This is a genomic window from Sphingobium sp., assembly GCF_041987595.1.
In the GTDB taxonomy this organism is placed as follows: Bacteria; Pseudomonadota; Alphaproteobacteria; order Sphingomonadales; family Sphingomonadaceae; genus Sphingobium.
Genome location: NZ_JBHIWJ010000032.1, coordinates 1 through 43,945, shown reverse-complemented (window position 1 = coordinate 43,945; position 43,945 = coordinate 1). Strand labels below are relative to the sequence as shown.

At 64.6% G+C, this 43,945-nt stretch carries 45 protein-coding genes, 1 tRNA gene and 1 other RNA gene; 31 read left to right on the top strand and 16 right to left on the bottom strand.

Annotated features, from left to right (window positions below; genetic code table 11):
- Positions 1-213: 213 nt before the first annotated feature.
- The 3 genes from rnpB (at position 214) to ACFC3J_RS10520 (ending at position 1,543) form a co-directional block, all read left to right on the top strand.
- Positions 214-603: RNase P RNA component class A (gene rnpB / locus ACFC3J_RS10530), an RNA gene on the top strand.
- Between the two features lie 86 nt (positions 604-689).
- A complete protein-coding gene (locus tag ACFC3J_RS10525; RefSeq protein ID WP_375196122.1) occupies positions 690-1,238 on the top strand; it encodes a J domain-containing protein in 549 nt (182 codons plus the stop codon).
- Positions 1,211-1,543, top strand: coding sequence for a (2Fe-2S) ferredoxin domain-containing protein (locus ACFC3J_RS10520; RefSeq protein WP_375196120.1), 333 nt, complete (start codon positions 1,211-1,213; stop codon positions 1,541-1,543). Before ACFC3J_RS10525 ends, ACFC3J_RS10520 begins: the two co-directional genes overlap by 28 nt.
- Positions 1,544-1,562: 19 nt before the next feature.
- Here ACFC3J_RS10520 and ACFC3J_RS10515 read toward each other — a convergent pair whose 3' ends face one another.
- Both ACFC3J_RS10515 and ACFC3J_RS10510 read right to left on the bottom strand, forming a co-directional pair.
- The gene (locus tag ACFC3J_RS10515) at positions 1,563-2,000 is read right to left on the bottom strand and encodes a hemerythrin domain-containing protein (protein ID WP_375196119.1); all 438 of its coding nucleotides are present in this window, start codon (positions 1,998-2,000) and stop codon (positions 1,563-1,565) included.
- Between the two features lie 180 nt (positions 2,001-2,180).
- Positions 2,181-2,792: a superoxide dismutase gene (locus ACFC3J_RS10510; protein WP_375196118.1), complete on the bottom strand. Its 612-nt coding sequence runs from the start codon at positions 2,790-2,792 to the stop codon at positions 2,181-2,183.
- A 212-nt stretch (positions 2,793-3,004) separates the two neighbouring features.
- On the opposite strand from ACFC3J_RS10510, the gene ACFC3J_RS10505 reads away from it, so the two are divergent.
- The gene (locus tag ACFC3J_RS10505; protein ID WP_375196117.1) at positions 3,005-3,562 is read left to right on the top strand and encodes a urate hydroxylase PuuD; all 558 of its coding nucleotides are present in this window, start codon (positions 3,005-3,007) and stop codon (positions 3,560-3,562) included.
- A 35-nt stretch (positions 3,563-3,597) separates the two neighbouring features.
- Here the strand turns inward: ACFC3J_RS10505 and ispZ are convergent, their stop codons facing one another.
- From ispZ to ACFC3J_RS10475, 6 genes are all read right to left on the bottom strand, one after another.
- On the bottom strand, positions 3,598-4,251 hold the full coding sequence (ispZ, locus tag ACFC3J_RS10500; RefSeq protein WP_375196116.1) for a septation protein IspZ: 654 nt from the start codon (positions 4,249-4,251) through the stop codon (positions 3,598-3,600).
- Positions 4,241-5,179: a signal recognition particle-docking protein FtsY gene (gene ftsY / locus ACFC3J_RS10495; RefSeq protein ID WP_192667592.1), complete on the bottom strand. Its 939-nt coding sequence runs from the start codon at positions 5,177-5,179 to the stop codon at positions 4,241-4,243. The genes ispZ and ftsY overlap by 11 nt, the downstream gene beginning before the upstream one ends.
- Positions 5,176-6,420 (bottom strand): tRNA (N(6)-L-threonylcarbamoyladenosine(37)-C(2))-methylthiotransferase MtaB, encoded by a 1,245-nt coding sequence (gene mtaB, locus ACFC3J_RS10490; RefSeq protein WP_375196115.1) that lies wholly within the window; start codon positions 6,418-6,420, stop codon positions 5,176-5,178. The genes ftsY and mtaB overlap by 4 nt, the downstream gene beginning before the upstream one ends.
- 1 nt (position 6,421) lies before the next feature.
- On the bottom strand, positions 6,422-7,222 hold the full coding sequence (dapF, locus tag ACFC3J_RS10485) for a diaminopimelate epimerase (RefSeq protein ID WP_375196114.1): 801 nt from the start codon (positions 7,220-7,222) through the stop codon (positions 6,422-6,424).
- A gap of 41 nt (positions 7,223-7,263) precedes the next feature.
- Positions 7,264-8,664: an amino acid permease gene (locus ACFC3J_RS10480; protein WP_375196113.1), complete on the bottom strand. Its 1,401-nt coding sequence runs from the start codon at positions 8,662-8,664 to the stop codon at positions 7,264-7,266.
- Between the two features lie 83 nt (positions 8,665-8,747).
- A complete protein-coding gene (locus tag ACFC3J_RS10475) occupies positions 8,748-9,596 on the bottom strand; it encodes a class I SAM-dependent methyltransferase (RefSeq protein WP_375196112.1) in 849 nt (282 codons plus the stop codon).
- 41 nt (positions 9,597-9,637) lie between these two features.
- Here ACFC3J_RS10475 and ACFC3J_RS10470 point away from each other — a divergent pair, with 41 nt between their 5' ends.
- The 5 genes from ACFC3J_RS10470 to ACFC3J_RS10450 all read left to right on the top strand — a co-directional run bounded on the left by ACFC3J_RS10470 (position 9,638) and on the right by ACFC3J_RS10450 (position 12,120).
- Complete coding sequence (locus ACFC3J_RS10470) at positions 9,638-10,387, top strand: double zinc ribbon domain-containing protein (RefSeq protein WP_375196111.1); 750 nt, start codon at positions 9,638-9,640, stop codon at positions 10,385-10,387.
- A 49-nt stretch (positions 10,388-10,436) separates the two neighbouring features.
- A complete protein-coding gene (gene grxC / locus ACFC3J_RS10465) occupies positions 10,437-10,694 on the top strand; it encodes a glutaredoxin 3 (protein ID WP_375196110.1) in 258 nt (85 codons plus the stop codon).
- A gap of 5 nt (positions 10,695-10,699) precedes the next feature.
- The gene (locus ACFC3J_RS10460) at positions 10,700-11,530 is read left to right on the top strand and encodes a carbon-nitrogen hydrolase family protein (protein WP_375196109.1); all 831 of its coding nucleotides are present in this window, start codon (positions 10,700-10,702) and stop codon (positions 11,528-11,530) included.
- Positions 11,527-12,009 carry a DUF1178 family protein gene (locus ACFC3J_RS10455; protein WP_375196108.1) on the top strand — a complete coding sequence of 161 codons (483 nt, stop codon included), beginning with the start codon at positions 11,527-11,529 and terminating at the stop codon, positions 12,007-12,009. Before ACFC3J_RS10460 ends, ACFC3J_RS10455 begins: the two co-directional genes overlap by 4 nt.
- Positions 12,010-12,043: 34 nt before the next feature.
- Positions 12,044-12,120 (top strand) — tRNA-Arg (locus ACFC3J_RS10450).
- A 73-nt stretch (positions 12,121-12,193) separates the two neighbouring features.
- Here ACFC3J_RS10450 and ACFC3J_RS10445 read toward each other — a convergent pair.
- The 3 genes from ACFC3J_RS10445 to ACFC3J_RS10435 all read right to left on the bottom strand — a co-directional run bounded on the left by ACFC3J_RS10445 (position 12,194) and on the right by ACFC3J_RS10435 (position 16,356).
- Entirely contained in the window at positions 12,194-12,943 is a 750-nt protein-coding gene (locus ACFC3J_RS10445; RefSeq protein WP_375196107.1) for an SDR family NAD(P)-dependent oxidoreductase, read from the bottom strand.
- A gap of 71 nt (positions 12,944-13,014) precedes the next feature.
- Entirely contained in the window at positions 13,015-15,252 is a 2,238-nt protein-coding gene (locus tag ACFC3J_RS10440) for a glycogen debranching N-terminal domain-containing protein (RefSeq protein WP_375196106.1), read from the bottom strand.
- A gap of 9 nt (positions 15,253-15,261) precedes the next feature.
- Positions 15,262-16,356 carry a glycosyltransferase family 4 protein gene (locus ACFC3J_RS10435; protein WP_375196105.1) on the bottom strand — a complete coding sequence of 365 codons (1,095 nt, stop codon included), beginning with the start codon at positions 16,354-16,356 and terminating at the stop codon, positions 15,262-15,264.
- Positions 16,357-16,734: 378 nt separating this feature from the next.
- Here ACFC3J_RS10435 and ACFC3J_RS10430 point away from each other — a divergent pair, with 378 nt between their 5' ends.
- The 9 genes from ACFC3J_RS10430 to epsC all read left to right on the top strand — a co-directional run bounded on the left by ACFC3J_RS10430 (position 16,735) and on the right by epsC (position 25,384).
- Entirely contained in the window at positions 16,735-17,301 is a 567-nt protein-coding gene (locus tag ACFC3J_RS10430) for a hypothetical protein (protein WP_375196104.1), read from the top strand.
- 76 nt (positions 17,302-17,377) lie between these two features.
- Positions 17,378-17,830: a hypothetical protein gene (locus ACFC3J_RS10425; protein ID WP_375196103.1), complete on the top strand. Its 453-nt coding sequence runs from the start codon at positions 17,378-17,380 to the stop codon at positions 17,828-17,830.
- The gene (locus ACFC3J_RS10420) at positions 17,827-18,537 is read left to right on the top strand and encodes a response regulator transcription factor (RefSeq protein ID WP_375196102.1); all 711 of its coding nucleotides are present in this window, start codon (positions 17,827-17,829) and stop codon (positions 18,535-18,537) included. Before ACFC3J_RS10425 ends, ACFC3J_RS10420 begins: the two co-directional genes overlap by 4 nt.
- 193 nt (positions 18,538-18,730) lie before the next feature.
- The gene (locus tag ACFC3J_RS10415) at positions 18,731-19,429 is read left to right on the top strand and encodes a carbonic anhydrase (RefSeq protein ID WP_375196101.1); all 699 of its coding nucleotides are present in this window, start codon (positions 18,731-18,733) and stop codon (positions 19,427-19,429) included.
- Positions 19,430-19,434: 5 nt separating this feature from the next.
- Positions 19,435-20,931, top strand: coding sequence for a SulP family inorganic anion transporter (locus ACFC3J_RS10410; RefSeq protein ID WP_375196100.1), 1,497 nt, complete (start codon positions 19,435-19,437; stop codon positions 20,929-20,931).
- Between the two features lie 296 nt (positions 20,932-21,227).
- Complete coding sequence (locus ACFC3J_RS10405) at positions 21,228-22,070, top strand: TorF family putative porin (protein ID WP_375196099.1); 843 nt, start codon at positions 21,228-21,230, stop codon at positions 22,068-22,070.
- Between the two features lie 191 nt (positions 22,071-22,261).
- Positions 22,262-22,972: a response regulator gene (locus tag ACFC3J_RS10400; protein WP_375196098.1), complete on the top strand. Its 711-nt coding sequence runs from the start codon at positions 22,262-22,264 to the stop codon at positions 22,970-22,972.
- Positions 22,969-24,288, top strand: a complete 1,320-nt coding sequence (locus tag ACFC3J_RS10395) for an ATP-binding protein (RefSeq protein WP_375196097.1) — start codon at positions 22,969-22,971, stop codon at positions 24,286-24,288. Before ACFC3J_RS10400 ends, ACFC3J_RS10395 begins: the two co-directional genes overlap by 4 nt.
- A gap of 91 nt (positions 24,289-24,379) precedes the next feature.
- Positions 24,380-25,384, top strand: coding sequence for a serine O-acetyltransferase EpsC (gene epsC, locus ACFC3J_RS10390; RefSeq protein WP_375196096.1), 1,005 nt, complete (start codon positions 24,380-24,382; stop codon positions 25,382-25,384).
- A 7-nt stretch (positions 25,385-25,391) separates the two neighbouring features.
- Here epsC and ACFC3J_RS10385 read toward each other — a convergent pair whose 3' ends face one another.
- Positions 25,392-27,065, bottom strand: coding sequence for an alkaline phosphatase family protein (locus tag ACFC3J_RS10385; protein WP_375196095.1), 1,674 nt, complete (start codon positions 27,063-27,065; stop codon positions 25,392-25,394).
- A gap of 78 nt (positions 27,066-27,143) precedes the next feature.
- Between ACFC3J_RS10385 and ACFC3J_RS10380 the strand changes: the two genes are divergently transcribed.
- The 9 genes from ACFC3J_RS10380 to ACFC3J_RS10340 all read left to right on the top strand — a co-directional run bounded on the left by ACFC3J_RS10380 (position 27,144) and on the right by ACFC3J_RS10340 (position 37,065).
- Positions 27,144-29,165: a protein-disulfide reductase DsbD family protein gene (locus ACFC3J_RS10380; RefSeq protein WP_375196094.1), complete on the top strand. Its 2,022-nt coding sequence runs from the start codon at positions 27,144-27,146 to the stop codon at positions 29,163-29,165.
- Entirely contained in the window at positions 29,165-29,902 is a 738-nt protein-coding gene (locus tag ACFC3J_RS10375) for a TlyA family RNA methyltransferase (RefSeq protein WP_375196093.1), read from the top strand. Before ACFC3J_RS10380 ends, ACFC3J_RS10375 begins: the two co-directional genes overlap by 1 nt.
- Positions 29,903-29,989: 87 nt before the next feature.
- The gene (locus tag ACFC3J_RS10370; RefSeq protein ID WP_375196092.1) at positions 29,990-31,048 is read left to right on the top strand and encodes an efflux RND transporter periplasmic adaptor subunit; all 1,059 of its coding nucleotides are present in this window, start codon (positions 29,990-29,992) and stop codon (positions 31,046-31,048) included.
- A 7-nt stretch (positions 31,049-31,055) separates the two neighbouring features.
- Positions 31,056-34,160 (top strand): efflux RND transporter permease subunit, encoded by a 3,105-nt coding sequence (locus ACFC3J_RS10365; RefSeq protein WP_375196091.1) that lies wholly within the window; start codon positions 31,056-31,058, stop codon positions 34,158-34,160.
- A 20-nt stretch (positions 34,161-34,180) separates the two neighbouring features.
- Positions 34,181-34,729: a TspO/MBR family protein gene (locus ACFC3J_RS10360; RefSeq protein ID WP_375196090.1), complete on the top strand. Its 549-nt coding sequence runs from the start codon at positions 34,181-34,183 to the stop codon at positions 34,727-34,729.
- 43 nt (positions 34,730-34,772) lie between these two features.
- Positions 34,773-35,063, top strand: a complete 291-nt coding sequence (locus tag ACFC3J_RS10355) for an accessory factor UbiK family protein (protein ID WP_375196089.1) — start codon at positions 34,773-34,775, stop codon at positions 35,061-35,063.
- A 92-nt stretch (positions 35,064-35,155) separates the two neighbouring features.
- Complete coding sequence (locus ACFC3J_RS10350; protein WP_375196088.1) at positions 35,156-35,662, top strand: YbjN domain-containing protein; 507 nt, start codon at positions 35,156-35,158, stop codon at positions 35,660-35,662.
- A 20-nt stretch (positions 35,663-35,682) separates the two neighbouring features.
- Complete coding sequence (locus ACFC3J_RS10345) at positions 35,683-36,495, top strand: pyrroline-5-carboxylate reductase family protein (RefSeq protein WP_375196087.1); 813 nt, start codon at positions 35,683-35,685, stop codon at positions 36,493-36,495.
- A gap of 66 nt (positions 36,496-36,561) precedes the next feature.
- Positions 36,562-37,065, top strand: a complete 504-nt coding sequence (locus ACFC3J_RS10340) for an asparaginase domain-containing protein (RefSeq protein ID WP_375196086.1) — start codon at positions 36,562-36,564, stop codon at positions 37,063-37,065.
- Here the strand turns inward: ACFC3J_RS10340 and ACFC3J_RS10335 are convergent.
- A complete protein-coding gene (locus tag ACFC3J_RS10335; RefSeq protein WP_375196085.1) occupies positions 37,062-38,381 on the bottom strand; it encodes a lipopolysaccharide biosynthesis protein in 1,320 nt (439 codons plus the stop codon). The genes ACFC3J_RS10340 and ACFC3J_RS10335 overlap by 4 nt on opposite strands.
- Positions 38,382-38,501: 120 nt before the next feature.
- On the opposite strand from ACFC3J_RS10335, the gene ACFC3J_RS10330 reads away from it, so the two are divergent.
- The gene (locus ACFC3J_RS10330; RefSeq protein ID WP_375196084.1) at positions 38,502-39,269 is read left to right on the top strand and encodes a sugar phosphate nucleotidyltransferase; all 768 of its coding nucleotides are present in this window, start codon (positions 38,502-38,504) and stop codon (positions 39,267-39,269) included.
- Here the strand turns inward: ACFC3J_RS10330 and ACFC3J_RS10325 are convergent.
- From ACFC3J_RS10325 to ACFC3J_RS10315, 3 genes are read right to left on the bottom strand one after another with little or no spacing between them, the layout of a single operon-like run.
- On the bottom strand, positions 39,257-39,685 hold the full coding sequence (locus ACFC3J_RS10325) for an HIT family protein (protein WP_375196083.1): 429 nt from the start codon (positions 39,683-39,685) through the stop codon (positions 39,257-39,259). The two genes, ACFC3J_RS10330 and ACFC3J_RS10325, sit on opposite strands and share 13 nt — an antisense overlap.
- Positions 39,682-40,776: a CDP-alcohol phosphatidyltransferase family protein gene (locus tag ACFC3J_RS10320; protein ID WP_375196082.1), complete on the bottom strand. Its 1,095-nt coding sequence runs from the start codon at positions 40,774-40,776 to the stop codon at positions 39,682-39,684. Before ACFC3J_RS10320 ends, ACFC3J_RS10325 begins: the two co-directional genes overlap by 4 nt.
- Positions 40,773-41,864, bottom strand: coding sequence for a glycosyl transferase (locus ACFC3J_RS10315; RefSeq protein WP_375196081.1), 1,092 nt, complete (start codon positions 41,862-41,864; stop codon positions 40,773-40,775). The genes ACFC3J_RS10320 and ACFC3J_RS10315 overlap by 4 nt, the downstream gene beginning before the upstream one ends.
- A 157-nt stretch (positions 41,865-42,021) precedes the next feature.
- On the opposite strand from ACFC3J_RS10315, the gene ACFC3J_RS10310 reads away from it, so the two are divergent.
- From ACFC3J_RS10310 to zapE, 3 genes are all read left to right on the top strand, one after another.
- Positions 42,022-42,810, top strand: coding sequence for a succinate dehydrogenase iron-sulfur subunit (locus ACFC3J_RS10310; RefSeq protein ID WP_046764649.1), 789 nt, complete (start codon positions 42,022-42,024; stop codon positions 42,808-42,810).
- A 34-nt stretch (positions 42,811-42,844) separates the two neighbouring features.
- On the top strand, positions 42,845-43,276 hold the full coding sequence (locus ACFC3J_RS10305; RefSeq protein ID WP_375196121.1) for a PaaI family thioesterase: 432 nt from the start codon (positions 42,845-42,847) through the stop codon (positions 43,274-43,276).
- On the top strand, positions 43,273-43,945 hold a 673-nt coding region (gene zapE / locus ACFC3J_RS10300), incomplete at its 3' end, for a cell division protein ZapE (protein WP_375196080.1). The genes ACFC3J_RS10305 and zapE, both read left to right, overlap by 4 nt.

Sequence of the window (43,945 nt, the reverse complement as noted above, 5' to 3'; positions counted from 1 at the left end):
GGCCGCGCGTCTGCATCGGCGCCTCCCTGGCCATGACCGAGGCGGTGATCGTGCTCTGCGAGATCGCCCGCCGCCATCGCCTGAGGCTTGCCGATCCGGCCGCCGTCGCCATGAAGCCGCGCATGACGCTGCGCCCGATGGGACGAATTGGGATGGAGCTGCTCGCCAGGGGCTCTTGACCCTGCGGCCCTGGGCGGTCAGGTTCCGCGCGGACCAGACGGCCGGGCGATCGCGGCTGCTTTTGCAGTCGAGGAAAGTCCGGGCTCCACGAAATGACGGTGCCGGCTAACGGCCGGCTGGAGTGATCCAAGGGACAGTGCAACAGAAAGCAGGTCGCCCAGTCCTCGGACTAAGCCTTCGGGCAGGCGAAATTGAAAGGGTGCGGTAAGAGCGCACCGCGCCTCCGGCAACGGCAGGCGGCACGGTAAACCCCACCGGGAGCAAGACCGAATAGGGGCGGCGCGCAGCTTGACTGCTAGGCCTGTTTCGGCTGAGACCGCCCGGGTTGGTTGCTTGAGGACCGGAGCAATCCGGTCTCTAGAGGAATGGTCGCCACTTCCTTTCGGGGAAGGACAGAACCCGGCTTACAGGCCCTCTGGCAATGGGATCGAACGATAGCGGCGCTCTGGCGACCGAATTTTAACCCTGCCGGGGTGGTTTTCACCCCGCGCTTTCCCTAATTGGAAATGATGGCAAGAAGCAGCCGATCCAATGACTGGGGCTTTCCCCGCTGGCGCAGCTATGGCGCATCGCGTGAGGCGCAACAGGTGCGTTTATGCGACCGGCATGGGTGCGACAAGCCGGGCGACTGCCCCGCGCCCAAATCACCCAACAGCCGTGAGCGCTGGTATTTCTGTTCCGACCATGCGGCGGAATATAACAGGAACTGGGATTATTTTCAGGGCCTTGACCGCGAGGAGCGCGAACAGCGGGAGCGTGCCGAGCGGCGCGATGCGGGCGGGTATCAGAACAGCGCCTATCATGGCTGGGGCGGACCCGGCGACGGCAGCCGCTCGCGGGACGAACTGCATGCGCTCAAGGCGCTCGATCTGGAGGATGACGCCGATTTCGAAGCGGTGAAGAAAAGCTGGCGGCGTCTGGCCAAGGAATATCATCCGGATGTGAAGCCCGGCGATGCGCAGGCGGCGATCCGGTTCCAGACCATCCAGGCCGCTTATGAAGTGCTGCGCGCAGCGGAGGATCGGCGGACATGGAAACCGCAGGAGCGCGCGGATTGAAGGATCATGTCCGCTCGAACTGGGATCATGCCGTCCTCATCTGCCGCAAATGTTCCCGGAAGCTGGACGGCGGTTTCGGCCCCGATGGCGACGAGCGGCTGGCCAAGGCGTTGCGCCGCCATCTGTCGCTGAAAAAGGGGCGCAAGGCGTCGGCCGGGATCGTCGAGGTCAATTGTCTGGGAGTTTGCCCCAAGGGCGCGGTCACTGTCGTCAATGGCGCGCAGGCGCGGCAATGGTTGCTGGTGCGGCCCGGCAGCGACCTGGATGCGTTGGCAAGCGAACTGACGCTTGCGCCCCGCGCATAACGCAGGCCGCGGCGCCGCTTCAGCCGGCGGCGCGGCGAACCGTCGCGGCGGTTCCCAAATTCCGGTTAAGCAATGGCAGCAGCGTCCCTTCTTCCCTGTCTATCCGGACGATGAGCATGCGCAGAATCTCGCGCGTCTCGTGGCAGAAATCGGGCCATTCGCGCGACACCCGATCGTCGTTCCAGCGCTTCATATAGGCAGAAAAATCATCCGCCAGCGGACCCATCTCGACCTGAAGCCGCTGCGCGATCTGGCGAAGCTGTTCGTCGGCCATGCGCTGCACGCCGGGATAGAAGATCCGGTCTTCCAGCGCCAGATGCGCCATGAGCACGCGGGCGAACTGCCAGCGCAGCGCGCCGACGCTCTGGGGGGAGTGTTCGTCGGCGACCGCTCGCGACAATTGTCCCGCCACCATGTGCAGTTCTTCATGCTGCCTGCACAATTCGGTGAGATCCATAGCCGCTTCCCTCTTTGCCCCGCACCCATAGTGCGAGCCTTGCGTTAACAAAGGATTGTGCGAAGCGTCGCCCGCATGAAAAAGGGCCGCCCGCCGCGTTTTCCGCAGCGGACGGCCTTTCAGGGCGCATTCAGAACAGGCGCCGTCGGCCCTGAATGGAAACGCGACCGGTCCCGGTTTTCAGGCCGGCTGGTCGGCCCGGCTCACGCCTTCGCCGTCGAGGTTCAGCGCGACGAAATCCCAGTCGATCGCTTCCTTCAGCAGCTTTTCGGCATAGCTGGGGCGCAGGTTGCGATAGTCGATATAATAGGCATGTTCCCACACATCGAGGATCAGCAGCGGCGTGTGGCCGTGCGCGACCGGCGTGTCGGCGTCATGATAGCTGGTGACTTCCAGCTTGCCGTCCTTCAGGATCAGCGCGGCCCAGCCGCTGGCGAAATGGCCGACGGCCTCCGCCTTCAGCTTCTCGACCAGCGCGTCGACCGAACCGAAGCTCTCGTTGATGAGGTCGAGCAGCTTGCCGCTGGGCTGCTTCTTTTCAGGCGACAGCGACAGCCAGTAGAATGTGTGATTCCAGATCTGGCCGACCTGGTTGAACAGGCCGCCCTTGCTGGTCTTGATCAGCTCGACCAGCGACTTGCCCTGCAGCGCGGGGTCGGCCGCGATCAGTTCATTGGCCTTCACGACATAGGCATTGTGATGCTTGCCATGGTGAAAATCGAAGGTTTCGGGCGAAAGAATGTCGCCAAATGCATCCTTGGCATAAGGAAGGGGGGGCAGAACAAATGCCATGTCGGAACTCCTCGGTTCGTGATGGGATGGCCGCATAACGATGGTGCGACCGGAAGGCTCCCAGCCCCTAGCAGGCTTATTGCACCGCCGAAAACAGGATATTTTCTTTCAAGAGCGCGGAAATATCCATGTGACAGGGGCTGAACGATGACATAGAATCATCGGTCAGGCCGCCCGGAGAATGCGGCGGTCATCACTATGGGGGTAGGGTCATGGCAAAATTCTTCGGCAATCTTCATCTTGTTCTGGCCGCGGGGCTGTTGTTGGCCATCGTCGTGATGTTCGGCGCGCATGCGGGAATGGTTGACGCCAACACCATCTTCCGCTGGCTGCACCTGTTCTTCGGCATTACCTGGATAGGGCTGCTCTATTATTTCAACTTCGTGCAGATCCCGACCATGCCGACAATCCCGGCCGAGCTGAAACCGGGCGTTTCGAAGCATATCGCGCCTGCCGCATTGTTCTTCTTCCGCTGGGCGGCGGCTTTCACGGTGCTGACGGGCCTGATCGTGGCTTGGCTGGCGGGCTATATCCATCAGGCGTTGCTGGTGCAGGCGCCCTATACGCTGATCGGAATCGGCATGTGGCTGGCGCTGATCATGGCGTTCAACGTCTGGTTCGTGATCTGGCCGAACCAGAAGAAGGCGTTGGGCATCGTCCCGGCCGAGGACGCGGTGAAGGCGAAGGCGGCGACCACCGCGATGATGTTCAGCCGCATCAACACCCTGCTGTCGCTGGCGATGCTCTATTGCATGGTCAATTTCAGCTGATTGAGAAGGGGATGGGCGCGTCAGGGCGCCCATCTTCATCCCTGCGGCGGGGTCGTTTCGCCGATTTCCTCGCTGTCGAGCTTCTCGCCCAGATTGAGGCCGTGGCGCATCAGCATCGGGATATTGGCGGCGGCGAAGACGACCGACACGATCGTTACGCCCCATACCTTGACGGCGAGCCAGCTGTCGAAGCTCATCGAGCGGCGCATCACCTCATTGGCGAGCGCCATGGCGACGAAGAAAAAGGCCCAGTTGCGCGACAATTTGCGCCAGCCGGTTTCGGTGAGGCCGTCATAAGCCGCCTGCAGCAGATATTTGAGCAGCGGCTTGCCGCGCATCAGGCCCGCGAACAGCATCAGCGCGAAGAAGCTGTAGATGATGGTCGGCTTGATCTGAATGAAGCTCTGGTCGCGAAAATAGATGGTAAGGCCGCCGAAGAACAGGATCAGCAGCGCCGACAGCCAGAGCATGGGCGACACCCGGCCGAGCTTCACCTTCGAAATGAGGACGGCGACGATGATCGCGGCCATGAAGGCGGCGGTGCCGAACATCATCGCGGTGATCGGGTTACCCGATCCCCAGATCCAGCCCGCGCCCTTATAGCTGAGGAAGAACACCAGCAACGGCCCGAAATCGAGCGCGAGGCTGAGATTGCCGCCATGGGCGGGCTTCCTGGCGTCACCGGGCATAGGCCGTCCCCGCAATCGCCCGCGCCATGTCGCCCGGATCGAAGGGGCGCAGGTCCGCGATCTTCTCGCCGACGCCGATGGCATGGATGGGCAGGCGGTATTTCTCCGCCGCCGCGACCAGCACGCCGCCGCGGGCCGTACCGTCCAGCTTGGTCATGACCAGCCCCGTCACCTGTGCGAACTCCTTGAAAACCTCGATCTGGCTCAACGCATTCTGTCCCGTGGTGGCGTCCAGCACCAGAACAACGTCATGCGGCGCCGCCGGGTTCAACCGGCCCAGCACGCGGCGGATCTTGGCCAGCTCGTCCATCAGCTCGGTCTTGTTCTGAAGGCGGCCCGCCGTGTCGACGATCAGCACGTCGATGCCGGTGGCGGTGGCCTGCTTGACCGCGTCGAAAACGATGCCCGCCGCGTCGCCGCCTTCCTTGCCCGCGACGATCGGGATGCCGAGCCGTTCGGCCCAGACCTTCAATTGCCCGATGGCGGCGGCGCGGAACGTGTCGCCCGCCGCCAGCATCACGCCATAATCCTGTTCGAGGAAGAGGTTGGCGAGCTTGGCGATGGTGGTGGTCTTGCCGGAGCCGTTGACGCCGATGACGAGGATGACCTGCGGGCGGGGGAAAGCCTCTATCTCCAGCGGACGCGCGACCGGGGCGAGGACCTTCTCGATCTCCTCCGCGATGATCTCGCGCAGATATTCCTCGGTCAGTTCGCGGTTGTAGCGGCCTTCCGACAGCCGGTCACGCACGCGGGCGGCCATGGCCGGGCCAAGGTCGCTGACGATCAGCGCTTCCTCGATCTCGTCCAGAGTCTGTTCGTCGAGCGCGGCCTTGGTGAAAAGGCCGGTCAGATTCTCGCCGAGCTTGTCGGATGTGCGCTTGAGGCCGCCGAAGAGGCGATCGCGCCAGCTGGTGCCGGGTTCAGTCATTGCTGCGCCTCTTGCGCGATCAGCGCGCCATTCTCAAGGCCCGTGATGGTCGCGCGGACGATAGAGGAGGGGGATTGCGCCTTTGCGAAGCGCACGGGAGCGAAGTTTTCGGCATGGCCGGAGAGGCCGTTGCGCTCGACCAGCACGGATTGTTGCGTGCCGATCAGGCTTTGCAGCCATCCGGCTCGCTGCCCTTCGCAGGCCGAGCGGAGACGGGCGGCGCGGGTCTTGATAATGGCGCGGTCGACCTGCGGCATGCGGGCGGCGGGGGTGCCGGTGCGCGGCGAATAGGGGAAGATATGGCCGTGGACGATGGCGCATTCCTCGATCAGCTTCAGGCTGTTTTCGAACATCGCCTCATCCTCGGTGGGGAAACCCGCGATGATGTCGGCGCCGATGCTGATGTCCGGGCGGGCGGCTTTCAGCCGTTCCACGATGCGGATCGCGTCGGCGCGGCCGTGGCGGCGCTTCATGCGCTTGAGGATCATGTCGTCGCCCGCCTGAAGCGAGAGATGGAGGTGCGGCATCATGCGCGGGTCATGGGCGAGCAGGTCGAAGAGGCGTTCGTCAATCTCCACGCTGTCGAGCGAGGACAGGCGCAGGCGGGGAAGGTCGGGGATGCCCTTCAATATGCGCTCGATCAGCAGGCCCAGCGAAGGCGCTCCGGGGAGGTCCGGGCCATAGCTGGTGACGTCCACGCCGGTCAGGACGATTTCCCTGTACCCCGCGTCGACCAGTTCGCGGGCCTTGTCGATGATCGCGCCTGCGGGGACGGAGCGGCTGTTTCCGCGGCCATAGGGGATGATGCAGAAGGTGCAGCGATGGTCGCAGCCATTCTGTACTTCCAGGAATGCGCGGGCATGTTCGGCAAAGGCGCTGGCCATATGCGGCGCGGTTTCGCGGACGGCCATGATGTCTGAGACACGCAGCCTGCCGTCGCCGGGGGCGAAGGATGCCGCCTCCATCTTCTCCCGATTGCCGATGACCGCATCGACTTCGGCCATGGCGGCGAACGTCTCCGGCTCGGTCTGCGCCGCGCACCCCGTCACCATGATTCGCGCATCGGGCCGGTCCCGCCGCGCCCGGCGGATCGCCTGCCGCGTCTGGCGCACCGCTTCGGCCGTCACGGCGCAGCTGTTGACGACGATCAGGTCATCCTGCGCGCCCGCCATTTCGCGAATCGCCTCGCTCTCCGCGATGTTGAGGCGGCAGCCCAGCGTGATGATCTGCGGCCCGCTCATATCAGAAGCGCGCCCAGTCAGCCTCGCCGTCAAAGACATGGGTGGCGGGGCCGGTCATCAGGATGTGCCCGCCCGGCGCCCAGTCGATCACAAGATCGCCGCCGGGCAGGGTTACGCGTGTCGGCCCGCTCACCAGCTTGCGCCGCACTGCCGCCACGGCCGTCGCGCAGGCGCCGGTGCCGCAGGCCCGCGTCAGGCCCGCGCCGCGCTCCCAGACGATCAGGCGGATATGATTTTCGCCGACGATCTGCGCGAAATTGACGTTCACCCGCGCCGGGAACAGCGGGTCCGTCTCGATCAGCGGCCCCAGATGGCCGAAGTTCACATCGTCCAGATCGTCCACGAAGAAGATGACATGCGGATTGCCGACATTGACGGCGACGGGCGAGGGCAGGTCCTCCCAGCTCACCGGCATGGTCAGCGTGTCCATGGCATAGGAAAGGGGTATGGCGTCCCATTCCAGCCGGGGTTCGCCCATGTCGACGCTCGCGCCGCCATCGACGCCCTTGGCGTCCAGCAGCCCGGCCTTCGTCTCTATCAGCACGTCCCGCCCGACGAACAGGGGGACGCAGCGGGTCGCGTTGCCGCAGGCCTCGACTTCGCTGCCGTCGCTGTTGAAGATGCGCATCGACACGTCGGCGCGCTCCGAATCCCCGATCAGGATGAGCTGGTCGCAGCCGATCCCGGCATGACGGTCGGCAATGGCCATGGCGCGGGCCTCCGTCATGTCGAGCGCGGTTTCCCGCGCGTCGATCACGACGAAATCGTTGCCCAGTCCATGCATCTTCGAAAAACGGCCCATAGTGGGCGCGCATGTAAGGCCTGCGCGGGCAAAAGGCCAGCCTATCCCGCGTTCAAGGATGCCCGCCCGCGCCCATAGAGGAAATAGACGCCAAGGCCGATGGCGTTCCAGACCAGGCAGGCCAGGATGGTCTTCACCGGCAGGCTGATGAACAGATAGGCGCAGCCGCCGATCGCGCCGAGGCCCACCAGCCATCCCGCCGGGGTGCGGAAGGGCCGCTTCATGTCGGGCATCCGCCGCCGCAGGATCAGCAGGCAGGCGCCCACGGCGGTAAAGGCGATCAGCGTCCCCGCATTGGCGAGCGCGGCGATCTCATCGATGGGCAGCACGCCTGCGATGATCGCGACCAATAGGGCGGTGACGCCGGTGATCCGGGCGGGCGTGCCGCGCTTCGAAATCAGGGCCAGCCGCTGCGGCAGGAAGCCATCGCGGGCCATGACGAGGAAAATGCGGCTCTGCCCGTAGAGAAAGCCGAGCAGCACCGTCGGCAGCGCGATCACCGCCGCGATGGCGACGATTCGGGCCACCTGCCCCTGTCCCATTTCGCGCAGGATCAGCGCCAGCGGTTCCGGGCTGTCGGCAAAGCGGGCGAAGGGCATCGCCCCGATCGCCGCTGCCGCCACAGCCACATAGATCAGCGTGCAGGCGATCAGCGATCCGACGATGCCGATGGCAAGGTCCCGGTCCGGGTTCTTCGCCTCCTCCGCGGCGGTCGAGATCGCGTCGAAGCCGTAAAAGGCGAAGAAAATGATCGCCGCCGCCGCCATGACGCCGCGCTCGACCCCGTCCGGTCCCATCGTCTTGGCGAAACCGAAAGGCATGAAGGGGGTCAGATTCTGCGCGTCGAAGGCGGGCAGGGCGATGGCGACGAACAGGCTCAAGGTCGCGATCTTGATGAGGACGAGCAGCGAGTTCAGCCGCGCGCTTTCATGCGTGCCCAGCATCAGCAGCCCGGCCACCACGGCGATGATGAAGATGGCGGGCAGGTTGACGAGGCCGCCCAGTTCCGGCCCGCGGGTCAAAAATTCGGGGAACCCCACCGATGTCAGCAGCGGCGCGGCATAGCCCGACCAGCCCACCGCCACGGTCGACACCACCAGCGAATATTCCAGGATCAGGCTCCATCCCACGATCCAGGCAATGCCTTCGCCCAGCACCACATAGCTGTAGCTGTACGCGCTCCCGGCGGCGGGCATCATGGTGGACAGCTCCGCATAGGCCAGTGCCGCGCAGGCGCAGATGGCGCCGGCAATGGCGAAGGACAGCAGCACCGAAGGCCCCGCCCGATCCGCGCCGACGCCGATCAGGGTCAGGATGCCCGTGCCGACGATCGCCCCCACGCCCAGCGCCAGCAGATGCGGCCATGACAGGGTGCGGGCCAGTCGCTGCCCGTCCTGCGCGGGCATCGTCGCCTCCATCGGCTTGCGGCGCGTCCAGCTCATGGCCGTATCTCCTTTGCATGTTTCGCCGGGGATGCCCGCATCCGTCGCGCCCCTATGTCATCCAGATCCTGTCGCGCCCGCCATCAATGGCGCGGCTTCAGGGCGTCGGCCAGCGAAACGGTGGCGCTGCCGCGGCGAGCCGGCCGAGGCTGGCTGGGATCATGTTTCCAGCCGCTCAGATACAGGATCGCCATCTGTTCCCCGGTTCGCCCGTCGGCGTCGGCCGCCGCGGCAAAGTGCTGCGCCGCGCCGATCAGCGCTTCCCGCCGCAGCGCGGGCGGCCGCGAGGTCAGCACGTTGCCCGCGCCCATGCCGCGCAGGTCGTGCATCAGCCGAAGCATGTCGCCATAGCGCACGGTCAGCATGTCGCTGTCGGCCACGGGCATGGTGAAGCCGGCGCGGGAGAGCAGGTCGCCCGCCGAACGCACGTCGACCTGCGGATGGATATGCTGTCCCGGCCGTTCGCCTTCGCCCGCCATCAGCGCCGCCCGCAGCCGGGGCAATGTGCCCGCGCCGGTAAAGGCTGCCAGCATCAGCCCATCGGGCCGCAATATCCGCCGCATCAGGATCAGCGCGCCGGGCAGGTCGTTGACGCTGTCGAGCGTGCCGCAGGCGATCACCAGATCGAAGCTCTCATCGGCGAAGGGCAGGGCGTCCTCGTCCGCCTGCACGCCGCCCTGCGCCCTGGCTGCCGCAAAGCCGGGATCAGCGCAGACGACGCGCTTGCCCATCGCCTCCAGCGCGGTCCGGGCGCTGCCGTCGGGGCAGCCGATCAGCAGCACCTCCTGCAGATCGCGCTGCACATCGGCCAGCCGGTCGAGCAATTCGTCCAGCATCGCCCGGTAGAGAAAGTCATGATCGGCGAACCGCGCCAGCATCCGGTCGCGCCGTCTGGCGCGCAATGCGCGGTCGAAGATGTCGGCGTTGGTCATGGCGGGCCTTGTGCATTGGCGAAGGAGCGGGAACAAGGGAGATGATGTCCCACGCATTTTTCCGCAAGACCGGGCCGCTTTTCAAGACCGTGCTGCGTCCGGCGCTGGATTATGCGCTGCCGCCGCGATGCCCCGGCTGCGGCGTGATCGTCGATGCGGACGACGCCTTCTGCCTGACCTGCTGGAGCGGCATGCGCTTTCTGGGCGCGCCCTGTTGCGCCCGATGCGGCGTGCCGTTCGAATTCGACCAGGGCGAGGGAGCGGAATGCGGCGCCTGTCTGGCCGATCCGCCGCCTTTCGACAGTGCGCGGGCGGTGCTCGCCTATGGCGATGTGGCGCGGGCGGTGGCGCTGCGGCTCAAATATGGGCGGCGCATCGGCCTTGCCCGGTTGATCGCGGGGCAGATGGCGCGGCATGTTTCCGAACTGGAAGGCGCCGTGATCGTCCCGGTTCCGCTGCATCGCTGGCGATTGTGGTGGCGCGGGTTCAACCAGTCGGCGCTGATCGCCGGGCATCTGGCACGGCTGACCGGGCTGGCGGTGGATCATCACGCGCTGCTGCGCACGCGTCGGACGCTGCCTTTGCGCGGCATGCCCCCCAAAGCGCGGGCGAAGGCGGTCAGGGGCGCGTTCGCGCTGGCGCCCGGCCATGGTCTCAAAGGACGGGCGGTGCTGCTGATCGATGACGTGCATACCAGCGGGGCGACGGCGTCCGCCTGCGCCCGCGCGCTGAAACGCGGCGGGGCGGCGAGCGTTCACCTGCTGTGCTGGGCGCGGGTGCTGCCAGATTGACAAAAGCCGGCCGAGCCACAATTTCGGGTGCCAAGGAGTTTTGAGACAGATGGCAAAGGTTGAGATCTACACCAAGGCGTGGTGCGGCTATTGCGCGCGGGCCAAGGCCCTGCTGCAGGGCAAGGGCATAAAGTTCGAGGAATATGACATCACCATGGGCGGTCCCAGGCGCACCGAAATGCTGGAGCGCGCCAATGGCGGGACCACCGTGCCGCAAATCTTCATCGACGGCGCGCATATCGGCGGCAGCGACGACATGGCGGCGCTTGAACGGCAGGGCAGGCTCGACGCGCTGCTGGGCCTCTGACAGCCATGCGCGCCGCGATCTTCCAGATGACCAGCGGGGTCGACCCCGCCGCCAATGCCGCCGCCATCGTCGAGATGGCCGCGCGGGCGAAGGGCGAGGGGGCGGACATGCTGTTCACCCCGGAAATGGCCGGCTATCTGGACCGCGACCGGCAGCGGGCGGCGGCGACGCTGCGGTCGGAGGCGGACGATCCGGTTCTGGCCGCAGTGCGCGAGGCGGCGGCAAAACAGGGGCTTTGGGTGCATCTCGGCTCCCTGCCGCTGAAGGATGAGCGCGCCGATGGGCGCTGGGCCAATCGCAGCTTCATGATCGACGGCAGCGGCGACATCCGGGCGCGCTACGACAAGATCCATCTGTTCGACGTCGATCTGGCGACGGGCGAGAGCTGGCGCGAATCCTCGGTCTATGGGCCGGGCGAGCAGGTGGTCGCCGTCGATACGCCCTGGGCGCGCATGGGGCTGTCGGTCTGCTACGACATGCGCTTTCCCGATCTTTACCGATCGCTGACCAATGCGGGGGCGACGGTGCTGCTGATGCCGGCCGCCTTCACCGTGCCTACGGGCAAGGCTCACTGGCACATATTGCTGCGGGCGCGGGCGATCGAGGCGGGCTGTTTCGTCGTCGCCGCTGCCCAGAGCGGTCATCACGCCGACGGCCGGGATACCTATGGGCACAGCCTGATCGTTGACCCATGGGGGGACATTGTCCTCGATATGGACGAAATGGCGGGACTCGCTCTTGCCGACATCGACATCTCGCGCATAGAGGACGTGCGCGGGCGGGTGCCCGCGCTCGCCAACCGGCGATCATTGCCCATGGATGTGACAGTGTCGTGATCGTTTTCGACCTCAAGTGCGAATCCCAAGGCCATGTGTTCGAGGCATGGTTTGGCTCCAGCGCCGATTATGAAGAGCAGAAGGTGCGCGGTCTGCTCAGCTGTCCGCTGTGCGGCGACATGCAGGTCGGCAAGGCGGTCATGGCTCCGGCGGTCGCGCCCAAGGGCAACAGTCGGCCTGAGCTTCCGGCGCAGGTGGCGCCCTCCGATGGCGCGTCGATCGCCATGGGCGCGGGCGAGGAAGCGAAGATGCGCGAACTGATCCAGTCCCTGGCGCAGGCGCAGAAAAAGGCGCTGGAAGGCTCCACCTGGGTTGGCCGCGGTTTCGCCGAACAGGCTCGCGCCATGCATTATGGCGAACAGGATCGTAGCAGCATCCATGGCGAGGTCGCGCTGGAAGAAGCGCGGGCGCTGATCGCGGAAGGGGTGGAGGTTGCGCCGCTGCCTTTTCCGGTCGTTCCACCCGAAGTCAAGAATTGACCGCACCGTTCTCGCAGAATAGAGCCGTCACCGCGCGCCCATAGCTCAGCAGGATAGAGCGTCGGATTCCTAATCCGAAGGCCACAGGTTCGAATCCTGTTGGGCGCACCATCATTTCAAGGCTTATCAAGCCGCGCCAGTCGGGGGCGAAAGCGGTCGGCCGTTTCGTCTGACGTTCGCCCCGTCACCCCTCCCGCGCGACCTGAAAGCCGGCGAAGGACTGGGTGACCGGCATCAGTTCGATCCGGTTGAGGTTGAGGTGCGGAGGCTGGGTAGCGACCCAGAACAGGGTTTCGGCAATATCCTCCGCCGTCATCGGATTGGCGGTGCCGTAGAGCGCGTCGGACGCCGTCTGACTGCCGGTGCGGACCAGGGTGAATTCGGTTTCCACCATGCCCGGCTCGATCGACGTGACCCGGACGCCGGTGCCGTGCAGGTCCGATCGCAGGCCAAGCGAGAACTGGCTGACGAACGCCTTGGTGCCGCCATAGACGTTGCCGCCCATATAGGGATAGGTCGCCGCGACCGAGCTCAGGTTGATGATCGCGCCCCTGCGTTCGATCAATAGCGGCAGCAGCTTGTGGGTGATGGTGACGAGACCGGTGATGTTGGTGTCGATCATCTGCTGCCACTGGGAGAGATCGGCCTGCTGCGACGGAGCCGTGCCCAGTGCCAGACCGGCATTGTTGATGAGCAGATCGATGGCGGCAAAATCCGCTGGCAGGCCCGCTATCGCGGCGTCGATCGCCGCGCCGTCGCGCATGTCGAAGCTGATCGGATGCGCCATGTCCGCGCCGAGTTCGGCGACCAGCGCGTCCAGCCGCTCGGCCCGGCGGCCGGTCACGACCACTTTCCAGCCCGCCGCCACAAAGCGCCGCGCCGAAGCTGCTCCAATGCCTGCCGTTGCGCCGGTGATGAAAGCGGTTCCTGCCATGGTCGGGTCCATCCTTTGATTGCAATGGCCGGCGATTTAGGCATGAATTGCGTGGTGCCAAGCGCCAATTTTCAGGCAATGGTCACGACGCGGGCATTGCCGCTGCGGTCAAGCGGCTTCACCACCACCTTGTCGCCCATGCGGTCGAAGGCGATATCCACCCGCGCTTCGCCCAGCCGCAGGCCATAGAGCGTCAGCTCGTCCAGAAATCGGGGCAGGGCCGGTTCGCGCAGGGAAATCTCCGCGCTGTGGACATCGAAGCCGAGACCGAGGCTCGACTGGATCAGCGACAGTAGCGCGGCGGCGGACCATGCCTGCGGGCTGCAGGCGACGGGGTAGAAGGTCGGCCCCTGCGCTCGGCGGCGCGGAAAACCGCAGAACAGTTCAGGCAGGCGCATGAGGTCGACATAGGTTGCGGCCGCGAACAGCCCCTCGAAAATCTGCGCCGCTTCCCGCCTGTAGCCGTAGCGCGAGAAGCCTGCGGCGATCATCGCATTGTCGTGCGGCCAGATCGAGCCATTATGATAGCTCATCGGATTGTATCGCGCTTCGGTCGAGGCGATGGTCCTGACGCCCCAGCCGGAAAAGGAGGCTGGCGCCATCAGCGTGCGCACCACGGCTTCCGCGCGGTCTTCGCGCGCAAGGCCAGTGAAGAGCACATGACCCGCGTTGGAGGAGCGGACGCGGCAAGGCCGTTTGTCGCCATCCAGCGCCAGCACGTAGGTTCCAAGACCCGCATCGAAAAAGGCGGCGTCGAACCGTTCCCGCAACTCTTCGGCCTGCTTGCGATAAGTCAGTGCCCTGGCCGGATCGCCCAGCGTTGCATGGATCGCCTCCGCCGCCGTCCATGCGCCATAGACATAGGCCTGGACCTCTGCGAGCGCGATCGGGCCTCGCGCAATCGAGCCATCGGCGTGGAAGACGGAATCATGACTGTCCTTCCAGCCCTGATTGATCAGCCCCTGATCGGTAAAGCGGCCATATTCGACGAATCCGTCGCGATCGCGGTCGCCATGAAGCTCGATCCAGCTCAACGCCGCCTCGATATGCGGCAATATGGCGGCGATGAAGCCGCTGTCGCCCGTGCGCTCCAGATAGGCGCCCGCCAGCATCACGAACAGGGGCGTCGCGTCGATGCTGCCATAATAATGGCGGAACGGCACCTCGCCCAGTTCCGCCATCTCGCCATGACGGACTTCGTGAAGGATCTTGCCGGGTTCGGCATCGGCGGCGGCATCGAATTCGCTGGCCTGATGCGCGGCGAGATAGCCCAGAACTCCCTTGCTGATCGCCGGGTCCAGCCACAGCGTCTCCAGCGCGGTGATGATGGCATCACGTCCAAAGACGGTGCTGAACCACGGAATTCCCGCATAGGGATAGGGACCATGATCGGTGTCGGTCGACAACATGGTGATGTCGGCGACGGATCGCCGTGCGACCTCGTTGAAAAGCTGGTTAGAAGATTGCACGGTCGCGCCGCGGGATCGCGCCTGTTTCAACGCCTGCATGGATTCCCGCAGCCGCTTGAGAAAATGCTTGGACAGGGCACCGCCCGGCTTTTCCGTCCGCTCGCAGCAGATCTGGATATAGAGGGTGCGACGCTCTCCCGGAGGAACCGCCACATCGAACCGGACATGGCTGTCGGTCAGGTGCTGCGGCGCGGGATCGAAGCGCAGATGGGTTTCGCGCACCTTGCCATCGCGCCCTTCATAACCGAGCAACACTTCGTCCGTGCCCACCACCGGATCGCGCATCGCGCCCCGCCGCAGCCGGGTCATGCCGCGTATCTCGAACAGATCGGCGAAATCCGCGGCGAAGGCGAGGTTCAGGCTCACCATCCGTTCCTCGATGTCGAAATTGCGGATGGTGATCCGCTCATGCACGGCGCCTTTCCAGAGGAAGCGAGTGCGGCGCAGGTGAATGAGGTCGTGCTCTACCGCCACCCGACCGTCCGGGCCGGTAAAGTCCGGATTGGTGAGATCGCAGGTCAGCAGCGCATTATCGTCGCGAAGCCCTGAACTCAGCAGCATCGGCCGGGTGCCGTTGATGGTGAGGTAGAGATGCGACAGATGCCGCGTGTCGCGGTGATAAAGCCCCTCGGGACTGCCCGGCCCGGAAATGGCATCGCCGCTATGGTCAAACACGGCGAAACTGTCGCCGTGTTTCAGGGTGCGGGGGCGCCGTTCATGCAGGGACGCGGTGGCGGGAATGAAGAACTGGGTTTGCACCTGCGAGAGATTTTGCCCAGGCTCGATCGACGGCACGCCTTCGATCGGCGAAACGTCCGGCTGCAACTGGCTTGCCGACATGCCCTTCTCCTATCCCACGGCCTGAAGTTCCGCTTCCTCCCCGCGCAAGCGGCGCAGCAGCGCCGCTTCGGTTCTCGCACCGGGCAGACCATGATAAAGCTGGACATAATCGGCCGCCATCCTTTCTGCCGTGAAGCGTGCGTCAAAAGCGGCGCGCACAAGCCGGCGGTCGAGATGGCCGAGTTGCCTGACGGCTTCGACGGCTTCATCCTCGCTCTCCACGATGAAGCCTGAGCGGCCATGCTCTATGACTTCGGGCACCGAGCCGCAGCGGAAGGCGACGACCGGCGTGGCGCAGGCCATCGCCTCGATCATCACCAGACCGAAAGGTTCGGGCCAGTCGATGGGGAAGAGAAGGGCGCTGGCCTTGCCGAGAAAATCCGCCTTCTGCGCCTCGTTGATCTCCCCGATGAAGCTGACGTTGGGAAAACGCTCGATCAGGGGAGCGATTTCCGCTTCCCAATAGAGGCGATCCACATTGTCGACCTTTGCCGCGATCCGCAGCGGCAGGCCGCTCCGGGCCGCGATGCGGATGGCCCGGTCAGGCCGCTTTTCGGGCGATATCCGCCCCAGAAACGCAAGATAGCCGTCGCTCGTCTGCGGTCGCGCGGGCAGGAGTCCGGACGGCAGGCCGTGATGGATCGTTCCCGCCCAATTGACCGGAGGCATGGGCAAGCGTTGATGATCGGAAATCGACACCAGACTATGGTCGGGGAAGGCCCGGTAGAAGGCCGGCAGATCAGGCAGGTCAAGCCGTCCGTGCAGGGTCGTCACCGCGCGCCCGATAAAGTCCTGCACCAGCGGCATGTGGATGAGATCGATGTGGAAATGCAGGGCGTCGAACTCGTCGGCGCGCCGCCGCACCGCATCCAGCAACATCATATGATAGGGGATGGGGTCGCGCACTGCCGGGTTCAGCCGCAGGGCCATGTCCGTGACCGGGACCAGTTCCGCCGCCGTCACCGAATCGCCGCTGGCGAACAGGGTCACGTCATGGCCCTGACGGACCAGTTCCTCGGTCAGATAGGACACGATCCGCTCCGTGCCGCCATAGAGGCGGGGCGGCACGCTTTCGGCAAGCGGGGCGATCTGCGCAATTTTCATGGTCGGGCATTCCTCTCCTGAACCGCGCCATCCACGATCCCACGACGTTGCAGCGGGCGCACGTCCTAAAAGCGCGTGGTGCCCGGAGGTTGCGGCCTCTTGCTCCAGATTAAGGCGATTTTTGCGAACGGGGCGATGATTCGGCTGATCGCCGGAAAGGGGCCGTCGGCATCATTTTTCGGATGGCTGACTTCGGACTGACATAGACCCTTCCTAAAAAGGGAGCATCGAAAAGCGGGCTGGCCGGTCTGAAGAGGGCGGCCGTGGCCTGGAGCGATTCCAGGCGATCGGAACCGGTCGCTGTTTCAGGAATCGCCGAAAACAAGAAATCCGGAGCGGCGATCCGATTCAACCGGATCGAAACCCGCTCCAGAAAATATGGAGAGTAAGTTGACGATCCTCACGATCGATTTCGAGGCGTCCTGCCTGCCCCGCCATGGCCTGTCCTATCCGATCGAGGTCGGCGTTGCCGGGAATGGGCGGGCGCAAAGCTGGCTGATCCGGCCGCACGAAAACTGGGCCGGATGGCATTGGTCGGCGGAGGCGGAACGGCTGCATGGCCTTACCCTCGCCCAGGTGGAACGCGAAGGCCTGTCAGCCGAAACCGTATTTGCCGAACTGGTGGCGGCCGCCCACGGGCATCGTCTGGTGGCCGACAGCGTGATCGACCAATATTGGCTGGAGACACTGGCCGACGCGGCAGGGCAGGCCACGCCCTTCATGATCGACCATGTCTCTCTGTTGCTGGACGAATACGGCGCGGGCGAGCGACGGATCATGCAGGCGGTCGGCTTTGCCGATGCGCAATATCCGGTGCGGCACCGCGCGGCGAGCGACGCCCTGTGGCTGTCGGCGCTGCTGGATCATCTGTTGGACAGGCGGCACCAGCCGCCCCATATTGCCGCGCCGTCGCTGACTGGAAAATGCTTGAGCAATGATTTGTAACATTCGGCAAATTACGGAGACATTCACGCCGCCTAAACCCGGACCAACCATTTCCGGTCGTAAAGGAGAAGGCCCCATGATCCTCATCCTCGCATCGGGCGCCGCGGCGCTGGCCGCCGCGACCCCGATCCACAGCGCTGAAATCACCCACGCGTCGAATGCCTACACGGCGAGCTACCAGACGGCATCGACCATTCACGTTCGTGAAGTCGAATCGCGTTTCGCCAATCGTCCTTCGGTGCCGGTGTGCCGCTGGCAGGCCGAACTTGTGGTGAACCGCGCGGTCGCGGCGCAGGGCCGCCCGATCGCCGCCGTCGCCAAGTCGATCCACCGTTTTGCGCCTCTGTCGGGCAGTCATGCGGGCAAATGCACCGCCGCCCGCAGCCAGATCGAGGCGGAGGTCGCCCGCTATTCGGTGGCCCAGTCGGTCCACGCCACCGCCATTGCACAGCAGGACCGCGCGGTCCTCGTAAACGAGCTTGACGGCATCCAGGCGCTGTCCCGAAAAGGTGCCGTGACAGGCGGATGAGTCCTCCGCTCATACTGATCGCCGATGCCCAGCAGGAGACGCGCCAGCAGGTGCGCCAGTCGCTGGAGGAAAACGGGTTTCATGCCCTGCCAGCCGCCTCGGCGAGCGATATCTGGAACGCCATGGACAGCATGCCCGTCGGCGCGGTCGTGCTGGACGCAGCCCTGCGCGGCCCGGACGGCATGGACCTGTGCCGGGACGTGCGGGAGCGCAGCGATGTTCCGATCATCCTGGTCGGCGCCAACAGCAGCGAGGTCGATCGCGTGGTCGGGCTGGAACTGGGCGCCGACGATTATATGGCGAAACCCTATTCCACCCGCGAGCTGGCCGCCCGGCTGCGCGCGGTTCTTCGCCGCGGACGCAGCGAACGCGCCCTGGGAGCGCGTCGTCCGACGGAGGCGCACTTCGACGGCTGGGTCGTCAATTCCTCCCGCCGGGAGGTGATCGATCCCGATGGCGCGAGGGTGGAGCTGACAGCGGCGGAATTTTCCCTCCTCCTCGTGTTGCTGGATCATCCGCAGATCGTCATCGCCCGATCGCGCCTCATGGAGCTGGCCGGGGTACGCGATACGCCATCCTCCGATCGCAGCGTCGATGTGCTGGTCAGCCGGCTGCGGCGCAAGCTGGGCCGTGGCGGGCGGTCTGCGCCGATCGTGACGGTGCGGGGCGGCGGATATATGTTCAGCGCCGTTGTCGACCGGCGCTGAACGGCGGTTTGTTGCTGATCTATTGCACTGTTTTTAATGGAAAATCGGACGAACCGTTGCATCTGACGCGCTTTCGATCGTTCAGACATAGTATTTAACAATAGCGCTGCGCCGCAGCAAAAACGCCTCCTTATCCTTCATGCCAAGGCCGGTCTCCCCCTGACTGGCCAGGACACAAGAAGGATGCAGTGACATGAACGAGCTAATCGGTCGCGTCTTCAGCTTCGAAAGCCAGGTCTTTCCGAACCAGAGCGCGCTCTACAACCGCCTCGCCAGCGACGGCCAGAGCCCCAAGGCGCTGATGATCTCCTGCGCGGATTCGCGTATCGTGCCCGAGCATATCATGCAGGCCGATCCCGGCGACCTGTTCGTCTGTCGCAATGCGGGCAATATCGTACCGCCGCATGCGACCCAGAATGGCGGCGTCACGTCGACCGTGGAATATGCGGTGATGGTGCTGGGCGTGCGCGACATCATCGTCTGCGGCCATAGCGACTGCGGCGCGATGAAGGCGCTGTCGACCAATGCCGATCTCACCGCGATGCCCAACGTCGCCGCCTGGCTGCGGCACAGCCATGCCGCGCAGAAGGTCTGCCGCGAAAGCTATCCCGATGATCTGAGCGATGCTGAAAAGCTGCGCAACATGGCGCTCGAAAACGTCGTGGTGCAACTTGCCCATCTTCGCACCCACCCTTCGGTGGCGTCGGGCATCGCGCGCGGCGAGATTGCGCTGCACGGCTGGTATGTCGACATTCATGCGGGTCAGGTCCTGGGTCTGGACGGCGAAACCGGCCGTTTCCTTCCCCTTCGCGAAGGCCAGCCGCTGCCTGTCGCGCTGCCGCACGCCAAGCGCCTGGCCGCTGACGTCGCCTACGCTCAGGCCGCGGAGTAATCCGCATGCTAAAGGCATTTTCCGGCGGCACCTTCAGCCGCGACTTCACGGCATCCATCGTCGTCTTCCTCGTGGCGATGCCGCTGTGCATGGGTATTGCCATCGCCTCCGGCGTGCCGCCGGAAAAGGGCCTGATCACCGGCATGATCGGTGGTCTGATCGTTGGCCTGCTGGCGGGCTCGCCGCTTCAGGTGAGCGGCCCGGCGGCGGGTCTGGCGGTCATCGTCTTCGAAATCGTGCAGAAACAGGGACTGTCCGCCCTGGGGCCGATCCTGATCCTTGCCGGTGCGATTCAGGTGATCGCAGGCCTGTTGCGGGTCGGCGGCTGGTTCCGCGCCATTTCTCCGGCAGTGGTGCATGGCATGCTGGCAGGCATTGGCGTGCTGATCGTCGTTGGTCAGTTCCATGTCCTGTTCGACGACAAGCCGCTGTCGAGCGGCCTTGCCAATCTGGTCGCCATGCCGGGGCAGATTTTCGGCCTCAGCAATCAGGATGCCGCGACCGCTTTTGCCGTGGGCCTTCTTACCATCGGCGGCATGCTGGGGTGGGAGAAAATCCGTCCGGCGTCGCTGAAGCTGGTGCCGGGCGCGCTGGTCGGCGTGGTGCTGGCGACGCTGGCGGCCTTCGTGCTCAGCCTTCCGGTGGCGCGCGTCGTGGTGCCGGAATCGATCATCTCGGCGATTTCTCTGCCGGAACAGGGTCTGCTTGCGCAGCTCATGAATCCGACGATCATCACCACCGCCATCGCCATCGCCTTCATTGCGAGCGCGGAAACCCTGCTGTCGGCGGCGGCGGTCGACCGCATGCATGACGGGGTTCGCACCAATTACAACCGCGAACTGAGCGCCCAGGGCATCGGCAACCTGCTCTGCGGCGTTGCGGGGGCCCTGCCGATGACCGGCGTGATCGTCCGCAGCTCGGCCAACGTGCAGGCGGGGGCCAAGACCCGTCTGTCGACCATCCTGCACGGCATCTGGATTCTGGGCTTCGTTGCCCTGCTGCCCTGGCTGTTGCGGGAAATCCCGATGGCCGCGCTGGCGGGCATCCTCGTCGTGACCGGCGTCCGCCTCGTCAGCGTCGATCATGTGAAGCATCTTTTCCACCGCTATGGTCCGCTTCCGGCGGTGGTGTGGGCGGCGACGCTGATCTGCGTCGTAGCGACCGACCTGCTGACCGGCGTTCTGGTTGGCATCGGCCTGTCGCTGCTGGAAATGCTGCCTCATGCCCGCCGCCTGCGGCTCGGCATGGAGGAGGAAAGCCGCGAGGACGCGCATGAAGTTGCGCTGCACGGCACCGCGACCTTCCTCAGCCTGCCCAAACTCTCGGCCAAGCTGGAATCGGTTCCCGCAGGTCGCCTCGTCATCCTGAATGTCGAGCGGCTGGGCCATATCGACCATACCTGCGCCGAAATGGTGCGCGAATGGGTCGACCGCCGGCGGGGCGCCGGGGCAGAGGTCGAACTGTTCGGGGCCACCGGCCGGATGCGCCACCTGGTCGCCTGATCTTCACCCCCTTACCGGGCGACAGGAGAGCCGCCGCGTCATGACTGTGACGCGGCGGCTTTTTAACAATCTGTCTTGAACCAGAAATCAAATAGAAACATTTAGAGCCATAAAAGAAAATAATCGTGCTTCTGGTGGCACAGATTGAAGATTAGCTTCGCATGTGCGGAAAAATCCGTTTCCCTAACGTCCTTGCGGGAATAGTCTGGGGTCAATTCGCCGGTATCGAAGACGAACGAAAGTGCAGATCTTTGAACTTGGCGGACGCAGGACGGAACATTCTTACCTAAAGGGGAATGTTCATGAAGTATCAGATTGCCTGTGCCGCGCTTGCGCTGCTTTCCAGCGCCCCGGCTTTCGCTCAGGAGGAGCCCGCAGGCCCGATCACCGTTTCCGGCAGCGTTGCGCTGGTGTCCGACTATCGGTTCCGCGGCGTGTCGCAGTCCGACAGGGCCATGGCCGTTCAGGGCGGCGTGACCGTCACCCATGAAAGCGGCGCCTATGTCGGCACCTGGGCTTCGAATCTTGCGGGCTGGGGCCAGTTCGGCGGCGCCAATATGGAACTGGACCTGTTCGCGGGTTATGCGATCCCGGTGGGCGGCGCGACGCTGGACGTCGGCCTGACCTGGTATATGTATCCTTCGGGCGCGGACATCACCGACTTTGCCGAACCCTATGTCAAGCTGTCGAGCCAGCTGGGTCCGGTCAAGGGTCTGGTCGGCGTCGCCTACGCTCCCAAGCAGGAAGCGCTGGGCAACTGGTGCAGCGATGCGGCCTGCACCATCTTCAATCCGGGCGACAAGGAAGACAATCTCTACGTCTGGGGCGACATCAGCGGCGCCGTGCCCAACACGCCCGTCACGCTGAAGGCGCATCTGGGCTGGTCGAACGGCAATCCCGGCCTTGGCCCCAACGGCACCTCGATCGCCCCGACCGGCAAATATCTCGACTGGCTGGTGGGCGCTGACGTCGCCATTCCCGGCACGCCGCTGACGCTGGGCGTCGCCTATGTCGACACCGACATTGCGCGGGTCGAGGAAAATTATCTGCGCCCGAACTTCATGGTTCAGGACGCCGACAATTTCGGCAAGTCGATTGCGCGCAGCCAGGTGGTCTTCTCCCTTTCGGCCGCCTTCTGACGCGCTGCATGCCGGGCCTTTGCACAAGGCCCGGCATGACAAAAATTTCTGCAAGGGGGCAGCCGCTTATCCTGCCCGTGACAAATTGTTGCTGAATTGCCTGTGCCTTGTTGCTGTGGCAACGTGCGGTTGACCCTCCAACCGGCCAGACCTATCTCCTTCTCCATGCGCCAAATTCTTTGCTTTCCGGCATGACCGCCCCGACCATCATTCTGGTAGAGGATGACCCGCCGCTCCGCACGCTGACCGCGCGGGCCCTGCAGGAACATGGCTATCAGGTCCGTCCGGCCTCGTCCGGTCCCGAAATGTGGGTTGCCTTCGATGCCGGCCCGGTCGATCTCGTCGTTCTCGACGTCATGCTGCCCGGCACCAACGGCATTGATCTTTGCCGTCAGATCCGGCGCAAGAGCGATGTGCCCATCATCTTCATCAGCGCGAAGGGCAGCGAGACGGATCGCATCGTCGGGCTGGAACTGGGCGCGGACGATTATCTCCCCAAACCCTTCGGCACGCGCGAACTGATCGCCCGCATCCGCGCCATCCTCCGCCGCGTCGGCGTGGAGCGCGGCCCGGACGAGCATCGCGAAAACGAGGCCCGTTTCGACGGCTGGATCGTCAACTTCCCCCGCCGCGAACTGCGTTCGCCCACCGGCGCGATCGTCGAACTGACCGGCGCGGAGTTCGATCTGCTCGGCTCCTTCCTCAGCCACCCGCAGCGCGTCATCGCCCGCGAACGGCTGATCGAGCTGTCCCGTACCCGCATGGGCGACAGCAGTGACCGCAGCATCGACGTCCTCGTGAGTCGCCTGCGCCGCAAACTGTCGACCGACGACCGCGCCGCGCCGATTACAACCGTTCGCGGCGTCGGCTATATGTTCAATGCGGAGGTCAGCCGCGCTTGAGACGGCATGTCAGTCTGGTCGGGCAGATTTTCGCGATCCTGCTGCTGACCCTGACTCTGGAATTCGCCGTCGGCACGCTGGTCTATGAGCGGGCCACCCAGCTCTCGCTCCAGGATGACGAGGCCCGACGGTTGGCCGAGCATCTGGTCATCGCCCGCAAGCTCCTGACCGAGCAACCGCCGGACGAGCGGCATGCCCTGTCGCTGCAACTGACCACCGATCGATACGACGTCCACTGGACCCCGGCTTCGCCGCCGCCGCCGCCTCTGGCGCCGGAGCTTGAGCGGATGCGCCGCCAGATCATCAACTGGGAACCGACGCTGGAGCAGTCGGGTCTCTGGCTGCGGCTGGCCGCGCCGGGGCGCGTTTCCGAAATCAATGGCGGGATGCGGCTGGCGGACGGCAGCTGGCTCTATTTCGGCATGCGGCATAGCGGCGGCAAATGGACCTTCACCCTGGGCCGCATGGGGCTGGCGCTGATCCCGGTGCTGGCGCTGCTGATCGTCGGGGGCCTCCTGATCCGCCGGACGCTGGCGCCGCTGCGCGACCTTACCAGAGCGACCGAGCGCATCGGCCTTGGCGATGAAGTCATGGTGGAGGAGGGCGGCTCCAATGACGTGCGCAACCTGATCCGTGCCTTCAATGCGATGCAAAAGCGCATCCACCGCCTGATCACCGAACGGACCGAGACGTTGGCGGCGGTGGGCCATGACCTGCGCACGCCGCTCGCCCGGCTGCAGTTGCGGCTCGAAAACCTTCCCGACAATGATGCGCGGGAGGCGATCGAAAGCGATCTGGAGGAAATGGGCGAGATGATCGACTCGCTGCTCGCTTTTCTGGGCGGCGAGAAAAATGGCGAGCCGCCGGTGCGAACCGATCTGGCGGTACTGGTGGCCACGGTGGTCGACGCCTTTCAGGATCATGGCAAGCCGGTCGACTATGCCGGGCCGGATCATCTGGAAATGATGCTGCGCTCGCTGCCGCTGCGTCGGGCTGTCGTCAATCTGATCGAAAATGCGCTGCATTATGGTGGCCGCGCCCGCGTGACGCTGGAGCGCAAGGACGCGGAAGTGCTGATCCGGGTCGACGATGACGGCCCCGGTATTCCCCGCGACAAGCTGGACGAGGTCCTGAAGCCTTTCGCCCGACTGGACGAGGCGCGGCAACGCAATACCCGCGGCCTGGGGTTGGGGCTGGCCATCGTGGCCCGCGCCGTCGAGCAGGAAGGGGGACAACTGACCCTTGCCAATCGGCCTGAAGGGGGACTGCGGGCGGAAATCTGCCTGTATCCCCCGATGGATGCGTCCCGACGCTGACAAAGAGAATCTGCACACCCCCAAGCAAAACTCGTTTACCGCCCGCTGCCCTGCGGCGCTATGCCATGTGCCGGTTCGAAAAGAGGCATATATGACGGCAGAAGGCGAAAGCGACATCGCTCCGGAATATTGGGACATCGACCGGCTGGCAGCCGAACTGGGCATGGTTCGGCGGCGCTGGCGGCAGGCGCAGGATCATCATGCCGAATATGGCGCGGAGGGCTTTCCTTCCCGCGCCTCGCTGACCAAAATCATGGCGGCGCTCTGCGGCGCGCTGTTTCCGTTGCGTCTTGGCCCGAGTTTCGTGCGTCTGCATAACGAGGATGTCTATGTCGCGCAGACGCTGCAAACCGTTCTCAGCCGCCTGTATGGGCAAATCCGCCTCGAACTGATCTATGCGCTGAGGGGCGAGCCGATCGCGAGGGTGGATCAGGAAGCAACGCGCATCATCGGCGCCTTTGCCCAGAGCCTGCCGTCGCTGCGCGAACTGCTCGACAGCGATGTGGAAGCCGCCTTCCTGGGCGATCCGGCGGCGCGCAGCGTGGACGAAGTGCTGATCTGCTACCCGTCCATGATGGCGATCACCCATCATCGTCTGGCCCACCGGCTGTATCAGCTGGGCGCGCCGCTGGTGGCGCGGATCATCTCGGAAATCGCGCATGGCAGCACCGGGATCGACATCCATCCCGGCGCGAAGATCGGTCGCAGCTTCTTCATCGATCATGGCACCGGGGTCGTCATCGGCGAAACCGCGATCGTGGGCGACCGGGTGCGGATCTATCAGGGCGTGACGCTGGGCGCGCGCAGCTTCCCGGCAGATGAGCGGGGGCGGCTGGAAAAGGCCCTGCCGCGCCATCCCATCATCGAGGATGACGTCGTGATCTATGCCGGCGCGACCATTTTGGGCCGCATCATCATCGGCAGCCGGTCGGTGATCGGCGGCAATGTCTGGCTGACCGACAGCGTGCCTGCCGACAGCAATGTCCGTCAGGCCAAGGCCCATTATGAGGTCACCAGCCGGGTCGAGGTCTCCGCGCCCCATCGCGTTCACGCGCTGATGGACGAAGGGCGCGACGGGATCGCGGAGAATATCTGAGGCGCGATTATTGCGCCGGGCAGCTGTCTCCGTCGCCTGCGACGAGATCAAGGCAGCGGCCGTCAATCTCATTCTTCGGCACCGGCAGGTGGATCAGCGCCGCCAGCGTCGGCAGGATGTCGACCGTCTCGACGCCCAGCGGCTGTTCGAAATGGGCCAGCCCCTTGCGCCAGAACAGGATCGGCACGCGGCGATCCGTGTCCCACGGACTGCCATGGGTGGCGACATAGCCCATCACCGCCTGTTCGGGGATCGACATGACGCGTGGTTTCAGCAGCAGCAGCAGATCGCCCGACCGCTGCGGATCGAAGCTGGCCCGCGCCTCCTGGAGCAGCGACCAGCTTTCCGGGGGGCCAGAGGGGGAGGGCGTTGCGGCGATTTCCGCCTTGGTGAAAACGGTCTGCACCTGGCGGTGGGCGCGCAGCAGGGCGAGGGTTGCCGCTTCCACTCGGGCGCGCTGGGCGGTGGTCAGGCTGGGGTCGAAATAAAGATCGCCCGCCGGGCCATCGCCCCAGATCAGCTTCTTGCCCGTGATGCCGGTCTTTTCCGCGATTGCCGCCGACAGCGCCTTGGGCGTCAGCGCCATGTCGACGCGCTGCTCCATCGGCATGGCGTTGAGACGGTGCCGCTCGGGCAGGTCGTGGCCGCCATGATCGGCGGTCAGCATCACCACATAATCCAGCCCATCCTTGTCCAGCCGGTCGAAGAAGGCGCCCAGCTCGCGGTCGAGCCGGTCGACCTGAATGCAGCTTTCCGTCCCTTCGGTGCCGTAGGTGTGACCGATATAGTCGGTTGCCGACAGGCCGATGGAGAGGATGTCGGTCTGCGCCTGCCTGCCCAGCGCCATTGTTTCGACCGCGGCGGCAGCGAAGGCCAGGGTCATCGCATCCTGTTCGGGCGAGACGCGAAAGCCCTTGAAATCGCCTGCCTCACGGGCAAAGCGGCCCGTGCCGACCGTCATGTTGCCCGCCTTGACCGGAAAATCCCTGGCCGCGCATTGCGGGGGCAGCTCAAAGCCCGGATTGGGCTGGGCGAGGCGCTCGGCCAAGACTTCATTGACCTTGGCCACCAGAGGCGGCGTCGCCACGCCCCTGTAGCTGACATAGCCGTTCGGCCCGCCCAGCCACCAGACCTGATCCGCGTTCGGGCCGCCCATCATGATCGCCGCGCGGTCCTTGCCCGCAATGGACACGACGCGGGTCGCGGGATTGGCGTTCTTCATCCGTCCGCCCAGCGTGGGCACCTTCAGATGGACGGGCGAGGCGACATAATTGCCGCTGCTGCTGCCCGGCTGGCTTTCGTCCTCGGCGCAATAGATCGACTTGTCGGCGCGGGCAGCGCCGAGATCGAACCAGTTATTGGCGATGATGCCGGTGCGCGAAGGGCGGCTGCCGGTCAGGATGGTGCTGTGGCCGGGGCAGGTTTCCGTAGCGGCATGGCTCTGATAGCCGCGCGGGAACACGATGCCCTGTTCGGTGAGCCGCTTGAGGCCGCCCACATAATATTGCCGATATTCGCTAAACAGATCGGCCGAGAACTGGTCGACGGAGATGGCCACGATCAGCTTGGGCGGTATCGTGGACGTGGACGTGGGGGCGGGAGCGGGGGCAGCCGCCGGGGCCTGGGCCAGTGCGGGCGCTGCGCTGGCAAGAAGCAGGGCAGCAGCGACTTTTTTCAACATGAACCGGATACCTTCTGATGCCTTGACGGCGGATGCATCGGGACCTAGCCCCCTTGCATTCACGCGACCAGAGGCCCGATGCGGATTTTTCATGTCCTTCTGATGACAGCGCTTTTCCTGCTCGCGCCGACGGCGGCGCGGGCGCAGGGGGCGTTCGGTCAGGGCGCCCCGCATATTGCGGCGGCGCTCGTCGCGGAAAGCGCCGACCCGCAACCGGGCAAGAGCATGACCATCGCCTTTTCCATGACGCCGCAAACGGGCTGGCACGGCTATTGGGAAAATCCGGGCGATGCGGGTCTTGGGATGACGGTCAAATGGACGTTGCCCAAAGGCGTGACCATCGGCGCGCTGCGTTATCCGGTGCCCCAAACGCTCGTCATTTCGGGCCTGATGAACCATGTCTATGAAGGTCCATATGGCGTTCTGGCGACGCTGAACGTCGCGCCCGATACTGCGGCGGGCACGAAGCTGCCGCTCATGGTACGGGCAGACTGGCTGGCCTGCACGGACAAGGTGTGCGTACCGGAAGGCGCGACGCTGAGGCTGGATCTGGTCGCGGGCGAGGGTGCGATCCTGCCATCGGCGCGGGCGCAGTTCGACGATTGGCGCCGTCATCTGCCCCGCCCTCTGGGCAGCGAGGCGCAGTATGCGATCGCGGACGGCCGTCTGCGCCTGTCCGTTCCCTTTCCCGCGGGCGCCAGGGCGGCGGACGTTCATCTCTTCCCGCTGAAAGACGGCATCGCCCGCTATGCCGCCCCGCAGCGCATCACGCGGGAGGGCGACCGCCTGCTGATCGAAACGGAAGCGGCGCAGGGCTTCGGGTCCGGCCCGATGCAGGCCGTCCTGCGCACCGGCGATCATGTCGGCTTTCTGCTGACGGCAAGGGCCGGCGCCGTTCCGGCCGCCCGTTCCGTCACGCTCCGGACCGCTCTGCTTGCGCTGGGAGGCGCGTTGCTGGGCGGCCTGCTGCTCAACATCATGCCCTGCGTCTTTCCGATCCTCGGCCTCAAGGCGATGAAGCTCGCCCGGGCGGGCGGGGATGAGCATGCCGTTCGCCGTGAAGCACTGGCCTATGGCTTGGGCATCGTGCTGACCTGCCTTGCGCTGGGCGGTCTGCTGCTGGCCCTGCGGGCAGCGGGGGCGGCGGTCGGCTGGGCGTTCCAGTTGCAGGACCCCCGCATCATCCTGTTCCTGTTGCTGCTGGTCACCGCGATCACGCTCAACCTTGCGGGTCTGTTCGAACTTGGCGCCTTTGGCGGCGGTGAAAAGCTGGTGGGCAAGGGCGGCGCAACCGGCGCCTTCTGGACCGGCGTGCTTGTGGCCTTCGTCGCGACGCCCTGCACCGGTCCCTTCATGGGGGCGGCCATGGGCGCGGCGCTCATCCTGCCGCTGCCCGCCGCGTTGTGCGTGTTTGCCGGACTGGGCCTTGGCCTTGCCCTGCCTTTTCTCGCGCTTGCCTATCTGCCCGCGCTCCGCACCCGTCTGCCCCGGCCCGGTCCTTGGATGCGCCGCTTCCAGCAGCTGCTCGCCATTCCCATGGCCCTGACTGCGTTCGGCCTGCTTTGGCTGCTTGGCCAGCAGCGCGGCGGCGCTGCCATGGCGATCGGGGTCGCGGGGGCGATCGTCCTCGGACTGCTGCTCTGGTGGCTGGGCCAGCGCCAATATCATGGCAAACGTGGCGGCATTGCCGTCGCCTGCGCTGCGCTGGCGCTTTTTGCAGGCGCTGCCGCTGCACTGCCTGCCCGTGCACCCGCTTTTGCGGCCCCGGCGGAGGGCATTGCTTTCGAGGAGGCGCGTCTTGCCAGCCTGCGTGCCGCGAACAAGCCGGTTTTCCTCTACTTCACGGCTGATTGGTGCCTGACCTGCAAAGCCAATGAAGCCGCCGCCATCAATCGCAGCGAAACCCGGGCCGCCTTCAAAAAGGCCGGCGTCACGGTCATGATCGGCGACTGGACCAATGCCGACCCCGCCATCACCCGCTTCCTCGAAGCGCACGGGCGATCGGGCGTGCCGCTCTATCTCTGGTACGCCCCCGGCAGGGATGCGCGGACATTGCCCCAGATCCTGACCCCTTCGACTCTCGCGGATCTGGTGCGCTGATGGCCAAGGTTCGTGCCGACCAGCTGCTCGTCGACAATGGCCTGGCCGAAAGCCGCGCCCGTGCGCAGGCGCTCATCCTTGCGGGTCTGGTGTTTCTGGGCGACAGGAAGATTGAAAAGGCCGGTCAGCAGGTTGCCCCCGATGCCGAGCTGGAGGTGAAGGGGCGGGACCATCCCTGGGTTTCCCGCGGCGGCATCAAGCTCGCCCACGCGCTGGAGCATTTTCATATCGACGTGACCGGCACCGTCGCCATCGATGTCGGCAGCTCGACCGGGGGGTTCACCGACGTTCTGCTGACCCATGGGGCGGCGCGGGTCTATGCGGTCGACAGCGGCACCAACCAGCTTGCCTGGAAGCTGCGCTCCGACCCCCGCGTCATCGTCCATGAACAGACCAGCGCGCGCATCCTGACCGCCGACCATATCCCTGAGATGGTGGATATCATCGTCTGCGACGCCAGCTTCATTTCGCTTGCCAAGGTGTTGGACCGGCCCATGAGTTTTGCCCGCCCCGGTGCGGGGCTGGTGGCCCTCATCAAGCCCCAGTTCGAGGCGGGGCGCGAGGAAGTGGGGAAGGGTGGCGTCGTCCGTGATCCCGCAATCCATGAACGCGTGTGCGAAGAGGTCAAGAACTGGGCGATTTCCAAGGGTTGGCGGGTGGAAGGCGTCATCGCCAGCCCGATCACGGGACCGCAGGGCAATGTGGAGTTTCTCCTCTACGCAATATTTGGCGGATAATCTCCCGGCATTCGTTTCGCCGCTATAGTTACAATATGCGACAAATGACCATTTGTGTCGCTTGCAAAGGCCTATTAGCCCATTCCCATGCGCACGCTTCTGACCCTTTTCGTGATTGCGCTCAGCCTGTCTGCCTGCGGGGGCGAGAAGGAAAAGAAAGCGCGTGCCGCTGCGCTGGTGTCGGCGGCCCCGATTGCGACCGAGAGCTTTACCGATAATCTGGATGCCGTCGGAACGGCCTTCGCCAATGAGCAGGTGGTGCTGTCTGCTCCGGTTACCGAGCGCATCACGTCGCTCAATTTCAGTGACGGGGGCTTTGTCAGCCGCGGGCAGGTGATCGCGACGCTCGCAGTGGGACAGGAGAAGGCTGAATTCGCCGCGGCGCAGGCGCAGGCGCTCGCCGCGCAGCAACAGCTGGAGCGTATCCAGGCGCTCAAGCAACGCGGCTTTGCCACTTCTGCAAGCCTTGAAAGCCAGGTCGCGCTGGCCCGTTCCGCCCGCGCCGCTGCGCAGCAGGCCAGCGCCTCGATCGGCGACCGGATCATCCGCGCGCCCTTCGGCGGATGGGTCAGTCTGCGCACGGTTTCGCCGGGCGCCATCGTGACCGCGGGCACGCCCATCGCCACGGTCAGCGACATTTCGCGGATCAAGCTGGACTTCACCGTCCCTGAAACCCGGCTGTCGCTGATCCATGAAGGACAGCCGATCAAGGCCGTGTCGGCCGCCTGGCCCGATCGACCTTTCAGCGGTACCATCACCACCATCGATCCGGTGATCGATCCGGCCACCCGCGCGGTCAGGGTGCGGGCGATACTGCCCAACACCGACCGCGCATTGAAGCCGGGCATGTTGCTGACCGTCAATGTCATCGCCAGACAGCGGCGGTCGCTGGCAGTGCCCGAACTTGCCGTGGTCGGCGATGGGGAGGAGCGCTTCCTCTTTCTGGTGCAGGACGGCAAGGCGAAGCGGGTGAAGGTTGACACTGGCGTGCGTCAGAACGGACGCGTGGAGATATTGGGCGGTGTGAGGGCAGGTCAGACCGTGGTCACCGACGGCGTCGTCAAGCTGACCGACGGCGTCCCCGTGCGCCTGCCCGGCGACGCGCCGGAAGCCAGGAGCGCCAAAGCCGCCCAGGCCGCGGGCTGACGGCGCCATGCAGCTTTCCGATCTTTCCGTCCGCCGTCCGGTTTTCGCGGCTGTCGTCGCCGTGCTGCTCTGCATCGTGGGAGTGGTGGGTTGGCTCAGCCTCTCCGTGCGGGAATATCCGGATACCGATCCGCCGATCGTTTCGGTCGAAACCAGCTATACCGGCGCGGCCGCCGCCGTGGTCGAAACCCGCATCACCCAGATCATCGAGGATGCGGTGGCGGGGGTGCAGGGCATACAGACGATCACGTCGACGTCGCGCGACGGGACATCCGCGATCAGCATCGAATTCGATCCCTCCCGCGACATCGATTCGGCCGCCAACGACGTGCGAGACCGGGTGGGCGCGGTGACGGAGGATCTGCCGGAGGACGCCTTTGCGCCTGAAATCCGCAAGGTCGACGCTGACGCCCGCTCGATCCTGTTCATCACCTTTACCAAGCCGGGATGGACGCCCACGCAGATCGCCGATTATCTGGACCGCAACGTGCTGGATCGCTTTTCCGCGATCGATGGCGTCGCCCGTGTCACCGGCGGCAGCGATGAACGGCCATCGACCCGCATCTGGCTGAACGCGGAAAGGCTGGCGGCCTTCGGCATCACGCCCGGCGACGTTGAAAATGCCCTGCGTGCGCAGAATGTGGAGCTGCCTGCGGGCCGTTTCGAATCGCGGGATCAGAACCAGACGCTGCGCGTCGAACGCGCCTTTTCCACCCCCGACCAGTTCGGGCAACTGGTCATCGGGCGCGGGGCAGACGGCTATCAGGTAAAACTGGGCGATGTGGCGCGGATCGAGCAGGGCCCCGAAAATCCTTACACCAGCTTCCGCTCCAACGGCGTGACCGGCATCGGCGTCGGCATCATTCGCCAGTCGGGCGCGAACACGCTGGACGTCGCGGAAAAGGCCAAGGCGCTGATCGAGGAGCTGCGGCCCACGCTCCCGGCGGGGATGCAGGTCAATATCGGCTCGGACGAATCGCTGTTCATCAGCCGGGCCATCGACAATGTCTATGACACGCTGGCCGAGGCGGCGATTCTGGTGATCGCCGTCATCTTCCTGTTTCTGGGGTCGCTCCGCGCCACCATAATCCCTTCCGTCACGGTCCCGATCTGCCTGCTGGCGACGTGCGCGGTGATGTGGTTGCTGGGCCTGTCGATCAACCTGCTGACGCTGCTGGCCTTCGTGCTGGCCATCGGTCTGGTCGTGGACGACGCCATCGTCGTGCTCGAAAATGTCTATCATCGCATCGAACAGGGGGAGGACCCGCTGCTGGCCGCCTATCTGGGCACGCGGCAGGTCGGCTTTGCGATCATTTCCACCACGCTGGTCGTGTGCGCCGTGTTCGTGCCGGTGATGTTCCTTGCCGGGCAGACGGGCCTGCTGTTCCGTGAACTCGCCATTGCGATGATCGCTGCCATTGCCTTTTCGGGCTTCATCTCGCTCAGCCTTGCCCCCATGCTCTGTTCAAAGCTGCTGCGTCATTCCAGGCGGTCCTGGCTGTCGCGCTGGGTCGATGACCGTTTCCAGAGGCTGGAGGGCGCCTATGGCCGGTTGCTCGACCGGGTTCTGACCAGACCCGCCGTTGCATTGATCGTCGTCGCGATCTTTCTGGCCGCATCGGCGGGGGTCTTCATGACGCTGCCGACCGAACTGGCGCCGGCCGAGGATACCGGCGTGGTCGACGGGCAGGTCACGGCTCCTGAAGGCACCGGCTTCGACCGGATGAAAGCCTATATGCAAAAGATCGAGGCCGATCTTCAGCCCTTGCGCGACGATGGTTCGCTCAAGGTGCTGAACGTCCGCGCGCCTGCCGGTTTCAGCGGCAGCGACGATTTCAACGGCGGCAATATCATCGCCTTTCTGCGGCCATGGGAGGACCGGTCGATCACCACGGCGCAGGTTGCCGACGCCATCAACAGGGTGATCGCCGCCCAGCCCGGCGTGCGCGGAAACGTCGCGCCGCGTTCGGGGCTGGGGCGGGGGCGCGGGTTGCCGGTCAATCTGGTGCTGGCCGGATCGACCTATGAAGGGCTGGTCGCCGCCCGGGACCGCATCATGGCGGCGGCGGCAGGCAATCCCGGCCTCATCAACCTCGACAGCGATTACAAGGAAACCAAGCCGCAGATGCGGATCGAGGTCGATCAGCAGCGCGCGGGCGATCTGGGCGTGTCGGCGAACGACATCAGCCAGGCTTTGCAGACCCTGCTCGGTTCGCGCCGCGTGACCACCTATGTCGACCGGGGCGAAGAATATCGGGTGCTTGTGCAGGCCGAACGCGAAGGCCGCCAGACCCGAACGGATCTGGAGCGCATCAACGTGCGCAGCCGCACCGGCGCGCTGGTGCCCCTGTCGGCGGTGGTCACGGTGCGGGAAGTGGCCGGGCCGCGCCAGCTCAACCGCTACAACAAGCTCCGCGCCATCACGCTCACCGCTGCGCTCGCTCCGGGCTATTCGCTGGGCGAGGCGCTCAGTTTCCTTGAAGATCAGGCGCGCCAGTCGCCCGAGGTCGTCGCCATCGGCTATCGCGGCGAAAGCCAGTCGCTGCGGGAGACCGGCGGTGCGATCTGGCTGGTCTTCGGCCTGACGATCCTGATCGTCTATCTGCTGCTCGCTGCCCAGTTCGAAAGCTTCATCCACCCCGGGGTCATCATCGCCACGGTGCCGCTGGCCGTGGCCGGCGGCGTCATCGGGCTTGGGCTGACGGGTGGATCGGTCAACCTCTACAGCCAGATCGGCATCGTCATGCTGGTGGGACTTGCCGCGAAGAACGGCATATTGATCGTCGAGTTCGCCAATCAGCTGCGCGACGAAGGACTGGAGATCGGGCAGGCCATTCGTCAGGCCGCTACCCGTCGCCTGCGCCCCATCCTGATGACCTCCATCGCAACCGTCATCGGCGCCGTGCCGTTGGTCATTCGCGGCGGGGCAGGGGCGGCCGCCCGTCACAGCATCGGTGTGGTGGTTGTGTCGGGCGTCAGCCTTGCGACGCTGATTACGCTGTTCCTCATCCCCATCTTCTATTCGCGGGTTGCAGGACGAACCGTTTCACCGCAAACCGTCAGTCGGCGGCTTGACTCGGCCTTGAAGGATTCGCCCGAAGCCGCTGAATAAATCGTGGAGCTTCGTTGCCGATGAACGAGATTGCGTCTCCGGGTCAATTACGCCTCGCCTATCTGCGCTGGGCACTGGTTACTGTGCCTGCGATTGTTTTCCTTGGCTTTCTTTCAGGCAGGCTGGCCAATAGTGGCTATGGCAACCGCTGGTTCGCGGCGCTGGCCAAACCGGACATCATCCCGCCCGGATGGGCCTTTGGCGTCGCCTGGACGATCCTCTACATATTGATGGCGCTGGCCTTGGCGATGGTGCTCCATGCGCGCGGCGCGCGGGGAAGGGGTCTCGCCATCGCGGCTTTCCTGATCCAGCTGGCGCTCAACCTGATCTGGTCGCCTCTTTTCTTCCGCGCGCACCAGGTCGACAACGCGCTCATCCTGATCGGGGCGCTGGCTGTCCTCGTCGCCGTCACGACCCTGCTTTTCTGGCGCGTTCGCCGGGCTGCCGGTCTTTTGCTGCTGCCCTATCTGTGCTGGCTGGCCTTTGCATCCTACCTCAACTATGAGATCGGCCGCCTCAATCCGGACGCGGAAAGCCTTGGCAAACCCGCTCTCCAGACCCAGATATGATTTTTGGCGCCAACCATGGCGCCGCACGGAAGGACGAAGCATCATGCAGAGCGAAAACCGCTTTTTCGACGACCTCGCCAAGCTGGTGAACGGTGCGGCCGGCACGGTCGCGGGCATGAGCCGCGAGTTCGAAACCAATGCCCGTGAAAAGGCCAAGCAGTGGATCGGCGGCATGGATTTCGTCAGCCGCGATGAATTTGACGCGGTGAAGGCGCTGGCCGCTGCCGCCCGGGAGGAAGTGGAACTGCTGAAGGCGCGCCTCGACGCGCTGGAGGGTAAGGCGCCCGAGCCGGTCAAGAAAAGCGTCCGCACCAAATCTGCGGATTCGGAATAAGCGGCTGCTTTTCCTGAGCATCCCTGGTTGTCCACGCGTTTTTCCGCGGGTTGCGCTTTCCTCCCGATCGGAAAATGCTCTAAGGCGAGCGGATGATGGACAGCGACGAATTTGAAAATGGCGGTCAGGAAGCCGCGCCGATCGACATGCTGGCCGCCTATTTTGAGGCGCATGGCTGGAGCTTCGATCAGGTGGGCGAGGACGAAATCGTCGCGAGCACTCAGGGGTCCTGGGCGCAATATGAGCTGCGCGGCATCTGGCGTGACGAGGATCAGGTGCTTCAGCTCCTCGCCCTGCCCGATATCCGCGTGAATGATGACAAGCGCAGTGCGATCTATGAAACGCTGGGCCTGATCAACGAACAGCTTTGGCTGGGCCATTTCGAGCTCTGGTCATCGAGCGGCATCATTCTGTTTCGCCACGGCGCGCTGCTGGGCGCGGGCGGCACGCTGACGCTGGATCAGGCGCAGATCCTGATCGAAACCGCTATCGACGAGTGCGAACGCTTCTATCCGGTGTTCCAGTTCGTCCTCTGGGGCGGCAAGACACCCACCGAAGCCATTTCCGCGAGCCTGATCGAAACCCGCGGCGAAGCCTGAGATGTTTCCTGAGTTGATTGATGACCGATATTTTCCCTGAACATCTGTTTCTCGTCGGCTGCGGTAATATGGCGGGGCAGATGCTGGCCCGGTGGCTTGGCTGCGGCCTTGATCCTGACAAGGTCACCGTTCTGCGGCCAAGCGGCAAGCCGGTGACTGACGGCGTTCGCGTGGTGACGGACTATCCCGCGTCCCTTCCGGGTCGGACGACCGTTTTGCTGGGCATGAAGCCCTATCAGTTGGGCGATGTCGCAGCCTTGCTCGCGCCGATCTGCCATGCGGGAACCCGCATCCTTTCGATCCTTGCCGGGACGCCGCTGGCTGACCTCAAGGCTTGTTTCCCGAATGCCGGAGAGGTGGTCCGCGCCATGCCCAACCTGCCGGTCGGCATAGGAGAGGGCGTAACCGCGCTGCACGCCGATGCGGCTCTCCCGGCCGACGCGCGGGCCGAGATCAGCGCCCTTGTTGCGCCTCTGGGACTGGCGGAATGGATTGCCGATGAAGGGCAGTTCAATGAAGTCACCGCGCTTTCCGGCTGCGGTCCGGCGTTCCTGTTCCGCTTTATCGACGCCTTTGCCCGCGCCGGTGAAGCGCTGGGCCTGCCCGCCGACCAGTCGGCCCGCATGGCGCTCGCGACGGTGCGCGGCTCGGCCAGCATGGCCGCCCGGGCGAGCGAAAGCCCGGCCGTCCTTGCCGATCGGGTTGCCAGCCCCGGCGGCATGACGCGGCAGGGGCTGAACGTGCTGGACGCTGATGACCGGCTGCTGAAGCTGCTGACCGACACTCTTGTCGCAGCCCGCGACCGCGGAGAGGAGATGGCGAAAGGTCGGTAGGCCGAAGGGTTCCCGCCCCAGGCGAAATGCCTTAAAGGGCGGCGCACCCCCCTTCGGAGTCCCGATATGTTGCCCGCTGAAACGCCCATCCTCCTGCTCACCACCGGCGGGACCATCGACAAAATCTATTTCGATGCCTTGTCGGACTATCAGGTGGGCGAAACGGTGGTGGCGAAGCTGCTCGACATCGCCCGCGTCAAGCGGCCTTTCCGGATCGAGGAAGTGGTGCGCAAGGACAGTCTGGAACTGGATGATGCCGACCGCGGGCTGATCCGCAACCGGGTCGCCGCAGCACCGGAGAAGCACATCATCATCACCCATGGCACCGATACGATGACGGAAACGGCGAAGCTGCTTGCCGCCATTCCCGGCAAGACGGTGGTGTTGGTGGGCGCGCTTGCTCCCGCCCGCTTTGGGGAAAGCGACGCGAGCTTCAATCTGGGAATGGCCTTCGCAACCGTGCAGGTCGCGGAGCCGGGCGTCTATATCACGATGAGCGGCTCGGTCTTTCGCGCCGACAGGGTCGTGAAGGACCGGACCAAGGGCGCTTTCGTCCCCGTTGAAGATTAAGCGCTTCGTCCCGTCACGGCCCGCCTGCTTGCAAGGCCCATCATTGCAAAGCCCACGATCGAAGCGATGATGTTCGCCCCGGCGGCGCCGATCGTGCCGTAGATGGGCAGCAGCGCCGCCTGCATCGCCAGCAGCAGCGCAGTGGAAATGAAGGTGATCCGCAGTGCCAGAGTGGCGCGATCAGTCGCCATCAGCAACGGCCGGTAGCTGACGCCGACCAGATCGATGCAGGAGGATACGCCCAGCAGCACAAGCAGCGGATAGCCGGGCAGGAAGGCCTCGCCCGCGATCAGGCCCAGCAGCGGATGGCCGATGGTCAGGATCAGCGCGACGATCACGGCGCCGGCGATCAGCGCCAGGCGGTTCGTGCGCCGGAACAGGGTGCCCAGCGCCTCGGCCCCGTGACTGCTGTGGGTGCGGCTGAGTTCCACGAAGATGCTGCGGGACAGCAGGCTTGAAATCTTGGTCAGCGAATTGGCGAGCTGATTGGCGAGGCGATAGAGACCTGCGCCCACCGGACCCACGAAGAGGCCGACGACCAGCACCGCCACCTGCTGTCCAACGGAAGAGAGCGTGGTCTGTAGATTGGTGGCGGTCAGAAAGCCGACGATTCCCGGATTTTCCACGCGCGCGTCCAGTGTCCTGCCAGCCCGCCAGCTTCCGAGCCTCTGACCCCCGACCCGCAGCGCCAGCCACCAGTAGCTGACCGCGCAAAGCAGTTCTGCGGCTCCCCATGCGATCAGGAAGCCGGTTACGTCCGGCATCGCCACCCAGGCAATCACGGCGCCGATCATCCGGCCCACCGGAATCATCGTTTCGGCAAAAGCACCCGAATCGAAGCGGTCGAACAACCGCAGCACGCCGGTTGGGCTGGACCGGATGGTGATCATCATCACCATGCAGAAAAGCCATGCCTGCAGGCCCATGGCCGGAGACAGTTCCATCAACGATCCGAAAGCAAGGATGATGAAGGCCGCGATCAGCCCCCCCGCGAGCGCCGACGCCAGATCGATGAGGATGCAGAAGCGCAACACCCGGTTGAGCGCGTCGTCATTGCCTGACGCCAGATGGGGCTGGCCGTATCGCACCACGATCTGCCAGCTGTCGAAGCTCACCAGCGTCTTGATGACGTTGGCCGCGCTCAACACCAGCGCGAAACGTCCGAAATCCGCGACGCCCAGCGTGCGCGTGACGATAGCGAGATAGACGAGGCTGAGGACTGCGCCCACGCCCTTGCCGCCCAGCAGCCAGCCGGTGTTCGCCAGAATGCGGGCAAAGCCGTCCTGAGCGCCACCCGATCCGCGCTTGCTCTTCACTTGGGGAACCGGCCTTTCGTTGCAACGCCGTTTGTCAGGCGCGGGCCTATCTAGGATGGGGCAGGGTGCGATGCAACATGCGCTATCCATTGCGGGATCTTTGCTTTAAAGCCGCGCGCCATGAGCATCACCAAAGCCATTATTCTTTCCGCAGGGCAGGGTTCACGCCTGCTGCCGCTCACCCGCGACGTGCCCAAATGCATGATCGATTTCAACGGCCGGACTCTCATCAGCTGGCAGATCGCCGCGCTGGTCGCCAATGGCGTGACCGACATCGTCGTCGTCACGGGCTTCCGCACGGAACGGGTGGAGGATCATGCGCTGCAACTCTATCGCGATACGGGCGCGCGCATACGCACGGTGTTCAATCCCTTCTTCCAGGTGGCGGACAATCTGGGCACCTGCTGGATCGTGCGGGAGGAGATGGATAGCGACTTCATCATCCTGAACGGCGACACGATCGTTTCGGACGAGATCGTCGGCAAACTGATCGCAGGCGCGCAGGACGCGATCACCGTGACCGTCGACGTCAAGCATGGCGATTATGATGATGACGACATGAAGGTGAACCGGGATGAGACCGGACGCCTCCATGCCATCGGCAAGCGTCTGCTGCCGCATGACACCAATGCGGAATCCATCGGCATGCTCGCGTTCAAGGGCGAAGGCCCGGCGATCTTCCGCAACCAGATCGACCAGATGATGCGCACCCCGGAGGGCGTAGAGCGCTGGTATCTGCGTGCTATCGACATCATCGCCAAGGGCAACCGGGTCGGCACGGTCTCGATCGAGGGACTGGACTGGCAGGAAGTGGACTTCCCGCAGGATGTCGAGGGGGCGAAGGCGCTCACCGCCCGCTGGCTGGCAGAGGGTCGCTACGCGAAATAAGGTTTCAGCCAGTCGGTCAGCGCGGCGATCTGCTCCGGCGAGAGCTTTGCGGCGCTGCTCAGGTCCGGCTGTCCCGGCCAACCGGCGTCGGTGGCCCCGACGCCTGCATGCTCCCGGCTGCCCTCATAGCGCGGCAGCACGTGGAAATGGACATGCGGGTCCACCATCATCAGCATCAGATAATTGATCTTCTGATAGCCGACGGTCTGCATGAGCGCGCTCTCGATGGCCTTTGTCACGCCTGCCAGTTCGGCATGGGCTTGCGGCGGCAAATCCCCGAAGGCCGTGGCCTCGGACTTTGCGGCGAGCACCAGCGAACCCAGAGTCGGTTGGGCCGGGCGCAGCAGCACCACCCAATGGTCGAATTCCGCTATCAGCGTTGCCGGAAAGCCGAATTTCTCGATGGTCGCGTTCATGCTCCTGCCTCCATCCAGCTGACGATGGGTCGCCCAGCGCGCTTCGCGCCATAGGCCTGCATCAGCCGCACGGCATGCACCAGCAGCGAGATCCCGGTCCACCACGCCAGCGCGATCAGGCCTATGTCCGGTCGTCCCGCCAGCAGCGCGACAAACAGGATCACCATATTGGGATTGCGTCGCGCGGTAATCAGCCGGAACCAGCTGTCGAAGCGGCCCCAGACATGGATATCCATGCCGAAATCCTTGATGAACAGGCCTTCGATCAGCCGTTGCAGCACATAGCCGGCAATCACCACCGCCATGACCAGTGCAAATGTCTGCGTCGAGAGCGCCAATCCCCAGGCCGACAGTCCCACGCCCCAGAAATACCACCAGAAGGGCGGGTGGATCAGGTCCACGCCATGGTCCGCGACATTGCCCCATTTGGACGAGGTGATGGTGCAGCGGGCGAGTTTCCCGTCCACCGTGTCCAGTACCATGAAGATGAAGCCGGCCAGCATTCCCGTCCAGTAAAGCCCTTGCGCAAAGAACCAGGTCGCAACCACGCAAAGCGCCGCGCCGATCGCCGTCACCATATTGGGCGTCATGCCGATCGAGGCGGCCAGCCGCGTCAGCCACAGCGCCAGTTCGGGCCAGAGATATTTGGTGAGCAGGTCCGTCACGCCCTTATAGGCGCCGAAATAGCTTTGCCGTTCAATGCCGCGTCGGGTCGCGGGGGTCAGTTCCCGGACGAAGGGCTGCTCCAGCTTGCGGAGCTGCCGGTTGTAGAGCTTCCGTCCGTCCGACAGATCGATCACATGCGCTGCGGTCAACGGGTCGCTGCCAGCGGGAATCTGCCCGACGATCGGCGTAGCCCCCCAGACGAAGACGGTGCCCGGGTTCGCCAGCACCTCCCGCAGCAGGAGCGGGTCGAAGACATAGCTCAGGTTGAACAGCAATTCATGGCCGTCCGCCAGGGTGCTGCCGTTCTTCGCGGAGCTTTCGGCCATGCGGCGGCATCGCTCGGCATTGGACATGCCCCAGATGCGGGTCGGGTTGTCGCCTGTCAGCCGGACTGGTCCCAGCGTGGTCGTAATGCTCTGCGTCACGCGCCTGCCGTCCCTTCGAATTCCCTGGCGAAATTCAGGATCAGGTCGGCCTGCCGCTCGGAAGCGAGTTTGGGGGATCGGTCAATGGAGTCGGACATGGCCGCTTCCTGAGCATCAACGAACCCGGCTTGCAAGCCTGATGCATGTTCCAATGCCTGCGGAAGCGCCCCGATATCCTCGATCACCTGCCCCAGCCGCCAATGGGCGAAGGCCTCATCGCCGCGCCAGTCGCGCTGGTCGAGATTGAGGAAGATGCAGGGGCGGGGGTGAAGCAGAAATTCATATATCTGGCTCGACGCATCGCCCAGATAGACGTCGGCGCTCATCGTATAGCTCATGTCGATCGAATGGCGGCTGCCCATATCCACGCGGATATGCGGCGCCTGGCTGAAGATCGGGGGCGTGCGCGCGGCAAGCTTGGCGTGGGGCGCGATGATGACGTTCCAGCCCTCCAGCGCCTCCAGCGCGGCCAGCACCTCCGGCCCATGGTTGATCCACGACGATAATTTCCCGTCGAAATGCGGGTTATACAGCAGCACCGGCAGCTCATTGTCGAAAAACCGCTGCCGCGGTGCCCGCAGTTCGAATTTGGCATAGCCCCCTACCGCGCAATTTTTCGGGGTGCAGAGGCCGCGTTCGATAAGGCGCCGCCGATCCTTTTCCCCTGCTACGAGGGTCAACTCGAAGGCGGCGTGGCGCGCCTTGTAGCCGCCCTCCCGGTCGCCCGCGCCATGCTTGATCTGCACCATGTGCGATGAAAAGCCGGGCATGCGGCGCAGCCAGCCGCTCGAAATCTCGGTCGTCACCAGAATGGGAAAGCGGCGGATCGACGCATGGTTCAGCATCAGCGTCAGAAGACGCGAAGGTTGGCGAAACAGCGAGTCGGGCACGAAGGGCGGTCGGCGCAGGCGGATGAGGTTCAGCGCGTCCTCGGAATCATAATCGGCAACCAGGTCGAGGATCATGCGGGAGGGCGACAGCACATGAACCTTCACGCCGACTCTTCGCGACAGCGCCAGCGCGGCGGGCAGCCAATGATAGATTTGATGGGCTTCGGTAATGGCCAGAAAAGCGATGTCTGTGCGCAACGGGCGGGTCTCCAGGCTGTGCCGCGCCCTAACGGCGAAGGCGGCATCAAATCAAGCAACCCGTCCTGGTGCTGCTCTTCCGTGCTGGACCTTTGCAGATTTTTTGTTATGCGCAACGCCGAACTGCTTAGACACATCCGAAGAGGCTTGACGAGCAATGGCCGAATTTGCGTTGCCCAAGAACAGCAAGATCAGCGCCAAGGGCGTTACCCACAAGGCGCCTGACGGGGCGACCAACGTCAAGAGCTTCAAGGTCTATCGCTATGATCCCGACTCCGGGCAGAACCCGCGCTACGACACGTTCGAGATCGATCTCGACAATTGCGGCCCGATGGTTCTGGACGCGCTGCTGAAGATCAAGAATGAATATGATCCGACGCTGACCTTCCGCCGTTCCTGCCGCGAGGGCATTTGCGGCTCCTGTTCGATGAACATGAACGGGCGTAACGGTCTGGCCTGCACCACCTCGATCGAGGAATGTTCGGGTAAGGAAGTGCGCGTCACGCCGCTGCCGCACATGGACGTGATCAAGGATCTGGTTCCTGATTTCACGCACTTTTACGCGCAGTACAATTCGATCAAGCCCTGGCTGCAAACCGTCAGCCCGGCACCGAGCGGCAAGGAGCGACTCCAGTCGCCTGCCGATCGTGAAAAGCTGGACGGCCTCTATGAGTGCATCCTGTGCGCCTGCTGCTCGACCAGCTGCCCGAGCTACTGGTGGAACAGCGACAAGTTCCTTGGTCCGGCCATCCTGCTGCAGGCCTATCGCTGGCTGGCCGACAGCCGCGACGAATATACCGGCGAGCGTCTGGATGAGCTGGAAGATCCCTTCCGCCTCTACCGCTGTCACACCATCATGAACTGCGCCAACGTCTGCCCCAAGGGTCTCAGCCCCGCCAAGGCGATCGCGGAAACCAAGAAGATGATGGTCGAACGACAGCTCTGACAAGGTGAGCGACACGGCAGGTCCTCTGAGCCGCGTGCCCGATGGGCCGTGGGCTGGCTGGCTGTCCTGGGCCGATCCCATGCCGGGCACGTTTCTCGATTCGGCGATCGGTCCCAGCTATTCCCGCAGCGATACGGCGGGCAAGGCGACGGTCATGCTGGAAAGCAGGTCGTCGCACGCCAATCGGCTGGGCGTGCTGCATGGCGGCTTTCTCGCCGGTTTCGCGGACCATGCCTATTTTGCAGGGTTGGCGGCGATGGGGCGGCCGGAACAGGCCGCGGCGGTGACCGTTGACCTTTCCATGCAATATTGTGGAGCGGGAAAGATTGGGCCGCATTTGCGGGCAGAAGTCGAATTGCTGCGGGAGACCGGGCGATTGATGTTCCTGCGCATGACGATCCTTCAGGATGAGAGCCTGATCGCGGCCTCGACGGCGACCGTGCGCAAGGCGCCCGAATCCAGGTGACGAGCGTAATCGCCCGATATGACGCGCTCGTCGCTGCGGGCGAGTTACGGGCCGATCCCGATCAGCGGACGGCGGCCGAACGGCTCGACCGCCTGCAGCAGGAGTTGGAAGCGACGCCGCCGCGCGGCTCCACGCTCTGGCGGCTGCTGCGCAAGGCGCCGGAACCGCCCCGCGGCCTCTATATGTGGGGCGGCGTCGGGCGCGGAAAATCGATGCTGATGGACCTGTTCTTCGACACGGTTCATGTCCAGCGCAAGAAGCGCGCCCATTTCCACGAATTCATGCTGGACGTGCATGCGCGCCTTGCCGAAGCGCGCAAGTCGGAAACGGGCGATCCCATCCCGCCGGTCGTCGATTCTCTGGCCGAGGAGGCGCGGCTGCTGTGTTTTGACGAGATGGTCGTCAACAACATGGCCGATGCCGCGATCATGTCGCGCCTGTTCACCGGCCTGCTGGAAAGGCGCGTGACGATCGTCACCACCTCCAACCGCGAGCCGGACGAACTTTACAAGAACGGTCTCAACCGTCAGCTTTTCCTGCCCTTCATCGATCTTATCAAGATCAGGCTCGACGTGATGACGCTGAACGGGCCGACCGATTACCGGCGCGATCGACTGGGCGATGCTGAACTGTGGCACGCGCCCAATGGTCCTGAGGCGACCAGGGCGC

What these genes read in the sequence shown, in the direction of transcription:
- ACFC3J_RS10525 (WP_375196122.1), top strand. Translation starts at nt 690, where the DNA reads ATGGCAAGAAGCAGCCGATCCAATGACTGGGGCTTTCCCCGCTGGCGC.
- ACFC3J_RS10520 (WP_375196120.1), top strand. Translation starts at nt 1,211, where the DNA reads ATGGAAACCGCAGGAGCGCGCGGATTGAAGGATCATGTCCGCTCGAAC.
- ACFC3J_RS10515 (WP_375196119.1), bottom strand. Translation starts at nt 2,000, where the DNA reads ATGGATCTCACCGAATTGTGCAGGCAGCATGAAGAACTGCACATGGTG.
- ACFC3J_RS10510 (WP_375196118.1), bottom strand. Translation starts at nt 2,792, where the DNA reads ATGGCATTTGTTCTGCCCCCCCTTCCTTATGCCAAGGATGCATTTGGC.
- ACFC3J_RS10505 (WP_375196117.1), top strand. Translation starts at nt 3,005, where the DNA reads ATGGCAAAATTCTTCGGCAATCTTCATCTTGTTCTGGCCGCGGGGCTG.
- ispZ (WP_375196116.1), bottom strand. Translation starts at nt 4,251, where the DNA reads ATGCCCGGTGACGCCAGGAAGCCCGCCCATGGCGGCAATCTCAGCCTC.
- ftsY (WP_192667592.1), bottom strand. Translation starts at nt 5,179, where the DNA reads ATGACTGAACCCGGCACCAGCTGGCGCGATCGCCTCTTCGGCGGCCTC.
- mtaB (WP_375196115.1), bottom strand. Translation starts at nt 6,420, where the DNA reads ATGAGCGGGCCGCAGATCATCACGCTGGGCTGCCGCCTCAACATCGCG.
- dapF (WP_375196114.1), bottom strand. Translation starts at nt 7,222, where the DNA reads ATGGGCCGTTTTTCGAAGATGCATGGACTGGGCAACGATTTCGTCGTG.
- ACFC3J_RS10480 (WP_375196113.1), bottom strand. Translation starts at nt 8,664, where the DNA reads ATGAGCTGGACGCGCCGCAAGCCGATGGAGGCGACGATGCCCGCGCAG.
- ACFC3J_RS10475 (WP_375196112.1), bottom strand. Translation starts at nt 9,596, where the DNA reads ATGACCAACGCCGACATCTTCGACCGCGCATTGCGCGCCAGACGGCGC.
- ACFC3J_RS10470 (WP_375196111.1), top strand. Translation starts at nt 9,638, where the DNA reads ATGATGTCCCACGCATTTTTCCGCAAGACCGGGCCGCTTTTCAAGACC.
- grxC (WP_375196110.1), top strand. Translation starts at nt 10,437, where the DNA reads ATGGCAAAGGTTGAGATCTACACCAAGGCGTGGTGCGGCTATTGCGCG.
- ACFC3J_RS10460 (WP_375196109.1), top strand. Translation starts at nt 10,700, where the DNA reads ATGCGCGCCGCGATCTTCCAGATGACCAGCGGGGTCGACCCCGCCGCC.
- ACFC3J_RS10445 (WP_375196107.1), bottom strand. Translation starts at nt 12,943, where the DNA reads ATGGCAGGAACCGCTTTCATCACCGGCGCAACGGCAGGCATTGGAGCA.
- ACFC3J_RS10440 (WP_375196106.1), bottom strand. Translation starts at nt 15,252, where the DNA reads ATGTCGGCAAGCCAGTTGCAGCCGGACGTTTCGCCGATCGAAGGCGTG.
- ACFC3J_RS10435 (WP_375196105.1), bottom strand. Translation starts at nt 16,356, where the DNA reads ATGAAAATTGCGCAGATCGCCCCGCTTGCCGAAAGCGTGCCGCCCCGC.
- ACFC3J_RS10430 (WP_375196104.1), top strand. Translation starts at nt 16,735, where the DNA reads ATGGAGAGTAAGTTGACGATCCTCACGATCGATTTCGAGGCGTCCTGC.
- ACFC3J_RS10425 (WP_375196103.1), top strand. Translation starts at nt 17,378, where the DNA reads ATGATCCTCATCCTCGCATCGGGCGCCGCGGCGCTGGCCGCCGCGACC.
- ACFC3J_RS10420 (WP_375196102.1), top strand. Translation starts at nt 17,827, where the DNA reads ATGAGTCCTCCGCTCATACTGATCGCCGATGCCCAGCAGGAGACGCGC.
- ACFC3J_RS10415 (WP_375196101.1), top strand. Translation starts at nt 18,731, where the DNA reads ATGAACGAGCTAATCGGTCGCGTCTTCAGCTTCGAAAGCCAGGTCTTT.
- ACFC3J_RS10410 (WP_375196100.1), top strand. Translation starts at nt 19,435, where the DNA reads ATGCTAAAGGCATTTTCCGGCGGCACCTTCAGCCGCGACTTCACGGCA.
- ACFC3J_RS10405 (WP_375196099.1), top strand. Translation starts at nt 21,228, where the DNA reads ATGTTCATGAAGTATCAGATTGCCTGTGCCGCGCTTGCGCTGCTTTCC.
- ACFC3J_RS10400 (WP_375196098.1), top strand. Translation starts at nt 22,262, where the DNA reads ATGACCGCCCCGACCATCATTCTGGTAGAGGATGACCCGCCGCTCCGC.
- epsC (WP_375196096.1), top strand. Translation starts at nt 24,380, where the DNA reads ATGACGGCAGAAGGCGAAAGCGACATCGCTCCGGAATATTGGGACATC.
- ACFC3J_RS10385 (WP_375196095.1), bottom strand. Translation starts at nt 27,065, where the DNA reads ATGTTGAAAAAAGTCGCTGCTGCCCTGCTTCTTGCCAGCGCAGCGCCC.
- ACFC3J_RS10380 (WP_375196094.1), top strand. Translation starts at nt 27,144, where the DNA reads ATGCGGATTTTTCATGTCCTTCTGATGACAGCGCTTTTCCTGCTCGCG.
- ACFC3J_RS10375 (WP_375196093.1), top strand. Translation starts at nt 29,165, where the DNA reads ATGGCCAAGGTTCGTGCCGACCAGCTGCTCGTCGACAATGGCCTGGCC.
- ACFC3J_RS10370 (WP_375196092.1), top strand. Translation starts at nt 29,990, where the DNA reads ATGCGCACGCTTCTGACCCTTTTCGTGATTGCGCTCAGCCTGTCTGCC.
- ACFC3J_RS10365 (WP_375196091.1), top strand. Translation starts at nt 31,056, where the DNA reads ATGCAGCTTTCCGATCTTTCCGTCCGCCGTCCGGTTTTCGCGGCTGTC.
- ACFC3J_RS10360 (WP_375196090.1), top strand. Translation starts at nt 34,181, where the DNA reads ATGAACGAGATTGCGTCTCCGGGTCAATTACGCCTCGCCTATCTGCGC.
- ACFC3J_RS10355 (WP_375196089.1), top strand. Translation starts at nt 34,773, where the DNA reads ATGCAGAGCGAAAACCGCTTTTTCGACGACCTCGCCAAGCTGGTGAAC.
- ACFC3J_RS10350 (WP_375196088.1), top strand. Translation starts at nt 35,156, where the DNA reads ATGATGGACAGCGACGAATTTGAAAATGGCGGTCAGGAAGCCGCGCCG.
- ACFC3J_RS10345 (WP_375196087.1), top strand. Translation starts at nt 35,683, where the DNA reads ATGACCGATATTTTCCCTGAACATCTGTTTCTCGTCGGCTGCGGTAAT.
- ACFC3J_RS10340 (WP_375196086.1), top strand. Translation starts at nt 36,562, where the DNA reads ATGTTGCCCGCTGAAACGCCCATCCTCCTGCTCACCACCGGCGGGACC.
- ACFC3J_RS10330 (WP_375196084.1), top strand. Translation starts at nt 38,502, where the DNA reads ATGAGCATCACCAAAGCCATTATTCTTTCCGCAGGGCAGGGTTCACGC.
- ACFC3J_RS10325 (WP_375196083.1), bottom strand. Translation starts at nt 39,685, where the DNA reads ATGAACGCGACCATCGAGAAATTCGGCTTTCCGGCAACGCTGATAGCG.
- ACFC3J_RS10310 (WP_046764649.1), top strand. Translation starts at nt 42,022, where the DNA reads ATGGCCGAATTTGCGTTGCCCAAGAACAGCAAGATCAGCGCCAAGGGC.